Below are 41277 nucleotides of genomic sequence, written 5' to 3' on the forward strand. Positions count from 1 at the left end.
TAATAAAGCCTTGCTGCAAGCCAATAATAATATGTGGATACAGAAAGATGCTCAGGGGAATAAAGGTCATCTGATTGAGAATAAATCTGCGACGATAAAGACGGTAAAGGGGGATTTGGTTGTCAGGACCCAAAAACTTAATAATACACGTGATGTTTTTGTTGTTAAAAACAAGGAGTTAATACCAGATTCAACAGATAAAAACCTGATTATTAATGAAACGAAAACCTGTGATTTTGGAGACCCGGTTATTCATGAAGCTGCATTAATCACTCCACTTCCTGATAAATGGTTTGGGCGTGTTGATTTTGGTAGAGATAATACTACAGATGGGGGAATTCATATAAATCACGCCAGAACTGAAACCATCAATTCTGACAGTAAGCAACCTGGAGTGATAGCATCTGGAAAGAGCATTTATATCAACAGTGATGAGTTATTGAATTTTGTCAGTAAGATGAGTGCCGGAAAAGATATTTTCTTAACAGGAATTAATTTTATTAATGAAAGCAAAATAACCGGCGTGCTAAATAATTATATTGTATATACTGAGAAGGAAACCGAAGGTAGTGTGTCTTCCCGTGGCGACGTATATATCAGGACAGACTTTGACAGATCAGGAAACGTTAAAACATGGGAGGATGAAAGCAATATTATTGAACCCGCCAGTGTTGTTGCTGCCGGTAATCTTGTCGCTGATTTTAAAGATAATATTAATATTCGCACACCACCCCCTTATGACATCAATGAAATGTCCCAAATCACCGTTGCAGGGGGTTATGATGCGTTATCTGCTAAAAATATTGTCTTAAATTCAGGGAAAATCAACAACAATAATATTATCAAAGCTAATAACAACATCACGATTTTAGCAACTGACGCTGTTACATTAAACACCGGGGAAGTTATTTCGGGTGGTGATGTATCCATGATCGCCGCTAATAATATTGATGTATTGCAGAGTAAAATCAAGGGAAAAAACATTACTGTTATTAGCCGTAATGCTGATTTGAAATTGCAAAGCAATGAGACTGTCGGATATTTCAACCATGATGGTAATAGAATAATCAGCCGCATTGAGGCAACAGGTGATTTATTGCTAAACGCAGGTAAGAATATTATTTTTCGGGACATATTTTTAACTAAAAGTGATAATATTACTTTAACGGCAAATAATGATATCACCATTGATAATAACAATGCGGTGCTATTATCACATAAACGAATTGGCAGTATTATCTCTTTCATTAAAGAACAAGAACTTTTTAATAACATGTTATCTAAAGTGGGTAAGCTGGATGCAAAAAGTTCTATTGTGATTAATGCCGGTGGAAATTTATCGGCTAAGAGTATTCGTTTCTCCGCAGAAAAAGACATCAATTTAACTTCTGCAAAAAGTATTGATCTGGCTCCCCGTGAATTATCTCCTTCACTGAGTAAATTATTCCCTTCATCACGTTCAGGAGAATTAAGCAGCCAATTAACCGCAGGGAATAATATCAGTGTCATCAGCGGTACAGATATTAACGGAAAGGCGGTTCAGATACAGGCAAACGGTAACGTATTATTGTCCTCTGGAAGGAATATCACACTCCTGCCCCTGCTTTACTCTGCTATTGCTTACAATGACGATGACAGACCTGAGCATTATGATGAACATAAAGATGACAGAAATTATGGCACACAAATCCGTGGTACTAAAAAGCTGACAATGGCTGCCAATGGAGCCATTACCACTGTGGGTTCAAAGTTACTTTCTGATGGTGATATAACGATTACCTCTGGTGGTGATATACGTTTCGAATCGGCTCGGAATCACTTCTACAAAGATCGCGCTGATTATTTCAAAGATAACAGCATCACAGAAACCTATACTCAACAAAGTACTGAATTAACCAGTGGTGGTGTGCTAACCGTGCTTTCAAACGGCAGTATTCTTTTTCAGGCCACTAAACTGGCGGCCAAAGGGGCAATGGATATCGCGGCGAAAGGTGGCTATCTGTACGCTCAGGCGATGGAAGAATCTAACCATTATGAGAACACAGAGACAAGTCGTAATTGGTATGGCAGGAAGAAAACCGCTAAACGTACCCGTCATGATGTCACTAATAAAGTCACTGAATTTACCGCGGGTGGTGATATTAATCTGTTAAGTCGGGATGACAGCACTTACGAAGCCAGTCAAATTGCCACTAATAAAAACGCCAAATTGACCAGCACTCACGGTAAAGTCAATTTTAAAGCGGTAAAAAATACCGCTTTTGAACAGACTATTACCTATTCCAAAGGCTTTTATATTAAGCAAAGGGATAAAGGTTATACCGAAGATAAGTGGGTTCTTCCCTCTATTCATATTGGCGGAAAACTGACCGTAGAAGCGGCTAAAGGTGTCAGCGCGGATATCAAAGCGAAAAATGGTCAGTCATTACAAAATGTCCTGACTGTATTGGGGAATACACCGGAGACCGCCTGGCTGAAAGGACTCAACGAAAATAAAGATACCCAGTGGAATGTGGTGAAGGATGCTTATGACAGTTGGGATCACAAAAGCCAGCATTTAAACCCGGTGGTTTCTGCGGTGATTGCGATTGCGGCAGCGGCAGCAACCGCAGGCAGTTCTCTGGCGGCATCTGTCGCATCTTATGCGGGTAATAGCGTTGCGGGTGGGGCATTAACCGCAGGAATGTCATCACTGACGGCACAGGCGGCGGTTGCTATTGTGGATAATCAGGGTGATCTATCCAAAGCACTAAAAGTGTTGGGTAGCAGCGATACCGTTAAATCAACCATTACCTCAATGGCGCTTGGTGGCGCACTGGCGGGTTTTGATAACGTCATGGGATGGGATAAAGCCGCCAATGGCGCTCAAATTGACCCGGCAAAAGCGACATTACCTAAACTGAGCAATGGCGACTGGAGCAAAGTGGCTCAACGGATCGCCGGTCAATCCATTATCAGTTCCAGCCTTGGTACAACCATCAATGGCGGTAGTTTTAAGGACAATTTTACCACCGCATTACTTGCCAATATTGGCAGCCAGATTAACGCCGAAGGTGCCGGGTTGATTGGGGCTAACGGTCAGGTGTTAGATTTACCCGGAAAAGCCATTAGCCATGCGGCGGTTTCTGCCCTTGCTGCGGAAATTGGCGGCGGTGATGCCAAAGGGGCGGCGGCTGGAGCATTAGCCGCAGAACTGGCCGCGATAACATTGGATAAAACATTCAATGATCCAATGAAAATTCAGGCGGGTGGCAAAATCATTGGCAGCGTCGCAGGTGCCATTGCGACCAACAGCGCCAAAGGGGCTAACAGTGGGGCTAATGCCGGGGAAATTGTTATTCTCTTTAACCACCTGAACTCCATGAATGCCTACAATCTGGTCAGAGAACTCCAGGAAGCCAATAAGCAAGGAACGCCTACCGAAGCAATCTGGAACAAATACAACAAACTGAGCGCTACACAACGGGCAGAAATGTTGTCTCACTGTGCCGGGAACGGTGGGTTATGCACACTGACCTATCAGGCTGAAATGGAAGGTGGGATAAAAACAGCGGATGCCATCAGTGGTCTGAGATGGATGTTTGGCTTATCGGCTGAAGATACTCATCGTCTCAGCCAGTTTGTGACGACAGAAAACCAAAACGATTTAGGGCTGTTATATAACTCGTTGCCCGCTTGGGAAAAAGGTGCACTAATAGCCAAAGAGGCAGTAGAATCTGCCGGTATTGGTGGTGCTATCGGCGGTAAAGCTTCGGTTGCCTCGATTGTTGGGAAGAATAAACAGCCTTATCAGGGCACAGCTGGAAAGGGAACGACTACTTACCCAGAAGGAATTCATTTTAATATTAACCAGAAAAATCACTTAGCCACATTTGATGGAATATCTAAAAAAGGGATAAGTGGTACACATAATGCTAATGCTTTCAATCAAGCGGCATCTGAAAATGGAATTAAAATTGTTAACCAGACACCAACTAGTGTTAAAGGCATTACGCAAATTGAGTATCAAATACCAGCAAAAGATAGAACCGGAAATGTTATTGGCTACAAAAACCAAATATTCAAGAAAACAGTATATGATCCAAACATTTTTTCCGACCAAAAAATGTTAGATCTTGGACAGCAGGCTGTTTCTAATGGTTATAAAAATGCAGTTTCTCAAAGTCTACGAGAATATGAATCAACCGCAGGTGGTGTGAAGTTTCAAGTTTATTTAGATCAAAAAACAGGTGCAGTTACTAACTTTTTCCCGGTGACACAATGAGTAATAAACGTCTTTTCGAAAAAATAGATTATGATAATGATTCTAAGTGGGTTATGAAGGAGTTTTTTAATTCTATATACTCCCAAGGTGAATTTTTATGGGCTTTACCGCTTGTTCTAAAAAAGGACGGGTGTGGAGTTAATGAAACCTATTGTACTTTCCCAAACTTAGATGATCCTGATCCTGAATATCATTTCGAAGGAGTAATGTTCGGAGTATGGGAAGGTGAAATCATAGTTCCCGAATCTACTTGCTTTGAGTATGTAAAACTAGCCTGTGAGAAATATCTTCAATTACATCCAGAAGATACAGAGCAAGTAAAATCCTTACTTGCTCAACTCCCTTAAACCAGAAAGATCCTAGCATTGAATGCTAGGATCTTTTTTAACGTTTGAACAATCATATGGCCCGCTTGGGAAAAAGGTGCACTGATAGCCAAAGAGGCGGTAGAATCTGCCGGTATTGGTGGTGCCATCGGCGGTAAAGCTTCGGTTGCTTCGATTGTTGGGAAGAATAAAGAGCACAATTATTGTAATATTTTTCAGGCTAATTACCATCATATTATCTAAAAAGATTATTTATTCTGTTATTTTAATATTCTTTCCTTATTCTCATAAAGTTACTGATTTAAATTAACATTAACCATCTCCCTATCGTTAAAATAGGGAGATTATGCCTTAGATAGAGATAATTAAGTAAAGAGAAAAACTAATATTGGGGAGCCAAAACTAATTTTTCTTTCCGCCAGAAACGGAAAAGCGATATTTTCCTACGCTGTAGAGTAAATCGGCGAACAAGATAGTTTGCTGTCAATTCCAATGCCAAACACATCACGAAATAAATTAACGCGACAAATAAAAAGACTTCTGTCGGGTAAACCATGCTGCGGTTATTAACCTGAGTTGCCAGAAATGATAATTCCGCCACGCCAACGATATAAGCCAGAGAGGTATCTTTTATCAGCGCAATCCACTGATTAATAAAGGAAGGTACCATCATACGCAACGCTTGTGGCAAAACAATGTACCAAAGTACCTGCCAACGGTTAAAACCTAATGATAGCCCTGCTTGCCACTGACCGGCACTAATCGCAATAATCCCCGCTTTTACCCCATGAGCCAAGTAAGCCGATGTAATCAGCGCCAAAGCACAAACCACCGTGGTAATCTCTGGAATTTCCACACCAAGCATCACAGGCAACAGGAAGTAAGTCCAGAAAATCAGCATAATGACTGGAATTGCACGGAAAAAGCCCAATACCGCGGCTAACAAATTAACCCAGAAGCCTTTCAGCATTGCCAAAGTAATACCGGCAACCGTACCCAATACAATAGAAATCGCCCCGGCTATCAGGCTAATAATCAACGTCAACGCCGCCCCTTCAAGAGGACCATCAGGAAACGTACCTAACAGTAGATAGCGCCAGTTTTCTACAATGACTGAAAAATCCATTTTAATGTCCTCTCGTTATAGCTTGTTGTTGACGCCATTGCCCCCAACCTTCCATAACGGCAATGATGGCGATATATAGCACCGTTGCAACACCGAATGCTTCAAACGTTTTCAATGTTTCGGTTTCTACTTGACGCGAAGCATATGACAACTCAGCCACGCCAATTGCCATTGTCAGTGACGAGTTTTTCACAATATTCATATATTGCCCTAGCAATGGCGGCGTTGCGATCTTCAACGCTTGTGGTAATACCACATAACGCATTGCTTGCCAGCCAGTGAGCCCCAGTGCATGAGCTGCATATTTTTGCCCGCGCCCTATACCCTGAATACCAGCACGTAGCTCTTCTGCCACGAATGGCGCTGAATAGAGAGTCAAACCAATAAATCCAGCCAGGAATTCGAATGAAGGCCAGGCCAATGGTAGACCTAATAGATTGATTTCATGAGGCGTGTTCAGCCAAAGCATCACCTCTTGCGGCAGTATTTGCCCTGAGGCGAAATACCAGAAAAACAGTTGCACCAGCAAAGGCGTATTGCGAAATAGCGTGGTGTAAGCGGTTACCGGCCAACGGAGAATTTTCAATTGGCTATCACGAGCAGCAGCCAATACAAATCCTAGCAAGGTGGAAGCGACAACGGTACAAGCGGATATCCACAGCGTAATCAGGAAACCTTGCCAAAGCCACCCCAAATATTGGGGAGCAAGCAACTGTTCTGTAACAAATAACTCAAACATATCTTACAATTACCCGGTATTACCAATGACAAAGCCCCGCAACAACAGGCGAGGCTAGTTACCAAGGGTTTATCACTTATTAGTATTAGGACTCTGTTTGCTGCTCCAAAGGCGCAAACTTAAAGTCACCTCTCGGTTGAGCCGATTTGGTTTCCGGGCCAAACCAACGGTTATAAATTTCCGCTGCTTCACCCTCTTTTTCCAGTTTCAGCAAAGTTTGGTTCACCGCCTCAACCAAGCGCTCTTGTCCTTTCGCCGCAGCCACTGCCTGATATTCACGGGTGATGCTAAAAGGAGAGATCTCAAATTCAGCTTTTTGGGCTTCCGGCACATTAGCCAATAGACCGACTAACTTAGCATCATCCTGAGTGATGGCTTGTACATTGCCATTACGTAACGCAGCAAATGCCAGAGGTGTGTCATCATAAGAGATCACTTTGGCTGTCGGGTAATGCTCACGCAGTGTAATTTCCTGTACTGTTCCTTTATCAGCACCGATACGTAAGTTTTTGATGTCTTCAGGCGATTTTAAAACCCCTTTACGGGCAATAAATTTCTGCCCAGTGGCAAAGTAAGGGATTGAAAAATCAACCTGCTTAGCACGCTCATTAGTAACGGTAAAGTTGGCGGCAATCAAATCAACTTTCTTTGATGCCAATAGGGGTAAACGGTTTGCCGGGTTAGTTGGACGCAACACCAATTTAACCCCAAGATCATTCGCAATCGCATTTGCGATATCTACATCATAACCCGCCAGTTTTTTGGTTTGCGGGTCAATAAAACCAAACGGCGGGTTACTGTCGAAAACAGCTATCCGCACTGCGCCGGCTTTTTTAATATCATCCAGTTTATCCGCCTTTGCAGCACCAGTAACCAATGTTAACCCAGCCAATAACGCCGTAATAAGAACGCGAGATTTCATTAAACTCTCCTGACAATAATTAATTCTTTATTATTCCAAGCTATCAATTTCACTATAGTGCATGAAATAATATAAATAACTATATTTATAACTATCAGCAATTATAAGGCAAAAAAAATGCCGGTAAAAATACCAGCATTCAGATTATTGACCAAGTGGTTAGCAAGCTATTCGTTATCTTTCGTCAACAGTTTTTCCAATTCATCACCACCTACATGCCGGAAATCCTGCCCTTTAACATAGTAGAAAATGAATTCACAGATGTTTTGACAACGATCACCTATTCGTTCAATAGAGCGTGCACAAAGCAGGACGGTCAGTACACTTGGGATGGTTCGAGGATCTTCCATCATATAAGTCATAAGCTGGCGGACAATACCTTCATACTCTTTATCCACCTTTTTATCTTCGTGATAGATACGAATCGCTTCTTCCAGATCCATGCGGGCAAAGGCATCTAACACATCATGCAGCATCTGGATGGTATGACGGCCAAGGGATTCCAAGCTAACCAACAATGGTTGATGCTGATGTGAGAATTTCTCAAGTGCCGTCTGGCAAATTTTATTTGCCACATCACCAATTCTTTCTAGTTCAGCGATTGTTTTCGAAATTGACATAATCAGCCGCAGATCACTGGCCGTTGGCTGACGCTTAGCTATGATGCGAACACACGCTTCATCAATAGCCACTTCCATCATATTGACCTTATGATCATCCTCAATCACTTCACGCGCCAATGCGGCATCCTGATTATGCATCGCGGTAATGGCTTTGGAGAGTTGCTCCTCCACCAGCCCACCCATTGCCATCAGTTCGGTACGGATATGTGCCAGTTCAGCGTTAAACTGACCAGAAATATGCTTATTGAGATTCAGATTGTCCATGTTATGCCCCGTAATTAACCATAACGACCAGTAATATAATCTTCAGTTTGTTTCATTTTTGGTGTGGTAAACAATGTGTCTGTATCACTGAATTCAATTAATTCACCAAGGTACATAAACGCCGTGTGGTCTGAACAACGCGCGGCCTGTTGCATATTATGCGTCACAATCACCACGGTATATTCAGATTTCAATTCGCTGATCAACTCTTCAATTCGACCGGTAGAAATCGGGTCGAGGGCTGAACAAGGTTCATCCAACAGCAAAACTTCTGGCCGGATCGCAATGCCACGCGCAATACACAAACGTTGCTGTTGCCCGCCAGATAGACTGTATCCGCTCTGATACAACTTATCCCGGGTTTCATTCCATAAAGCGGCTTTTGTCAAAGCCCACTGAACACGTTCATCCATTTCTGCTCTGGAGAGTTTTTCAAACAGACGGACACCAAACGCGATATTGTCGTAAATGGACATCGGAAATGGCGTTGGTTTTTGGAATACCATGCCAACTTTTGCCCGTAGCAGCGCCACATCCTGTTTATCAGTCAGGATATTATTGCCATCCAACAAAATTTTACCTTCTGTCCGCTGCTCACCATACAGTTCATACATTTTGTTGAAAGTTCGTAGTAATGTAGACTTACCGCAACCCGACGGACCGATAAAAGCGGTAACTTTGTTCTTTGCAATATTCAACGTTATGTTTTTCAGCGCATGAAATTTGCCATAGTAAAAGTTCAGATTGTGGACCTGAATTTTGCTGCTAGCGATATCATTAACTATGCTCATTTACTTCTCTCTGTTGAAAATATCAGTTAGTGCTTTTTCTTGACAAATAGCACACGCGCCACAATGTTAATCAGCAATACACACAGGGTTATCAATAATACGCCTGCCCACGCCAGTTGCTGCCATTCGGAGAATGGACTCATGGCAAATTTAAAAATGGTAACCGGTAAGTTAGCAATTGGCTGGCTCAGATCGGTACTCCAGAACTGATTGGAAAGCGAAGTGAACAGTAATGGCGCCGTCTCTCCAGCAATTCGGGCAATGGCCAGCAGCACACCAGTGATAATGCCGGATACGGATGCTTTCAGCGTAATGGCTGAAATCATCTTCCACTTCGGTGTGCCTAAGGCATAGGCGGCTTCGCGCAGGCTATCAGGAACCAGTTTTAACATGTTTTCCGTAGTTCTGATCACAATCGGCACCTGTAGCAACGCCAAAGCAATCACCCCCGCCCAACCGGAAAAGTGCTGCATTTTCGTCACAATGACAGTGTAAACAAATAAACCGACAACAATAGAAGGGGCTGACAGCAAAATATCATTTACAAAGCGGATCACCTCTGCCAGCCATGAACGGCGGCCATATTCCGCCAAATAGATACCTGCCATGATCCCCAGAGGCGTACCGATAACCGTCGCCCACAGAATCAGTAATCCACTGCCAACAATGGCATTTGCCAAACCACCACCTTCCGTATTCGGTGGTGGCGTCATTTCGGTGAACAACGCCAATGACATGCCATCGAAACCTTTGGTGACGGTGGAGAACAGAATCCATACCAGCCAAAACAAACCAAACAGCATGGTCGCCATTGATAACAGCAGAGCGAAGCGATTTTTTTGACGGCGCCATGCCTGTTTACGGCTACGGCTACGTACATTGGCGTCAATAGGCTTTTGTCTGCCTACGGTTGTCATATCAGCGCCCCTCATTCTTCGCCAGACGCATAATCATCAATTTCGATAGCGCCAGCACAATAAAGGTGATCACAAATAGAATCAGACCAAGTTCCATCAATGATGCGGTATGCAAACCAGACTCTGCTTCCGCGAATTCATTCGCCAGCGCGGAAGTGATGCTGTTGCCGGGCATAAACAGTGAAAAACTGTCGAGTTGGTAGGTGTTACCGATAATAAAAGTCACCGCCATCGTTTCTCCCAACGCACGACCAAGCCCCAACATGACACCACCAATCACGCCATTTCGGGTGTAAGGCAACACGATGTGCCAGATAACTTCCCAAGTAGTACAGCCGATACCATAAGCGGATTCTTTCATCATCACCGGCGTCTGTTCAAAGACGTCACGCATAACCGAAGCAATATAAGGGATAATCATGATAGCGAGAATGACACCCGCCGCCAGAATACCAATGCCAAAGGCAGGGCCGGAGAACAATTCGCCCACAATTGGCATGCTGGCGAGGAGATTGCCGACGGGCTGCTGGAAATAGGTGGCAAACAACGGCGCAAAAACAAACAACCCCCACATGCCATACACAATACTTGGGATGGCAGCCAGTAACTCAATGGCAATACCGAGCGAACGTTTCAGCCAGTTAGGCGCCAATTCCGTTAGGAATAGGGCAATCCCAAAACTGACAGGCACTGCGATAATCAACGCAATCAGCGAAGTAACCAATGTACCGTAAATCGGTATCAAGGCGCCAAATCGCTCTGCCGGAACATCCCACGTTTTCTGCCAGAGGAAAGAGATGCCAAACTGTTGAATACTAGGCCAGGAGGCAATAATCAGCGAGATAATGATGCCTCCTAGCAAAAATAAAGTTATCAGCGCAGCTAGCCTAACCAGTGCGCTGAAAATAATATCGCCATTTTTACTGGGTGCTTTCATTGCCGTTTTTTGTTCGGCCATAGAGCTTATTCTCATTTCGGGGTTAACTCCCCCTTAAACGGGGGAGAAATTAAAACGACAAATTTAATCGATATTTAAAGCAATCGATATTTAAAATAATCGATATTTAAAACAATCACTATCAACACGACTTAATACAGGACGTTACCATTGCTATCTTTTATCTGGGTTTTCCAAGCCGCACGAACTTGCTCAATCACCTCTTTGGGCAAGGTTGCATAATCTAGCTCATTTGCCTGTTTACTGCCTTTCTCATAAGCCCAGTCAAAGAATTTCAATATTTCTGCCCCCTTCACTGCATTTTTCTGCTGTTTATGAACCAGAACAAATGTGGTGGAAGTCATCGGCCACGCATTTTCACCTTGCTGGTTTGTCAAATCCTGAGCAAACGTTTTATGCCATTCTGCTTTCTTCGCTGCGGCACTGAAACTTTTTCCTGTCGGGCTAACAATATTGCCGTCAGCAGATACCAATTTGGTATAAGCCAGATGATTCTGTTTAGCGTAAGCATATTCAACATAACCAATGGACCCCGTCAGACGCTGAACAAATGCGGCAACCCCATCATTACCTTTACCGCCTAAACCAATAGGCCAGCTTACGGTGGAACCCATGCCAACTTTTTCTTGCCACGCTTTATTCACTTTAGAGAGGTAGCTAGTAAATACAAAGGAGGTACCGGAACCGTCAGCACGACGTATCACAGCAATATCTTGCTCCGGCAGTTTGACTCCCGGATTTAATTGAGTAATTGCTGGATCATTCCACTTTTTCACTTTACCTAAATAAATATCGCCTAAAGTTTTACCATCTAATGTTAATTCACCGGATTTAATCCCCGGGATATTAATCGCCAGTACCACCCCACCGATGACGGTTGGAAACTGAAACAAGCCATCAGCAACTAACCTTTCATCGGATAAAGGGGCATCGGAAGCCCCGAAATCAACGGTATTTGCCAGAATTTGTTTTACGCCACCGGAAGAACCGATGCCTTGATAATTGACTTTATTACCTGTCTCTTTTTGATAAGAATCCGCCCACTTGGCATACACCGGTGCGGGAAATGTCGCACCTGCCCCGGTTAAGCTAGTGGCAGCAAATACAGACAGGGTTGTCAAAGAAAACGTCGCTGCCATTATGCCGACTATGATGGTACGCATCAGTTTCATAATCCCTCCTAATGGGATATTGAGAATCAACAAGGAAATATATTCGTCAAATCAAAATAAGGTGCAGGAGGAAAAATAGGTCAATTTAATTACAGCAAAATGTCTTAATTATGACATTTTTATGACAGCGTAATGGAAACTTAACCTGAGACTGACATAAAACTGTCATCTCCACACACCATTAAAATCAAATATTAGGAGATGATTATCAAACCGTTAAAAATTATCTTCCACGACAGGAATACAAGCACGGATAGATAATCCCCCTTTAGGGCTGGTACCCATTTCAATTTTCCCGTCATGAGCATCAATAATTCGCTGAACAATCGCCAGACCTAACCCTGTTCCACTACTACTGCGTGCTCTTTCACCGCGAACGAATGGCTGAAATAACCGTGGCAAATCTTCCTGTTTGATGCCAGCGCCATTATCTTCTACCTGAAACCAAGCAAATTTATTTGTCTGACCACTACTCACTTTAATCCAGCCGTTACCATAACGATTGGCATTAACCAACATATTAGCCAATGCCCGTTTAATAGAAATCGGATTGGCGTTAACAGTTATTGGGTTAAGAGACAGATGGTTTTCAATATCCTGCTCATAGCCATTTTCTGCGGAAATCACCTCTTTGAGAATAGAATTCAGCTCGCAGAATTCCATTGGCATTTCCTGCCCAGTACGGAGATAGTCAATGAATTGCTCAATAATGGCGTTACACTCTTCAATATCTTTATTGATAGATTCAGACAGATAAGCATCTTCCTTGCTCATCATTTCTGTTGCTAGTCGGATACGTGTCAGCGGCGTACGCAAATCATGGCTTACTCCGGCAATTAATATCGTGCGGTCACTTTCCAATAACTTTATCCCGGAGGACATTTGGTTAAATGCGCGAATAGCTGCACGAACTTCCAGAGAACCCGCTTCCCGCACCGCTGGCATCATAATACCTTTACCTGTTTGCTTGGCGGCATACTCCATTTCCAGTAAAGGTCGGTTCTGAAAACGGATATAAAGCCAGACACAACCAAATACCAGTAATAGAATTGCCAGTGCATAGCGGAAAATAGGAGAGAATTGATTTTGTTCGATCTCAGTCAAAGGAACCCTGACCCAAATATCGGGGGCCAGATAAGAATTAAGCCAAAGTATAGGGCTATCTGTGTTTATCTCCAGACGAAGATCAGCCTTACCACCAAGGTACTCGCCCATCTTCTCACTCAGGAAATCATAACGTCTGGCCCAACGTAAACCTTGTATCTCCGCGTCAGATTCAGAATAGAGCGTAATACCCAACTCCTGATAAATCTCCCGGCGAACTACTGGCGATATCACCAGAAAAGAGCCATCCTCTAGCTTCAACTTTTCAGCCATTAGGGTACGAACTTCATACGCTAATACCTTATTGAACTGCTGCAAACTTGGCATGATAACGAAATTCACAACAACCAAGTAGCTGGTTACCAAACTGATAAACAGCATAGCCATAATCAAGAATAAAGTATGGGTAAACGTGCTGCGAGGGGAGAATCGCAATAATTTCATACACGAATTCCGTCTGGCACAAAGACATAACCCAGACCCCAGATAGTCTGGATATAACGAGGATGTGTAGGATCTTCTTCAATCACACGACGCAGACGTGAAACCAAGACATCAATCGATCGCTTCATTGTGCTATATTCCCGGCCACGCGCTAAGCTCATCAGTTTATTACGGGACAATGGCACGCCAGGATAAGAAACCAGTACTTTCAATACAGCAAATTCTCCACTGGTTAATTGAATATGTTCATCTCCCTGAAACATTTCCCGCGTACTCAAATTGAGGCTAAACTTACCAAAATTAATAATCGCATCATCCTCAGCCGGTAGGCCCAATAACTTATTCGCCTGACGACGTAATACCGCCCGGATACGCGCTAATAGCTCACGGGGATTAAATGGCTTCGGAATATAATCATCAGCGCCAATTTCTAGCCCAACAATACGATCTACCTCTTCTCCTCTCGCCGTCACCATAATAATCGGTACCGGATTACTTTGGTTTCTCAGCCTTTGGCAGACAGAAAGCCCATCCTCTCCTGGTAACATTAAATCCAATACGATTAAGCTAACAGATTCCCGTGTCAGTAAGCGGTCCATCTGCTCCGCATTAGCAGCACTACGTACCTGAAAACCTTGTTCTGTCAGATAACGCTCTAATAACGTTCGTAAACGCATATCATCATCCACCACAAGGATCTTGTTATCTACTTGCATTATCAAACTCCAAAAAACACTACATGCTTTGATAAATTTATCATTTTGAAAGAGATTAACCCAAAGATAGAAATCAGATATCTGTATTTTGAGACTATTCCTAATAGGACTTATTTCCACAGTTATTAATTCGAATGATTAATTTAGTGGTTTATTACTGACAATGAGAACGCAGTAATTCACTGTCAACTATCGAATTTCTACCGTTATTTTGCCATCCACCAATCCATCAATTAGCACCCTGGTGACCGGCAAATCGATAGAAATCTATTTATTAGCGGGATTAAATTCATCAGGCAGACTAAACGAAAAATGCCCTTTGCTGCATATTATCTGCTTACCCCCGCCACGGTTTTCCCTTACTAACGAGGATCTGGATCGATAATGTTCAGCTCACCAACGTTTGAACAAGAAATCACGCGACGGTCGAATTTTCGTCACCTTTCCTGACTATAGTAAACAATTTCGCTTGTTTTTTCTTCACTTAAACCTTAACAGCCTGTTTCATCACCAGCAAGATTCACAGCATACATACTATTCAGTACACAGAACCATAAATTATATGATGAACGTTATAAATATTAGAGCCAAATATCATAATGAGCAGACAGGTAAAGCAATCTTGTTACCGATAATGCTAACTCGAAACCGTCTGTTAACCCTTTATCTCTCGTTTTAATCCATGTTCACCACAGTGGGAGAGTATCGTATTCTCTTGCCACGCAGCCGATTCAATCCATCAACAGTGATAAAGATAAATTTATTCAACCAACGACGGCCTGAATGTCACTAATACGTTAATCTTGCAAAACAGCCGGGATTTATTGACTAATGACTAAAAACCGAGTCTCAATTTGACATCTACCAAAATGGGCTGTTTTATATACTTATGAGGTTAACTACGGTATCTATATATATCAACGTAAAATGAAAACTAAACTGATAACCCGCGAAGGCTACAACAAATTAAAGGAAGAACTGGATTATCTCTGGCGTGAAGAGCGTCCAGAGGTGACTAAAAAAGTGACTTGGGCAGCAAGCCTCGGTGATCGGAGTGAAAACGCAGATTATCAATATAACAAGAAGAGGCTACGGGAGATTGATCGCAGAGTCCGATATCTAACCAAAAGCTTAGAAGAATTGCGGTGTGTTGATTATTCCCCTCAACAAGATGGACGAGTGTTCTTCGGTGCATGGGTAGAGATCGAAAATGATCAAGGTGAGATTAAACGCTTCCGTATTGTCGGGTACGACGAAATTTTTGGTCGCAAAGACTACATATCCATCGATTCTCCAATGGCCCGGGCTTTATTGAAAAAAGAAGTTGGAGATAGTGCAATCGTTCATACACCAACAGGAAAAGTGTTGTGGTACGTGAATGAAATCGAATATACGAATTAGCCTATTAAAAAATTTAAAATGGGTAGATTCACATAATTAAGTGCAACATTGTTAATCTGGAAGTAAACATGTTCGTATTCCATTAAATAAATTTTTTAAGTAATCCCTCCATTTTTAACGAAAGTCAAAAGTAGATTTGTAATTCATTAGTTACCTGCTTCTGGGACAATACGATGAAACTCAAGTTCTTCCTATTCTAACTGTCCTTTTAATTTAATTCGTATATTCAGAAACAGCTCATAGCAAATCCGATAACACACTTATGGTTCCAGCGACAACTTTTCACATTTGAGTTCAATCGCGGTTGCTATAGCGTAACTCGTCAAAATAAGATTAGACGTAAACTGGAAATTATTGCTCTCAGAACGTATAAAGGGGGTTTTATGAATATTTGAAGCTTATCCACCAGAAGAAAATGCAACATGAATGAATCTCTGAGCCAAATTATTGCAAATGAGCTACAAGCGCGGCCACAACAGGTACTTTCTGCGATTAGCCTGCTTGATGAAGGGAATACTGTCCCTTTTATCGCACGCTATCGGAAAGAAGTTACCGGAGGTCTGGATGACACCCAACTCCGTCAACTTGAAACCCGCCTTAGTTATCTGCGCGAACTGTCGGACCGCCGCCAGACCATTCTTAAATCCATTGATGAGCAAGGCAAACTGACCCCAGAGCTGGCAGAAGCCATTAATGGAACTCTCAGCAAAACAGAGCTGGAAGATCTCTATCTGCCATACAAACCGAAACGCCGTACTCGTGGACAAATCGCTATTGAAGCGGGTCTTGAACCACTAGCGGACGCCTTGTGGCAAGATCCACAGCAAGAACCAGAGCAGGTTGCCGTTACCTTTGTTGATATCGATAAAGGTGTGGCTGATACCAAAGCGGCTCTGGATGGCGCGCGTTATATCCTAATGGAACGTTTTGCCGAAGATGCCGCGTTATTGGCGAAAGTACGTGACTATCTATGGAAGAATGCCCATTTGGTCGCTAAAGTCGTTGCAGGAAAAGAGGAAGAAGGCGCTAAATTCCGCGACTATTTTGATCATCATGAACCTATTGCACAAGTCCCTTCTCACCGTGCATTAGCTATGTTCCGTGGTCGTAATGAAGGAATACTGCAACTTTCGCTAAATGCTGATCCCCAGTTTGATGAACCACCAAAAGAGAGCTATTGCGAACAGATTATTACGCAGCATCTTAATCTGCGCCTGAATAATGCACCGGCAGATAGCTGGCGTAAAGCCGTAGTGAACTGGACCTGGCGCGTTAAGGTATTGCTGCATCTTGAAACTGAATTGATGAGTACCTTGCGAGAGAAAGCGGAAGATGAAGCCATCAAAGTATTCGCCCGCAACCTGCAAGATCTATTGATGGCCGCGCCAGCGGGTATGCGTGCAACAATGGGGCTCGATCCCGGTCTGCGTACCGGTGTCAAAGTAGCTGTTATCGATGCAACCGGCAAACTGATTGCCACAGACACGATCTATCCACACACCGGGCAAGCGGCTAAAGCTGCTGCAAGCGTGGCAGCCTTGTGTCTCAAACATCAAGTGGAACTGGTCGCCATCGGTAACGGAACAGCTTCCCGTGAAACAGAACGTTTCTTCGCGGATGTGCAAAAGCAGTTCTCAGAGATAAAAGCCCAAAAAGTGATTGTCAGTGAGGCAGGGGCATCGGTTTATTCTGCCTCCGAGTTGGCGGCACTGGAATTTCCTGATCTGGACGTTTCACTACGTGGAGCAGTCTCTATCGCCCGTCGCTTGCAAGATCCACTGGCCGAATTGGTGAAAATCGATCCGAAATCCATCGGTGTCGGTCAGTATCAACATGATGTCAGCCAGAGTCAGCTTGCCAAAAAATTGGATGCCGTCGTTGAAGATTGCGTAAACGCCGTCGGCGTGGATCTCAATACCGCTTCTGTTCCACTGCTAACCAGAGTTGCCGGGTTGACCCGCATGATTGCCCAGAATATCATCAACTGGCGTGATGAGAACGGCCGTTTCAATAACCGAACACAATTACTAAAAGTCAATCGTCTTGGGCCAAAGGCTTTTGAGCAATGTGCTGGATTCCTGCGGATTAATCACGGTGATAACCCACTGGATGCATCGACCGTTCATCCAGAAGCTTATCCGGTAGTGGAAAAAATTCTGGCGGCCACTGAGCAGAAACTCCAAGAATTGATGGGTAACCCTGCCTCATTACGTGGATTGCAACCTCAGGATTTCACCACCGAGCGATTTGGTGTTCCAACCGTTACCGATATTTTGAAAGAGCTGGAAAAACCTGGCCGCGATCCACGACCCGAGTTTAAAACCGCGACTTTCACGGAAGGCGTGGAAACCATGAATGATCTGCATCCGGGAATGGTGCTGGAAGGTGCAGTCACTAACGTGACTAACTTTGGCGCATTTGTCGATATCGGCGTTCATCAAGATGGTTTAGTTCATATCTCTTCGCTGTCCAATCGCTTTGTAGAAGATCCTCACACCGTGGTAAAAGCGGGTGATATCGTTAAAGTAAAAGTGCTGGAAGTTGATCTGAACCGCAAGCGCATTGCTCTGACCATGCGTCTTGATGAGCAACCGGGAGAAACTCCCTCACGCCGCAATAACAGTGCACAAGCTGACCGCCGTCCTGAACGTAATGACAGGAACCGTAACACTTCCCGTTCTTCTACCTCAGCCGGAAACAGTGCTATGAGTGATGCGCTAGCTGCCGCATTTGGAAAAAAACGTTAAGATTCCTGTCACTGTAACTTCTATCACTGTAAACAGATGCACTGCTTCGGCAGTGCACGTTTTTTGGTTCCTGCCAGAAAGAATCCAAACTCACAGATTCATATCAACTCTGAGTGACTAAGTGATTAAATTAACACCAAAAATGAAAATAGGATTAACATTGAAATTAATGTTGGTTATTATTCTCATTTACAATTATTATGAATTGGATGCAAATCATACTTCATAATAATGAGTATGACTAATTTTCGATATTATACCCTACGGATTTCAAGATGCATCGCGACGGCAAGGGAGCGAATCCCCGGGAGCATAGCGAACTATGTGACTGGGGTGAGTGAGTGCAGCCAACAAAGAGGCAACTTGAAAGATAACGGGTATATCTTACTTACCACAGATCCCGGAAGGTTATATGCAACTTCTTCCAGACCATAGTTACAAGATCATTGGTTTTTCTCCGAAGATCAGCCCGGCTTACCGACAGAAATTGCTGTCATTAGGTATGTTGCCTGGTTCTTCGTTTCATGTTGTCCGCTTAGCGCCTTTAGGTGATCCGATACAAATTGAGACTCGCAGAGTCAGCCTGATTCTGAGAAAAAAAGACTTGGAATTTCTCACATTAGACAGCGTTCAATGCAACGCATAATCCGTTGCAAGCAACGAAACAGTTACTCTTAATTTAATCTGGCACCAAGAACATGAAAGCACTGACCATTGGCCTAATTGGCAACCCCAATGCCGGCAAAACAACATTATTTAACCAACTTACTGGCGCCCGACAACGTGTAGGCAACTGGGCTGGCGTTACAGTAGAACGAAAAGTTGGTCGTTTTACCACCGCGGAACACAAAATTGAGTTAGTTGACCTGCCGGGAACCTACTCTCTAACCACGATTTCTGAGCAAACATCACTGGATGAGCAGATAGCCTGCCACTATATCCTGAGCGGTGATGCTGACATGCTGATTAACGTCGTAGATGCTTCTAACCTTGAACGAAATCTCTATCTGACGTTACAACTGTTGGAATTAGGCATTCCATGCATCGTTGCGCTTAATATGCTGGATATCGCTGACAGTCAGCATATCCAAATTAATATTGCCGAACTGGAGCAGCGCCTGGGTTGTCCAATCATTCCAATGGTTTCAACCCGAGCAACGGGAGTAAATGAGCTGAAACGGGCAATTGACCGCCATAAGCAGAATTCCGGGCAGTCACTGATTCACTACCCTGATTGCCTGTTGCAAGAAATTGAGACGTTATCTGGTGCGATTTCAGACAATTTTCATGCTCAACAACGCCGTTGGTTAACGCTTCAAATGCTTGAAGGGGATATTTACAGCCTGGAACGTTCCGGTCTTGCTACCTCAATGCTGGCTGAATCCAAGGAACGCTTGCAACAACAGCAATATGACGAACCCGAACTGTTGATTGCCGATGCGCGCTATCAAAGCATCAATACATTGTGCATGGCCGTGATTGATACCCAAAAAGCCATGCCAAATAAGCTCACCCAAGCAATCGATAAAATTATCCTTAATCGTTGGTTAGGCGTACCTATTTTTCTGGCGGTTATGTATTTAATGTTCGTGCTGGCAATTAATATCGGTGGTGCGCTACAACCTATCTTTGACAGTGGTTCTGTCGCTATTTTCATTCATGGGGTTCAATGGCTTGGGCATACCTTAAGCTTTCCAGCATGGCTGACGGTTTTCCTCGCGCAAGGCATCGGTGGTGGTATCAACACAGTTTTGCCGCTGGTACCACAAATCGGCATGATGTATTTATTCCTCTCTTTCCTTGAGGATTCTGGCTACATGGCGCGGGCTGCATTTGTCATGGATCGTCTGATGCAAATTCTTGGGCTACCGGGCAAATCATTTGTCCCGTTGATCGTTGGCTTCGGTTGTAACGTCCCATCCATTATGGGGGCAAGAACGCTGGATGCTCCGCGTGAACGTTTGATCACGATAATGATGGCCCCCTTTATGTCTTGCGGTGCACGATTAGCCATCTTTGCTGTATTTGCCGCCGCATTCTTTGGCAAAAATGGGGCAACTTTTGTTTTTTCCCTTTATATATTGGGTATTGTCGTCGCTATTCTGACTGGCCTGATGTTGAAATACACCATTATGCGCGGCGAAGCCTCACCATTCATTATGGAGCTTCCGGTTTACCACATTCCACATCTAAAAACTCTGCTTCTGCAAACCTGGCAACGCCTGAAAGGTTTTGTCATCCGTGCCGGTAAAGTGATCGTTATCGCCAGTATGTTCATCGGCGCTCTTAACAGTTTCTCATTTTCTGGCAAGGCGGTAGATAGCATCAACCAATCCGCTCTGGCTTCAGTCAGCAAGGCTATTACGCCCGTGTTACAGCCAATTGGCGTTCACTCTGATAACTGGCAAGCAACCGTAGGTCTGATAACTGGTGCAATGGCAAAAGAAGTGGTAGTTGGGACACTCAATACGCTGTATACCGCAGAAAACATTGCTAATGAACCGTTTAATGCAGATGAGTTCAACCTGTTTGCTGAACTGAAAGATGCAGTTGGTGAAACTTGGGATAGTTTGAAAGATACCTTCACTCTGAGCGTGCTTGCCAACCCAATCGAAGCTAATAAAGGTGACGGTGAGATGGATATCGGTTCTATGGGAACCATGAGCGCCAAATTTGGCTCCGCTATTTCAGCTTACAGTTATCTGATCTTTGTTCTGTTATATGTGCCTTGTGTTTCGGTGATGGGCGCGATTGCTCGCGAAACAAGCCGTGGCTGGATGACATTCTCTATTCTGTGGGGACTGAACGTGGCTTATTCAATTTCAGCCCTGTTTTACCAGATGGTGACTTTCTCACAACATCCACAAAGCGGCCTGATTACCATTCTGACCGTCGTCATATTTAACGCACTGGTGTTCTACTTCCTACGGCGGGCACGCAGCCGTGTGACGATGAAGTTAATCAGCAACCCGGGAAATAGCTGCCACTGCTCCAGCGGAAACTGTCACTAGGAATTGAAAATGATTAGCCTATTACAAGTAAGGGATGCCGTTGCTCTGAATGGACGGGCAGATGCCAAACTGTTGAGCCACCAGCTTTGCGCGTCCGTACAGATAATTGCCGCTATGCTTGAACAACTTACAGTGATGGGCAAATTGGAAAAAGTTGATGCAACTGCTTGCCTAAGCGGCAGTTGCAAACAATGCCCTGAAACACAGAAATGTGATACAGCGGTTTATCGGATCGCTGGGGGATGTTAATCATTTAATTGTATTGGTTTTATGCGTTTCGTTTATACCCGTCATCTTTCAAGTTGCCTCTTTGTTGGCTGCACTCACTCACCCCGGTCACATAGTTCTCTATGCTCCCGGGGATTCGCTCCCTTGCCGTCGCGATCCATCTTGAAATCCATAAGGTATAGCTCTTATTGCGGCTTTCTTTTCTTCCATTTCGCAATTTTGCTACTTGGGCGAGATAAGAATTATGATTTGCCCGCCGCTAATTTCTCAAAGGCAGCATCGATTTCTGCCTTTAAATTCTCAGGGATTAAATTTTTCCCGGCCAAGTCCCAGTTAAGATTGCTATCCCATGTTTACTTGGTTTTTCCTTTCAAGTACAAGTCATAGTGTTTTGCATTGATAAAATCAATATTGCTAAGCTTATTTTGGTTGTACATATTTATTTCTTTCCTCAATTAATTTATATTTTTTAAATAAAAAATATAGGAATGTCACCGCAAGCAGGATGCTTGTTAATTTAAAAGTGAATTCGATAGAGATGAGTTTTGCAATATACCCACCAATAATTGGCATCAAAATTGCCACTACAGATGAAATCTTCTGTATATCTCCTGTAGCTTTCCCTACGTGTTCAAAACCAATAACATTTCTTACACCGTATCTAATTGCGAAAAATGTGACACCTGAGGCCGTACCAACAAGGAAAACCAACAAATAGTATGTGACATAATGATGTGTTTTTGCGTCTAAAAAACCAAATCCCCAAAAGGCCACAAAATTAATCATAATGGAAAATAACAAAACATTCTTGGCTGACAATTTTTTAAGTAACCAACCAGAAACTCGTGTTCCTACTATGCCACCGACCCCGAGAAGTGAAATTATGTAACCTATGCTACTTTCATTTTGCCCAATCCTCTCAAAGAAGATACCGAGCATATCGTTACTAAGAAAAAAGGCTAAGTTTGACAAAGTATAAGCCGAAACAAGTAAATATAAATCCGGTTTATTTTTCAATTGCTGTATGAATGAAAAACGTTCTACAGCAGCAGAACTTACGCTTGCATTTACATCAAGCCGAAAAGTATCATCAAAGTATGATGTCAACATACCGACTAGGTTAAATGTCATTGATAATAACAGGACAAACCATAATCCATAATTCGTGTTTAAATATACAACAAACAAGGGAATGACTATTCTGCTAAAATTGATTATATATCCATAAATTTCATAAAATCTTTGAGACTCATTATCATCTACATTCAATTTTGTGTTTGATATTCCAAGTCCACACCGACAGGTTGTCTTGATTAATGTAATGACATAAAGAAATATAATTGGATCAGCTACAGATAGGAAAGGCATGGTAATGCCATTAATAAAGAATAGCAATGTCCTCCAACTTAATATATTTCTGTTGTCAAACAGCTTGCCGAATAATCCACTTGCCACCAAAAACGGAACAGCGAAACAAGCACCCAATATCCCCATTTCGGACGGAGTAGCATGCAAGCTGTATATAGCTATGATGCTTAAGATAGCGTAATCAAGATAAGTATCAAGTTCGTGGACACCTATACTAATGTACTTTTTCATCAGTTATCATCCAAATGATAATAGGTATAAATAAATATTTACACCTATCCTTGGTTTTTAAAGCTTTATATTAGCTGGCCAGAGGTTGATAGTCCATAATGTCTCCTTTTTAAACTTTAGGTTGATATTTACTTATTTACCGTGAGAGAATTTAAATATAAGCAATAATCTTTTTATATGTAAATTAGCTGTTACAGTAAAAATCTTATTATTGTGAGGGAACTTATGTTTTTTAATCGCCGAATATCTTTCATTATTGTCTTTAAAAATCATTTAAATACATATATACCCAATGGATTTCAAGATGGATCGCGACGGCAAGGGAGCGAATCCCCGGGAGCATAGATAACTATGTGACCGGGGTGAGTGAATGCAGCCAACAAAGAGGCAACTTGAAATCCATAGGGTATATACTACATTGATTGTTTTAAAAATAATGTCTAAGACTTTGATAAGCCCATCAGAAAAATTCGAAGTTGAATTTAAAAATCTTATAAATAAATACAGTTATATAAGTATTTTAACTCATTCAATGGGAATACCCGCAGGATGGGACAAGGAAAATATATGGAATTAAAAGGTAGAATTTGCCTTTCTTAGTAACAAATTGAATCCCTATGATTTGTCTAATCGTCAGAAGAACTAACATTGAACCGCCGCATTCACACGGCGGACGATTTACTTTTTCAAACCACGCTAATAAAAATCTGTTATCTCATCGACCTTACAATGCTTCTCTACTAACAAATTCAGTCAACAATCCAACAAACTCATCTGGATGAGAAATAAAAGGCGCATGAGCGGCATGACGCATCATGGCTGAAACTGAACTCGGCCATCTTTCATCCAGAATGTTGAGGATTTTTTTTGGCACCAACCCATCCAGATAACCGTAAATCCGCAGGAACGGTATGGTAAGCTCAGCCAAAGGCTGCCTTAAATCTTCGGTACGCAAAATTTCCAAGCCAACATGCAGCACTTCAACAGAAGGCATCGGCTGCGCCAGCACAACAGATTTCAGCAATCGCGCATCTTGACGGGCGCTGTCAGTGCCTAATGTCTGTAAAGCAAGGGTCCAAAGAGTCATAAGTCATAACTAAACACATACAGTCTATTGATTTACAGGCATTTGGAAAACAAATCTTCCTCCAAGCGCGGCAGCGTAGCGGCTTAAAGTATCCAGATTTGGTACACTCTTACCATTTTCCATACGACTAATGTTTTGCTTCTGAGTGCCAATCTTCTGAGCAACATCTTGTTGAGTAAGATGTAACGCTTTACGTGCATCTTTAAGCTGTTTCATCAACGCCTTACGGATCTGGATATCGTTATATGCTTCCAGAGTCGCGGCGTCTTCCAAAAGAAGCGTTTTAGCTTCAGAAAACGGGATAATATCATAATCATTATCAGACATTTTTAAGACTCCGTTTAACTTCTTGCATTCGTTGGTTTGCTAGATCGAGCGATTTCTTCGGCGTTTTTTGGGTTTTCTTTTGCAGTATATGAACAACATAAAACTGTTGTCCAACTGCAAAAAAGAAAAATCCCCTCGCAATACCCTCAGAAGCACTCACTCTTAACTCTTTAAGCCCGTTTCCAATGTCTCTAACTTTAGGCTCTTTTAAATCTGTTCCAGCAGCTTCTAATTCTTCTATGGCTTCAATCATTGAAACTTTGAGACCAACAGGTAGCTTAGAAAGCTCCTTGAACGCCGCTCTTATAATGTTTGCTGAAAACATAAAATTAATCCATTTAATTTACTATCTTAACATGCACACCAAAAGTAATCAAAATAGATTACTTTTATGAGCAAAGCAAGCCATCTATTTATAGGCAACGAGCACAGATATGTGCTCCCAATAAAATCACTCAAAAAATTATGCGCACCAACAGCACCAACGCCCGCTATAGCATCAATTCACCGACAAGAGCGGCAGCTTTTTACTATGCAACGAAAAAATTAATTGAATCACCGCATCCACGCGGGAGAAGCTTTACTATTTTAAGAACTCATCAAACTCACAGCGCTTCTCTACTAACAAATTCAGTCAGCAATCCAACAAACTCATCTGGATGAGAAATAAAAGGCGCATGAGCGGCATGACGCATCATGGCTGAAACTGAACTCGGCCATTTTTCATCAAGAATGTTGAGGATTTTTTTTGGCACCAACCCATCCAGATAACCGTAAATCCGCAGGAACGGTATGGTAAGCTCAGCCAAAGGCTGCCTTAAATCTTCGGTACGCAAAATTTCCAAGCCAACATGCAGCACTTCAACAGAAGGCATCGGCTGCGCCAGCACAACAGATTTCAGTAATCGCGCATCTTGACGGGCGCTGTCAGTACCTAATGTCTGTAAAGCAAGAAAACGCTCAACTGTGCGCTGGAAATCTTCACTAAGCTGATGTTCGAAAGCGCTCAAGACTTCCGGTTTAATCCCCGGCCAGTCACTTTCTGTGCTGAAATGCGGTGAAGAAGCCACGGTAATTAATCCGACAACCTTATCCTGATGGTCAAGGGCAATCCGGCTGGCAACCAGACCGCCCAACGACCAACCTAGCCATAGCGCATTTTCAGGCGCATATCGCCAAACTTCATCCGCCATGTCAGCAAGATTCATCGGGCCATATTTCTGGCTACGGCCATAACCCGGTAAATCCACCAGATGTAAACGAAAATGCGAAGCGCATCGCATTTCAATGGAACGCCAAACTTCTGCATTCAGCCCCCATCCGTGCAGCAACACAAGATCACGCGAATCTCCCGCAGAAGTCTGCCAAAACAGATCAGCCATTGTTATTCTCAACTTTATTTGCCATCAAGGAAGAAGCCTATGCTAACAATGGTTGGGTACTGTTGGCTATGCCATCAGCCTCTTTGGTTTCCACATCATGGAGTATGCAGCTTTTGCCACAAGCGGCTGAAACGTTTGACAAACATGTGTCCATGTTGCGCTCTGCCCTCAGAACTCCCTTCACTGCCTTGTGGACGCTGCCTCAAAAAACCTCCTCTATGGGAGAATATGATAGCGATTACCGATTATTGCCCACCCTTGAGTGGCCTGATTCGTCGCTATAAATATCACAGCACCCCACAACTTGCGTCAGTTCTGGCACGCCTGTTTCTGCTACATTGGCAACAAGGCTATCGTGATGGACGATGGTATAAACCCAACATTCTGCTCAGTGTGCCACTGCATCGACGCCGGCGCTGGAAAAGGGGATTTGATCAAAGTGTATTAATGGCAAAACAGCTATCAGAATGGCTACAATGCGATTACCAGCAAAGCTTTCTACAGCGGACGCATGCTACACTACCACAAAGAAATTTATCGGCAGCACGGCGTAAAATTAATCTCAGGAAAGCATTTCAGCTTTGTGGCCCCGTTGCGGGACAACATGTCGCCATACTTGATGATGTGATCACCACCGGCGCGACCATGACTGAAATTTCCCGTTTGTTAATTCGTGCTGGCGCCCGTTCAGTACAGGTCTGGGCGATTTGTCGAACCTTGTAGTCAATACGAGAATGGGCGTATTATAACCAACTATAGCAGTCAACTATTGAGCAAATGATATGATTAATATTACTGAAGCAGCACAAGCTCATTTTGCCAAATTACTGGCAAACCAAGAACCGGGTACACAAATTCGTGTATTTGTCATCAATCCAGGCACACCTACCGCTGAGTGCGGCGTATCTTACTGCCCGCCTGATGCTGTTGAAGCAACAGATACTGAATTGAAATTTGATCAACTGTCAGCTTACGTTGACGAACTGAGCGCCCCTTTCCTTGAAGAAGCAGAAATTGATTTTGTCACCGATCAGTTAGGCTCTCAGCTAACATTAAAAGCCCCTAACGCCAAAATGCGTAAAGTTTCTGATGATTCCCCACTTGTCGAACGTGTGGAATACGTTTTGCAGTCACAAATTAATCCACAGTTAGCCGGTCACGGTGGCCGCGTTAGCCTGATGGAAATCACGGATGATGGTTTTGCTATCCTTCAATTCGGCGGCGGCTGCAATGGCTGTTCAATGGTTGATGTCACTTTGAAAGAAGGGATTGAAAAAGAGTTGCTGAACATGTTCCCAGAACTAAAAGGCGTAAAAGATTTGACTGAACATCAACGCGGTGAACACTCTTATTATTGATAACGTATTATTGATAACGTATTACTGATAACAAATTTTCCCGCTCGGATAATCGTCGGGAAAACATGATTACAATAATAACCTAATTGGATAATCTCTATACCCTATGGATTTCAAGATGCATCGCGACGGCAAGGGAGCGAATCCCCAGGAGCATAGATAACTATGTGACTGGGGTAAGTGAGTGCAGCCAACAAAGAGGCAACTTGAAAGATAACGGGTATAAGTTCTAAAGAGCAAGTCAAAATATATATGGAACATTTTCAAACCATCAGCCCTGAACAGGCTTATCAACACTGGCAGGATCAATCCGCCATTATGGTGGATATCCGCGATCCACAGAGTTTCCGGGCGGGTCATGCATGTAACGCTTTTCATTTAACCAACGACACATTGAATGCATTTATGTTACAGGCCAATTTCGAGCAGCCAGTTATGGTCATGTGTTATCACGGTCATAGCAGCCAGAGTGCCGCTCAGTATTTATTGAACATGGGTTTTGAAGCTGTCTACAGCATTAATGGCGGTTTTGAAGCTTGGCGCAGAGACTATCCTCACGCTGTTGACTCCTTACCTAATCCGGCATAACAACACCTCATGATCCGTGTAATTTCTATTTCAAATCCGCGTCTGGCGCAAGCCTTTATCGATTATATGGCAACCCGTCAGGTACACCTGACTATGCGTCCCGGCCACGATGGGCAACACGTCGAGCTGTGGCTGGAAGATGACACTAAGCTCACTATGGTTCAGCAGGAGCTGGAGCAATTTACTCGTGATCCGTTAAATGAACGTTATCAAGCGGCCAGTTGGCAATCCGGCGATGTGAATCACCCATTGAAGTACCACAATAATCTAAATTGGCAATATTTAAGTCGTCAGGCAGGTCCGTTAACCATCACGGTTTTGTTCCTAAATATTGTTGTTTATCTCTGGATGCAATTCGCCGGTGATGATCAGGTGATGTCCTGGCTGGCATGGCCTGACGATAGCCAACATATGGAACTATGGCGTTGGGTCACTCACGGCTTACTGCACTTCTCACTACTGCATATCATCTTTAATCTCATGTGGTGGTGGTATCTTGGCGGACAAACAGAAAAGCACCTCGGTACAGGAAAACTGTTTGTCATTATGATTGTTTCCGCTGTTTTCAGCGGCTGGGGACAATCATTATTCAGTGGTTCTCATTTTGGCGGCCTTTCTGGTGTTGTTTACGCTTTAATTGGTTATGTCTGGCTAACCGGTGAACGTGCGCCCGAACGTGGTATCGGTGTTCCCCGTGGTTTGATGACTTTTTCGCTCTTCTGGCTAATTGTTGGATACTTCGATGCATTTGGGCTATCGATTGCCAACGCCGCCCATTTCTCCGGTTTAATTATCGGTTTACTGATGGCGTTATGGGATAACCGTCATACATTCAAAAATAATAACCGACATTTTTAGAAACTTAGAGGACTATCGTGAAGCAAACTCAACGGCATGATGCAATAGTTGAGCTGGTGCGCCTTCAGGGCTACGTCAGCACTGAAGAGTTGGTTGAACACTTTAATGTCAGCCCCCAGACTATCCGCCGTGATTTGAACGATTTGGCAGATAAAAACAAAATACAGCGGCATCACGGCGGTGCCGCGTTGCCATCAAGTTCAGTTAATACTGCTTATCACGATCGCAAAATCATGTGGTCAGAAGAGAAAGCACGTATTGCACAACGCGTTGCTAGCCATATCCCGGATGGCGCAACGCTGTTTATTGATATTGGCACGACACCAGAAGCTGTTGCTCACGCATTGTTAAATCATAAAGCTCTGCGGATTGTCACTAACAACCTCAACGTCGCTACCCTGTTGATGACAAAAGAAGACTTTCGTTTAATTCTGGCGGGTGGGGAGATTCGTTCCCGTGATGGCGGGATTATCGGTGAAGCCACACTGGATTTTATCTCCCAGTTTCGGCTCGATTACGGCATTCTCGGCATCAGTGGCATTGACATGGATGGCTCATTACTGGAATTTGATTACCATGAAGTACGCATAAAGCGCGCAATTATCGAAAACTCCCGTTGTGTTATGTTAGTCACTGATCATTCTAAATTTGGCCGCAATGCTATGGTTAATCTGGGTAACATGAACCTCATTGATCATCTATTTACTGACCAACTTCCCCCTCCAAGCATCCAGAAAGTGATTGAGCAACATAACGTGCAGCTCGAACTCTGCTAAGAATTTTTTCTATATTCAGGGGATAGCACTATCCCCTATCTCCTTGCCGTTCCACAATTACACCATCTTTTAGCTTCTTCATTAATACCATACAAATCATATGGATAAGGTAATATTTGTTATCTATATCACGTGAACATGTTTTTTCTTAGCAAATAGTTGGCTATTGATCGATTTCTGATTACAATCTTGAGCGAAAACGAGCATTAAAGAACTATTACGAACATTTTAGGGGGATGCATGGAGACTAAAGACTTGATTGTGATCGGCGGCGGAATCAACGGCGCCGGGATTGCAGCCGATGCTGCTGGCCGGGGGCTTTCTGTTCTGTTACTGGAAGCACAAGACTTAGCCAAAGCCACATCATCCGCCAGTTCAAAACTGATCCACGGTGGCTTACGTTATCTGGAACATTATGAATTCCGTTTGGTCGGCGAAGCGCTGGCAGAACGTGAAGTTTTACTGAACCTTGCACCACACATCGCTTTTCCGATGCGTTTCCGCCTGCCGCACCAGCCACATTTGCGTCCAGCATGGATGATCCGTATTGGCCTGTTCCTCTATGACAATTTGGGCAAACGTGTCAGCCTACCTGGCAGTAAAGGGCTAAAATTCGGTGCCAATTCTGTTCTGAAACCAGAATTGGTCCGTGGCTTTGAATATTCTGACTGCTGGGTTGATGATGCTCGTTTAGTTGTCCTTAACGCTCAAGAAGTCAAAAAACGTGGCGGGGAAGTCCGTACCCGAACAAAAGTGACCCGTGCATGGCGCGAACAAGAGGGTTGGATGGTTGAAGCCGAAGATCTGCGTACAGGTAAGACCTATACTTGGCGTGCAAAAGGTCTGGTTAATGCTACCGGCCCCTGGGTTAAAGAATTTTTTGACGATGGCCTGAAATTGAAATCACCTTATGGTATTCGCCTGATCAAAGGCAGCCATATTGTGGTGCCAAGAGTGCATGATGAGCCGCAAGCTTATATTCTGCAAAACGAAGATCACCGTATCGTATTTGTTATTCCTTGGATGGATGAATTTTCCATTATCGGAACCACCGATGTGGAATATCAAGGTGATCCAAAAGAAGCGAAGATTGACGATCAGGAAATTAATTATCTGCTGAGAGTTTACAACGACCACTTCAAGAAACAACTTAGCCGTGACGATATCGTCTGGACCTATTCTGGCGTACGTCCACTGTGCGATGATGAATCCGATTCACCTCAGGCAATTACGCGCGACTATACCCTTGACATTCATGATGAACAGGGCAAAGCACCATTACTGTCTGTGTTTGGCGGTAAATTAACTACTTACCGTAAGCTGGCAGAACACGCAACCGAAAAGCTCATGCAATATTATCCCAATGCCGGAAAAGCCTGGACCAAAAATGGTCAGTTACCGGGTGGTAACTTGGAAGGCTGCGATCGTGATGGTTATGCCCGTTTATTGCGTAAACGTTACAACTGGTTACCGGAAGGTGTTGCTGTACGTTATGCGCGTACTTACGGCAGCAACAGCGAACTGATTCTGCAAGGTGCCAGTAATCTGACCGACCTAGGTGAATCCTTCGGTCACGGTTTGTATGAAGCAGAGCTTCGTTATCTGGTCGATAATGAGTGGGTTGTTGAACTGGATGACGCAATCTGGCGCCGTACCAAACTGGGTATGTGGCTGAAAGAAGAGCAGAAGCAACGCATTGCAGCATGGTTAGCGGAAAATGCTAAACCACATACTGAGATTTGATTTTTCTTCACAGAAAATCATTGATCTTCCAGTTTAGGAAACACGACTACCGCGAGAATATTAAAACTTTTCTCGCGGTTTTTATTGCGTAGAATTTATATCCAATTTCTCCCTCCAACGTTATATCAATCTTTCCAATTCCTGATTGACACATAAATTAGCCAAATATTATATATATTCAGTGTAAAATACTGCCTCATGTTCCCTGTTGGAGCAATTAACCACGAACATTTTAAGATTCTTATATAAACAATACTTTTGATTCTTTTATACCATGAAGAAGTCTATAAAAATATTAATCTATTTTTGAGCTAGACAGTTCGTAAGGAAGAATAACACCAGCATTATCTTTAAAATCTTTAGGGTTTCTAGTAATCAATAACCGCCCATTTCGCTGAGCTGTTGCCCAGATTATTGCATCAGGCAGCTTTATCTTTTTCTCATGTCGGATAACTACTGCACATTCTGCTACGTCACTCGTGACACTGAGAATCTCAAAGCTATCTAAAAAGATTCTTGTTGCGTTTTCTTTATCCTTGTCCAGCTTCTTAGCTCCTACCATAACCTCCATCCATGTTATACAACTAATAGCTGGACTATTTCCATATTTTCTCAATGTCTCCGCGGCTTGTTCATATCCATTTAAATAGTCAATCAATATATTAGTATCAAATAACGACTTCATAGCAATCATTGCCATTCCTTGCGTAAATTATTTTGATATTCCAACCCATCCAATTTTTTATCCCCCCACAAACCAAAAGCACTGTTATTCTGTTCTGAAATATTAGCATCAAGGTAAGCATCTATTGCTTTCCGGATCTGTGCAGCACGTGACTTATCGGGAGAACGCTCCTTTAAAATCTCGAGCTTTCTAATTGTTTCTTCTGGCAGATCTATATTAATTCTTACCATAGCAACCATATTTATTTCCCCTTATCAGATATCAGGTATATGTATCATATACCTCATTAGTTCGATTGTCTATTTTTTGATCCAAAAAATTATTGTGATAACTAATCAACAGATTTTACTCTGAAAATATCTATTGATCATGTAAACAAAACATTTAAAACATGTGACTTTTCCATTTGCAACAATACCTAAAATAACCTATAAATAAAGCTGTTACATACATATCGGTACTGTTTAACCCTATCTTTGATTAGATAAAAATTCAAATAAAAACAAATTGTTAAGTTATTGTTAGGGAATGAACTTAACAAACAATCTGGTAGCAATAGATGCCCCAAAATTATAACTAGCGAGATGTTACATGACTACTGATATAAATATTGATCAACTATTAAAAGCAGAAGCTTCATTTATGCTAGGGACCCTGACATTAGAATCCAACATTATCGGGCTTATGAGATACGAAGATGGCACCCTTTTGATAACCCAAGATAGTCCATTCTACCCGAAGAACTATAAGTGGCCAGACCAACTACATGATAATGGAATAATTTCAATAGGCGATAAAGAACTTGCTGTGACAAAAGTTTACACTGCGGGCCTTATTGATGGTCATTTATATATAGACCAGGAAATAACGAAACAAGCAACGTCACCAGAAAAAATTATGCCAGCACACTACTTACCTGATTTACACGGAATTTCAGAAAGAGACCTCATAGGGAAAACGGTAACTCTATCTGTGAACGATGAAACAAGGTATAAGGTAAGTGCTGCACACTCTATGGCCCACTTTATGTCCCTTGCTTTAAATAAAGCAACACATCATATATGGTCCAAAGTATACGATACCGATGATTTGGGAAACTATAATTTAGATAAAGCCGCCATTTACCAATCTTCTATTACAGAGCTTCGATCCGTTGATATTTATCGATTTGGTAAATCACTCAGAAAGAAAGGATTTGATAAAAATATATTAATTGAAAATCTGGATAAAATTAATAGAGAAGTTAATAACACACTCAATAATTGGTTATCTCAGGGTGCGGAAATAACCATTGAATATAAATCAAAAGAGATTAATGACACTAGATTATGGAAATCGACTATTGACTCTAAGGTAGTCACTATCCCATGCGGAGGCACACATATAAATAATATTAATGAAGTCAAAGACGTAAATGTTGAAATAAAAATCGGTGAATCTGCTGATTTTATTCAAGTAACGACTTATTGCAGAGTATAAAGTCATGAATCTCGACCTACTTTATTTCTATCTTCTGCTGGTTGTTTTATCCTATATACCCAATGGATTTCAAGATGCATCGCGACGGCAAGGGAGCGAATCCCCGGGAGCATAGATAACTATGTAACCGGGGTGAGTAAGTGCAGCCAACAAAGAGGCAACTTGAAAGATAACGGGTATAAATAAATTAAATACTTCTCTATTGTTCTACCATAAGAAATATCAATCCTTCTGTAATACATCTTTGACAGTATATCCTTGATTGGGATGATTCGGTGTCTGTGGAAATGCCATCATTAGATTCTGCTTATTAAGCAGTGGTTTTATATGGCGCTGTCTGAGATTCTTTGCAGAACGATTAAGTAGTATGCCTAACACATCAATACGGATATAGTGAGATTGACAAAGTTTCATAATAATCGATTGCATTTGTTCTAGATCTAATCGACGATTTTCATAAGCTGGTTTAGCAATTTCTCGCAATTTTTCTCTTAAATCGGATGTTATGTACTTTAAGTCATCAATAAATGGCAGGCTAAACGATGAAGGAGCAAGACGCCCTAACTCATCTCGGTGGATTTGAATACCTGAATATGAATGAGGCAAGCTAGATTCCTTATGGGGTAAGTCCAATTTATTATTAATATTATTTATTGTTCCAGCAGAGAAAAGTTCTTCAGGGCTTGGTAACGACATACCCGGCAATGTATAAGACTTATTACGCTTCTCACCTGATGAGACTAAAAATCCTTTATTCTCAAGGCGAGGAAAGGCCAAAGTGACTTCTCGGGAGTGTAGCGTTGTTAACTCACAGGCCCGCTGATGATTAGGCTGTGTCCCGCAATAGGCTGAGATAGAATAATCTATCTGGCTCTGACTTTCGGAAAAAACATGTTATGGCTCATTACGACCTTCCTGATGAAGCATGGGAGTGATTGCTCCCCTTATAACCGGTTAAAAAGTCAGGGAATAAAAGTGATAATTCTCTATAAATCAAATGAAAAAGCGTGGTCAGATGGACGGGTTAAATTCGACCATGAAACGTATCGAAGAAGAAATGTTGTAGAAAGATGTATTGGTCGACTCAAAGAGCATCGTCGCATCGCCACCCGTTATGAAAAGACAGCACGCTATGGTGAAATTAGGTTGTATCTGCTTATTTCTTAAGGCCATAATTTAGTTGAGGGACATAACCTAGAAATCGGATTTATGCCTCAGAAAAATCAACAGAGTGATCCAGCGCAAGCAACAGACCATCTTTCTGAAAAATTGAGGCTGTAATTTAAATAGTTACTTAACGGCGTGTACTATTCCGTTGTTTCTGAACCCTATTATTGCTTAAAATTAGTAAAGAATTTCAAGTTGAATAGGATCACTTATTATTTTAATAATCCCAGTGTCAGATTTTTCAAATTCAATTTGATATTTTTCATTGTCAATGCCTGTGATAATATTATCTAGATAAGAATATGCAAACCTTATTGATTTGTTCTTAGCCCATTCAGGTAATAAGTGTACATAGTAGTTAAAAACTATAAATCCTCTTTTTTTATTTATGTAATTTATATTTAGAATGTCTTTTAACATCATTCTACCGTAACAAAAATCACCATTTTTATTAAATTCTTTTTTCCCTAAATTGGTTAAATTCCATAATTTATTTTTTCCTCTTTTAAAATCCAACCTTACTAATCCAGCATCAACAAGAGATTCCATGTTCGCATTAGCCCATATAGAATCTTCATTAATTGATACTGGCCATTCAATCTCACCTAGGCATAATAATATTTTATCGTCAATTTTTTTTTGTATTTTTTTTCTAAAAGATTCATTTTCTCCTGAATGACAAAAAAAAGATAAAAAAACAAAAAAAAAAAAATAAAAAAAATTTCATAAACTACACTCCATATTATATTCTGTCATGGCATCACTAACATTTTTATATTTTTTCTTTGTAAGATAGGATTTAGTATAATCCCAATAATAATTTGAAATACCAGGCACTTCATTGTTATATTTTATATCATATTTAATAAATTCTACTGGGTATTCTCCAAATATGTCATCATCATTATTTTTTTTGCGAAAAAAAATAATATAATAAACTCCATTTTTTACCCCTAGCTCGTAATCTTGTATTTTTATTTCAGAAGCAGATAATTTAAAATCAAACCAAGTAAAACCAGTATCATTTGGGAGTGGAACTATATTAAATTTCCCATTTTTATTTTTTATAAAAACAGTTAATGTGTTACTTGGATGAGATGTATTGTTTTCAAATTTGGCATAAAAAATTACATCTTTTTTTCCATCACCATTCAAATCTATAAGATTGATTCCATCCTTTAGATTTACCTTATTTCCGCAATGAGAAAATGCCTCAAACGAGAAAAGTAAAATAAAAATAAGGTAAAATTTATTTTTCATTTAAATAGCTCCTAACTAATCTAAATCCAACATCTGGCATAATATATCCTGAACTATGGTTATCACAACTGGATAAGCTGTTTGCATGGGAAAGATAACTTCCACCACAAAAATAGTACAACTTAACTGTACCAAGTTCATAACTATCATAGACCCATTCAGAAACATTTCCACTCATATCGTATAAATCTAAGTCGTTTGGAGATAATTTACCTACAACCTGTGTTCCAAAATTACTTGTATTAAACTCTGGATACCATGCCACCTTCTTAGAATCATTGCTTCCAGAGTGATAGTATCCATATCTTCCTAATCGTAAGGCAGGTTCTCCGCCCCTTGCTGCAACATGCCATTCATTTAAGGTAGGTAAACGATAGCCATTAGCGTTTGTATTTATAAAGATCTCTAAGTTTTTGTCTTTTTTTCTAATAATTTTATTTCCTTTTTGAAAATATACTGGAGTGAGTTTTAATTTCTCACTTAATGCATTTGAAAAAAGAATGGTATCTAACCATTTAATACTAGTCACAGGATGCCTGCCTTCATCCTGCTCAGGAGGAAGACAATCTTCATAATGTGACCCATTACATCCATCATCAAAATCATAACCATTTAATATAGCCCATTCATATACCTCTTTATATTCTGAATAAGTAACTTCATTCTTCATGATATAAAAAGAATTTAATGTAACATTAGAATGAGATTCATAATTTTGAGCGCCAAACACACTACCAACGTAAAAATCACCGCCTTCAACAAAGCTGAGTTTCATGTTATCAAATGAATATGCTTTTGATGACATTATTATAAATAAAAACAAATAAATATATTTCATTTTTTTTCCTATATTTCAATGTTGCTTTTCGGGTATGAGCAGCAAGTCAGTATATATCCAGAAGATATTTTATCTCTAGATATTCCACCAGAATGATCTAAATTAACTTCACCAGAAATAAGCTTTACTTGACATTTGCCACAATATCCAGAAGCGCAATGATATTTTAATTTAACTCCATTCTTATAAGCACATTTCAAAATCGTTTCATTCGATGATATATCAAAAGAATCATTTCCAATTTTTAATTTAAAGACATCCATTTTTATCTCCCGTATTTTTTAATCTTAAAATAATCTCTTTCATTATCTTTCTGTTTTCTGTAACAAAGGTATCTGAAGCCACTGCATTTTCATTTATCCTTCTTAATAAATATGGCAATGATTTATCAATTGGCCCATATGGCAAATATTTACACGTCCTAATACCATTGTAAGCTAATTTTGATGAAATATGATCTCCAATCCCGTACAATTGTCCAATCCAAAATGATTTATTTTTTAATTCATTCTTATTTAATATGATTGATATACTATTTTCATTATGAGTTACAAAAAAAGGATAAAAATACTCAATTCTTTTTGATATGTATTCAACTAAATAATTATAATTTAAATCAGTCTCTTCTTTATTTAAAAAAAATGTTCCAATTGATTTTTCTTTATTTTTAATCTCTTCTTCTAAATAAGCTCCTCTAACAATCTTAATACCAACTTTAATGTTATTATCAATAGCAATTTTATGTAGTAACATCAGAAGATCAATGGATTCTTTTTTGTAGGATTGTATTGTTAATGTTATAATAGGTAATATTTTATTGTGTTTAATAATGCTATCTATGACAATCTTGTCTACTGCTGCCTGAATCCAAGATTGCTCTGCATCAATCATAACTTTAACTGATTTAATTTCTGCATAATGAAATATTTTTTCATAACGTTCTAATATCCTACTCCAAGAATTAATTTTTTCTCCAAAAAAATTCCAACCTCTCATTTTTTCTTCATAAAGATGAATATCTCCTAGTGATGAAGGCTTAATGGCAACATATGGTATATTGGACTCTTTGCTAGCGAGATCAATTAATTTTAATGTTGACTCTAGCGCATTATCAAAGAAAATTTCGTCGTTTTTCCCTTCAATTGCATAATCTAATATGCTATGAATATTATTTTTTGATAGAAAAATCACATTAGCCTTTGCTTCATCTATACTTTCACCACCAAAATAAACCCCATTTAAAAACCTAATAAAAAACTTATTTTTTTTATTTAAAATAAATCTCATCATCCATAAAGAAATTTTTTTTGTGATTTTATTTGTTAACAATAAAGTTACAAAAAACTTAAGAAAAAGGGTTGATATACTATATCTAGAATACAATGATGTTTCGTCTTTAAAAACCTTATTATTGTTTGATTTTTTATTAGCCATTATTTGTAATTTCTATAGTTATAACAACTCATATGTCACTTTATTTTTACCTCCCCTTCTATGAAGGGGGAGGAATTTAAATATCAGCAGTTTGCCCACGGTAAAGACGACGAACGATATTATCGTCATCAAATTCTTCCCTTTCATGAATAACTCTTCTGTTATCCATTATAATTAAATCACCTCTTTCCCAATAATGCTTATAATAATAGCGGGGATTTTTCATAAATTCAGTAAGCTCAGCAAAAAATCTCTTTGTTTCTTCATCTGTGAACCCAATAATTCTTGGCTCCCAGCTGGCTGGTTGTCCCTCATCGAATGGAAAATATATTAGCATTTTTCTCACCCATCCAAGGTCAGTAAATACAGGAACTTGAAACCATCCAGCAGGAGATACATCTACATAGTAGCCATATTCCAGAACCCTTACTTCAAAAATTTCATTTTCTAAAACATGTAATAAATGCTTAGGCATTTCTTTGCATGCAAGAACATGATCACAAACAGTAGTTGCTCCTCGAAACTTCATGTTTTTTATTTCTGCGGCATATAAAAAAACCTGATCTACTTGCGATAACAATAACCCACCATCAGCATGAAATGGGAGTTGTCCACGTCCAGTGACAACTTTTCCTTTTTCGCCCTCAAGTTTTAATGTATCACGATACCCAAAACCAACATCTATTTTTTCATCTGCATATTCAACTATTGTTCCATATTTGCTGTATATATCACGAAATTCATCAGCATTAAGGTTTATTTTATTGACTACAACAAAGCCTTGCCTCATTAGAAGATTTTTAATTTCTTCAGCAGAAACTTTCAAAAAATCATCTGCACTAATGTTAGCACCAAAACCTGACTTCATTATTGGCGACCATTGTAAATTTTTATTCATTTAATTATCCTTATTAATATTTCTCACCAAGTACTTTTTTAAAATGCTTTTGAGAATCTCTAGAGCCAAACGAATTTTTATGAACTAATTTTGATTCTTTTCTGCTATCTTCCAAGATATCAACGAATTTTTTGTTCATAAATTTTTTTGTGTTTAAGTATGCTGTTTTCGGATATGTTGCTAGTAAATTAGCGCGTTCTATTGCTGTTTCTAAAAGAATTTCTTTATCTATTACTTGATTTGCAATATTGTATTCAATACACATTTCTGATGAAATCTCTTCGCATTCAAATACAATTTTTTTCATTATATTATGTCCATGTGTAAAACTAAGTATAGCTGCACCTACAGAACAACCAATACCGTGTTTTAATTCAGGCATTATAAATTTAGCTTCACTTGATACAATTCTTTGGTCAAACATTAAAGAAAATTGAAATCCCATTCCTATAGCATAACCATCTACCGCAGCTACTGTTGGTTTGTTTACGTTTAAAACAGCACAATATAGATCAATCACTCTATCTATCCAACGTTCCACACTTTCTCCTGATAGATTTTTAACTTCACTGAAATCTCCCCCTGAAGAAAAAGAACGATTCTCCCCACCATAAACAACAATGGCTTTAACATTGTCATCTTGATCAGCTTTAATTAAAGATTTTTTAATTGAGTTTTCTAAACTTTCACTAAATGGATTATGCTTATTTTCATGGTTAAGAATAATTACCCTAATTGAGCTAAAATCTCTTTCTATTACCATATCTAATTCCTTCTTATGATTTCACACAACTTGGTTGAATTTGCTTCCTCAATTGACAATCTTCCTGTCAAAAATTCTTTATATATAGAATAACTAAACCTTGTTTTATCTTGATAGTTATTTACTTCAGTTCCTATCATTGTTGCAAAAGATTTATTAACAGATGATCCTTCATGAATACCTATTTTTTTTCTCCACACTATTTCTTTTGGGAGGATATTTATACTATTTGCATACTCTCGTAAAATATTTTTAACTTCGTTATCTCTTATTTTAAAGTATGGATCCAAATTATGACATAAAGATATAAGATTATTAGTCCAAAATGGATGATAAACATTCAACCCATAATTTCCTGCTCCATGAGTTGAAAATTCTCCTGTCCATTTAGTTCTATAAACTTGCTCAGACAATATTTTATTTGGTTCAATATAGGATTTTTCGGGGTCTAATATACCCCCAAATAATAGATCAGAACCATATCCTGTTATCAATGAATTAACTTTTCCTTTTGCTAATTCATAAACATTAAATAATCCTGATTGAATCTCAGAAGATAATCCGTCAAATATTTCATTATAATAAATAGCTTTTACTACACCTGATATAACTTCATCTTCACTAAGAATTTTAACTTCGTGCTCTGTACCAAGATAATCAGAAACAATTTTAGAAAATTCAAATTCATTGCTTAATTCTGTTCCTATAGACCATGTTTTTACTTTATCAAAATACTTTGATGCTAAAGCAGTAACTAAACTCGAATCTAACCCTCCTGATAGTGGAACACCTATAGTTTCATTATTTTTAGATAACCGGGAAATAGAGTTTCTCAAATCAGAATCAATTATTTCAAGAAGAACACTTTCTTTTATATCAAAAGAATTTTCCTCTACAGGAGATATTACATATTCAACTTCCAAATGAAGATATCTCTGTTCATCAAATGTTAATTTATTTATTGTACCAGGCTTTAATCTGGACACATTTCTTATTGGTGAAAAATTATCTGGTTTTAGTGAGTTCTTAATAACTTCGCTTTCAGGTTTGAAATCAAAAGCTTTATCTCCCTCTACCTTACCAACAATCTTCAAACTATTAGTAATCCAAATCAAATCTGTCTGTACTAAATTTACTAAATTTAATCCTCTAGACTCTGTTATTACTTCTATATTTCCCTTTTTATCCTCAATAAAAAGGCAATAATCTCCTTCTGCTATAGAAATAATGGAATTACCAAATTTATCTCTACTTAATAATAAAATTTCCACATCACTAAGCA

At 40.6% G+C, this 41277-nt stretch carries 42 protein-coding genes and 3 pseudogenes; 18 read left to right on the plus strand and 27 right to left on the minus strand.

Features of this window, described 5'->3' with window-relative positions:
* Both LGZ98_RS15575 and cdiI read left to right on the plus strand, forming a co-directional pair.
* On the plus strand, nt 1–4264 hold a 4264-nt coding region (locus LGZ98_RS15575; protein WP_262978263.1), incomplete at its 5' end, for a DUF637 domain-containing protein.
* Complete coding sequence (gene cdiI / locus LGZ98_RS15580; RefSeq protein ID WP_146747585.1) at nt 4261–4611, plus strand: ribonuclease toxin immunity protein CdiI; 351 nt, start codon at nt 4261–4263, stop codon at nt 4609–4611. The genes LGZ98_RS15575 and cdiI, both read left to right, overlap by 4 nt.
* A 361-nt stretch (nt 4612–4972) precedes the next feature.
* Here cdiI and LGZ98_RS15585 read toward each other — a convergent pair whose 3' ends face one another.
* From LGZ98_RS15585 to ompR, 10 genes are all read right to left on the minus strand, one after another.
* Nucleotides 4973–5716, minus strand: a complete 744-nt coding sequence (locus tag LGZ98_RS15585; RefSeq protein WP_262978264.1) for an amino acid ABC transporter permease — start codon at nt 5714–5716, stop codon at nt 4973–4975.
* Between the two features lies 1 nt (nt 5717).
* Nucleotides 5718–6455 (minus strand): amino acid ABC transporter permease, encoded by a 738-nt coding sequence (locus LGZ98_RS15590; RefSeq protein ID WP_112895597.1) that lies wholly within the window; start codon nt 6453–6455, stop codon nt 5718–5720.
* An 85-nt stretch (nt 6456–6540) separates the two neighbouring features.
* Nucleotides 6541–7377 carry an ABC transporter substrate-binding protein gene (locus LGZ98_RS15595; RefSeq protein ID WP_113041209.1) on the minus strand — a complete coding sequence of 279 codons (837 nt, stop codon included), beginning with the start codon at nt 7375–7377 and terminating at the stop codon, nt 6541–6543.
* A gap of 167 nt (nt 7378–7544) precedes the next feature.
* Nucleotides 7545–8264 (minus strand): phosphate signaling complex protein PhoU, encoded by a 720-nt coding sequence (gene phoU / locus LGZ98_RS15600; RefSeq protein WP_113041210.1) that lies wholly within the window; start codon nt 8262–8264, stop codon nt 7545–7547.
* Nucleotides 8265–8278: 14 nt separating this feature from the next.
* Nucleotides 8279–9055 (minus strand): phosphate ABC transporter ATP-binding protein PstB, encoded by a 777-nt coding sequence (pstB, locus tag LGZ98_RS15605; RefSeq protein ID WP_113041211.1) that lies wholly within the window; start codon nt 9053–9055, stop codon nt 8279–8281.
* A gap of 26 nt (nt 9056–9081) precedes the next feature.
* A complete protein-coding gene (pstA, locus tag LGZ98_RS15610) occupies nt 9082–9972 on the minus strand; it encodes a phosphate ABC transporter permease PstA (RefSeq protein ID WP_113041212.1) in 891 nt (296 codons plus the stop codon).
* A gap of 1 nt (nt 9973) precedes the next feature.
* Nucleotides 9974–10930: a phosphate ABC transporter permease PstC gene (gene pstC, locus LGZ98_RS15615; RefSeq protein ID WP_262978265.1), complete on the minus strand. Its 957-nt coding sequence runs from the start codon at nt 10928–10930 to the stop codon at nt 9974–9976.
* 131 nt (nt 10931–11061) lie between these two features.
* Nucleotides 11062–12102 (minus strand): phosphate ABC transporter substrate-binding protein PstS, encoded by a 1041-nt coding sequence (gene pstS, locus LGZ98_RS15620; protein ID WP_262978266.1) that lies wholly within the window; start codon nt 12100–12102, stop codon nt 11062–11064.
* Nucleotides 12103–12318: 216 nt separating this feature from the next.
* On the minus strand, nt 12319–13650 hold the full coding sequence (gene envZ / locus LGZ98_RS15625; protein WP_113041214.1) for a two-component system sensor histidine kinase EnvZ: 1332 nt from the start codon (nt 13648–13650) through the stop codon (nt 12319–12321).
* Entirely contained in the window at nt 13647–14366 is a 720-nt protein-coding gene (ompR, locus tag LGZ98_RS15630; RefSeq protein WP_113041215.1) for an osmolarity response regulator transcription factor OmpR, read from the minus strand. The genes envZ and ompR overlap by 4 nt, the downstream gene beginning before the upstream one ends.
* A gap of 927 nt (nt 14367–15293) precedes the next feature.
* Between ompR and greB the strand changes: the two genes are divergently transcribed.
* The 6 genes from greB (at nt 15294) to LGZ98_RS15660 (ending at nt 21774) form a co-directional block, all read left to right on the plus strand.
* Nucleotides 15294–15767, plus strand: a complete 474-nt coding sequence (gene greB, locus LGZ98_RS15635) for a transcription elongation factor GreB (RefSeq protein WP_228901655.1) — start codon at nt 15294–15296, stop codon at nt 15765–15767.
* Between the two features lie 422 nt (nt 15768–16189).
* The gene (locus LGZ98_RS15640; RefSeq protein ID WP_262978267.1) at nt 16190–18514 is read left to right on the plus strand and encodes a Tex family protein; all 2325 of its coding nucleotides are present in this window, start codon (nt 16190–16192) and stop codon (nt 18512–18514) included.
* Between the two features lie 237 nt (nt 18515–18751).
* On the plus strand, nt 18752–18949 hold the full coding sequence (locus LGZ98_RS15645) for a hypothetical protein (RefSeq protein WP_158536492.1): 198 nt from the start codon (nt 18752–18754) through the stop codon (nt 18947–18949).
* Complete coding sequence (gene feoA, locus LGZ98_RS15650; protein WP_112879608.1) at nt 18927–19160, plus strand: ferrous iron transporter A; 234 nt, start codon at nt 18927–18929, stop codon at nt 19158–19160. Before LGZ98_RS15645 ends, feoA begins: the two co-directional genes overlap by 23 nt.
* Nucleotides 19161–19212: 52 nt before the next feature.
* Nucleotides 19213–21525, plus strand: coding sequence for a Fe(2+) transporter permease subunit FeoB (gene feoB, locus LGZ98_RS15655; RefSeq protein ID WP_262978268.1), 2313 nt, complete (start codon nt 19213–19215; stop codon nt 21523–21525).
* Between the two features lie 9 nt (nt 21526–21534).
* Nucleotides 21535–21774, plus strand: a complete 240-nt coding sequence (locus LGZ98_RS15660) for a FeoC-like transcriptional regulator (RefSeq protein WP_113041218.1) — start codon at nt 21535–21537, stop codon at nt 21772–21774.
* Between the two features lie 19 nt (nt 21775–21793).
* On the opposite strand, the gene LGZ98_RS15665 is transcribed toward LGZ98_RS15660, so the two are convergent.
* Complete coding sequence (locus LGZ98_RS15665; RefSeq protein WP_158536493.1) at nt 21794–21970, minus strand: hypothetical protein; 177 nt, start codon at nt 21968–21970, stop codon at nt 21794–21796.
* A gap of 203 nt (nt 21971–22173) precedes the next feature.
* Nucleotides 22174–23352, minus strand: a complete 1179-nt coding sequence (locus LGZ98_RS15670; protein WP_262978269.1) for an MFS transporter — start codon at nt 23350–23352, stop codon at nt 22174–22176.
* 370 nt (nt 23353–23722) lie between these two features.
* On the opposite strand from LGZ98_RS15670, the gene LGZ98_RS15675 reads away from it, so the two are divergent.
* The gene (locus tag LGZ98_RS15675; protein ID WP_113041221.1) at nt 23723–23929 is read left to right on the plus strand and encodes a hypothetical protein; all 207 of its coding nucleotides are present in this window, start codon (nt 23723–23725) and stop codon (nt 23927–23929) included.
* A gap of 147 nt (nt 23930–24076) precedes the next feature.
* Here the strand turns inward: LGZ98_RS15675 and LGZ98_RS15680 are convergent.
* From LGZ98_RS15680 to bioH, 4 genes and pseudogenes are all read right to left on the minus strand, one after another.
* Nucleotides 24077–24424 (minus strand): annotated as a pseudogene (locus LGZ98_RS15680) (pimeloyl-ACP methyl ester esterase BioH); the annotation flags it as partial.
* Between the two features lie 39 nt (nt 24425–24463).
* A complete protein-coding gene (locus LGZ98_RS15685) occupies nt 24464–24766 on the minus strand; it encodes a helix-turn-helix domain-containing protein (protein WP_112895584.1) in 303 nt (100 codons plus the stop codon).
* Nucleotides 24759–25091, minus strand: a complete 333-nt coding sequence (locus LGZ98_RS15690; protein ID WP_112895583.1) for a type II toxin-antitoxin system RelE/ParE family toxin — start codon at nt 25089–25091, stop codon at nt 24759–24761. The genes LGZ98_RS15685 and LGZ98_RS15690 overlap by 8 nt, the downstream gene beginning before the upstream one ends.
* A gap of 280 nt (nt 25092–25371) precedes the next feature.
* Nucleotides 25372–26148, minus strand: a complete 777-nt coding sequence (gene bioH / locus LGZ98_RS15695; RefSeq protein WP_113041222.1) for a pimeloyl-ACP methyl ester esterase BioH — start codon at nt 26146–26148, stop codon at nt 25372–25374.
* A gap of 39 nt (nt 26149–26187) precedes the next feature.
* Here bioH and gntX point away from each other — a divergent pair, with 39 nt between their 5' ends.
* From gntX to glpD, 7 genes are all read left to right on the plus strand, one after another.
* A complete protein-coding gene (gntX, locus tag LGZ98_RS15700) occupies nt 26188–26871 on the plus strand; it encodes a DNA utilization protein GntX (RefSeq protein ID WP_113041223.1) in 684 nt (227 codons plus the stop codon).
* 59 nt (nt 26872–26930) lie between these two features.
* Nucleotides 26931–27506: a Fe-S biogenesis protein NfuA gene (nfuA, locus tag LGZ98_RS15705; protein ID WP_112878442.1), complete on the plus strand. Its 576-nt coding sequence runs from the start codon at nt 26931–26933 to the stop codon at nt 27504–27506.
* An 86-nt stretch (nt 27507–27592) separates the two neighbouring features.
* On the plus strand, nt 27593–27739 hold the full coding sequence (locus LGZ98_RS15710; RefSeq protein ID WP_158536494.1) for a hypothetical protein: 147 nt from the start codon (nt 27593–27595) through the stop codon (nt 27737–27739).
* 19 nt (nt 27740–27758) lie between these two features.
* On the plus strand, nt 27759–28094 hold the full coding sequence (gene glpE, locus LGZ98_RS15715) for a thiosulfate sulfurtransferase GlpE (RefSeq protein WP_113041224.1): 336 nt from the start codon (nt 27759–27761) through the stop codon (nt 28092–28094).
* A gap of 9 nt (nt 28095–28103) precedes the next feature.
* Entirely contained in the window at nt 28104–28952 is an 849-nt protein-coding gene (gene glpG / locus LGZ98_RS15720; RefSeq protein WP_113041225.1) for a rhomboid family intramembrane serine protease GlpG, read from the plus strand.
* Nucleotides 28953–28969: 17 nt separating this feature from the next.
* On the plus strand, nt 28970–29728 hold the full coding sequence (locus tag LGZ98_RS15725; RefSeq protein WP_112895580.1) for a DeoR/GlpR family transcriptional regulator: 759 nt from the start codon (nt 28970–28972) through the stop codon (nt 29726–29728).
* Between the two features lie 240 nt (nt 29729–29968).
* The gene (glpD, locus tag LGZ98_RS15730) at nt 29969–31471 is read left to right on the plus strand and encodes a glycerol-3-phosphate dehydrogenase (protein WP_113041226.1); all 1503 of its coding nucleotides are present in this window, start codon (nt 29969–29971) and stop codon (nt 31469–31471) included.
* Nucleotides 31472–31766: 295 nt separating this feature from the next.
* Here the strand turns inward: glpD and LGZ98_RS15735 are convergent, their stop codons facing one another.
* Both LGZ98_RS15735 and LGZ98_RS15740 read right to left on the minus strand, forming a co-directional pair.
* The gene (locus LGZ98_RS15735; protein ID WP_113025947.1) at nt 31767–32165 is read right to left on the minus strand and encodes a type II toxin-antitoxin system VapC family toxin; all 399 of its coding nucleotides are present in this window, start codon (nt 32163–32165) and stop codon (nt 31767–31769) included.
* Nucleotides 32162–32395, minus strand: coding sequence for a ribbon-helix-helix protein, CopG family (locus LGZ98_RS15740; protein WP_229000188.1), 234 nt, complete (start codon nt 32393–32395; stop codon nt 32162–32164). The genes LGZ98_RS15735 and LGZ98_RS15740 overlap by 4 nt, the downstream gene beginning before the upstream one ends.
* A gap of 352 nt (nt 32396–32747) precedes the next feature.
* Here LGZ98_RS15740 and LGZ98_RS15745 point away from each other — a divergent pair, with 352 nt between their 5' ends.
* Complete coding sequence (locus LGZ98_RS15745) at nt 32748–33635, plus strand: alanyl-tRNA editing protein (protein ID WP_113041227.1); 888 nt, start codon at nt 32748–32750, stop codon at nt 33633–33635.
* A 222-nt stretch (nt 33636–33857) separates the two neighbouring features.
* Here LGZ98_RS15745 and LGZ98_RS15750 read toward each other — a convergent pair whose 3' ends face one another.
* Nucleotides 33858–34412: a hypothetical protein gene (locus LGZ98_RS15750; protein WP_011144592.1), complete on the minus strand. Its 555-nt coding sequence runs from the start codon at nt 34410–34412 to the stop codon at nt 33858–33860.
* Between the two features lie 261 nt (nt 34413–34673).
* Here LGZ98_RS15750 and LGZ98_RS24305 point away from each other — a divergent pair.
* Nucleotides 34674–34815 (plus strand): annotated as a pseudogene (locus tag LGZ98_RS24305) (IS5 family transposase); the annotation flags it as partial.
* Nucleotides 34816–34979: 164 nt separating this feature from the next.
* Here the strand turns inward: LGZ98_RS24305 and cpmH are convergent.
* The 8 genes and pseudogenes from cpmH to cpmA form a co-directional block, all read right to left on the minus strand.
* Nucleotides 34980–35519 (minus strand): annotated as a pseudogene (gene cpmH / locus LGZ98_RS15760) (carbapenem biosynthesis protein CpmH); the annotation flags it as partial.
* A gap of 6 nt (nt 35520–35525) precedes the next feature.
* Nucleotides 35526–36062, minus strand: a complete 537-nt coding sequence (gene cpmG, locus LGZ98_RS15765; protein ID WP_011144590.1) for a carbapenem biosynthesis protein CpmG — start codon at nt 36060–36062, stop codon at nt 35526–35528.
* Nucleotides 36052–36900 (minus strand): carbapenem biosynthesis protein CpmF, encoded by an 849-nt coding sequence (cpmF, locus tag LGZ98_RS15770; RefSeq protein ID WP_113041229.1) that lies wholly within the window; start codon nt 36898–36900, stop codon nt 36052–36054. Before cpmF ends, cpmG begins: the two co-directional genes overlap by 11 nt.
* An 8-nt stretch (nt 36901–36908) precedes the next feature.
* Nucleotides 36909–37163 (minus strand): carbapenem biosynthesis protein CpmE, encoded by a 255-nt coding sequence (gene cpmE, locus LGZ98_RS15775; RefSeq protein ID WP_011144588.1) that lies wholly within the window; start codon nt 37161–37163, stop codon nt 36909–36911.
* Nucleotides 37150–38334, minus strand: a complete 1185-nt coding sequence (gene cpmD / locus LGZ98_RS15780) for a carbapenem biosynthesis protein CpmD (RefSeq protein WP_262978271.1) — start codon at nt 38332–38334, stop codon at nt 37150–37152. Before cpmD ends, cpmE begins: the two co-directional genes overlap by 14 nt.
* A gap of 76 nt (nt 38335–38410) precedes the next feature.
* Nucleotides 38411–39232: a (5R)-carbapenem-3-carboxylate synthase gene (gene cpmC, locus LGZ98_RS15785; protein ID WP_011144586.1), complete on the minus strand. Its 822-nt coding sequence runs from the start codon at nt 39230–39232 to the stop codon at nt 38411–38413.
* Nucleotides 39233–39245: 13 nt separating this feature from the next.
* Nucleotides 39246–39995, minus strand: coding sequence for a carboxymethylproline synthase (cpmB, locus tag LGZ98_RS15790; protein WP_011144585.1), 750 nt, complete (start codon nt 39993–39995; stop codon nt 39246–39248).
* A 2-nt stretch (nt 39996–39997) separates the two neighbouring features.
* On the minus strand, nt 39998–41277 hold a 1280-nt coding region (gene cpmA, locus LGZ98_RS15795), incomplete at its 5' end, for a carbapenam-3-carboxylate synthase (protein ID WP_262978272.1).

The organism is Photorhabdus kayaii, from assembly GCF_025384895.1.
In the GTDB taxonomy this organism is placed as follows: domain Bacteria; phylum Pseudomonadota; class Gammaproteobacteria; order Enterobacterales; family Enterobacteriaceae; genus Photorhabdus; species Photorhabdus kayaii.

What these genes read in the sequence shown, in the direction of transcription:
- cdiI (WP_146747585.1), top strand. Translation starts at nt 4,261, where the DNA reads ATGAGTAATAAACGTCTTTTCGAAAAAATAGATTATGATAATGATTCT.
- LGZ98_RS15585 (WP_262978264.1), bottom strand. Translation starts at nt 5,716, where the DNA reads ATGGATTTTTCAGTCATTGTAGAAAACTGGCGCTATCTACTGTTAGGT.
- LGZ98_RS15590 (WP_112895597.1), bottom strand. Translation starts at nt 6,455, where the DNA reads ATGTTTGAGTTATTTGTTACAGAACAGTTGCTTGCTCCCCAATATTTG.
- LGZ98_RS15595 (WP_113041209.1), bottom strand. Translation starts at nt 7,377, where the DNA reads ATGAAATCTCGCGTTCTTATTACGGCGTTATTGGCTGGGTTAACATTG.
- phoU (WP_113041210.1), bottom strand. Translation starts at nt 8,264, where the DNA reads ATGGACAATCTGAATCTCAATAAGCATATTTCTGGTCAGTTTAACGCT.
- pstB (WP_113041211.1), bottom strand. Translation starts at nt 9,055, where the DNA reads ATGAGCATAGTTAATGATATCGCTAGCAGCAAAATTCAGGTCCACAAT.
- pstA (WP_113041212.1), bottom strand. Translation starts at nt 9,972, where the DNA reads ATGACAACCGTAGGCAGACAAAAGCCTATTGACGCCAATGTACGTAGC.
- pstC (WP_262978265.1), bottom strand. Translation starts at nt 10,930, where the DNA reads ATGGCCGAACAAAAAACGGCAATGAAAGCACCCAGTAAAAATGGCGAT.
- pstS (WP_262978266.1), bottom strand. Translation starts at nt 12,102, where the DNA reads ATGAAACTGATGCGTACCATCATAGTCGGCATAATGGCAGCGACGTTT.
- envZ (WP_113041214.1), bottom strand. Translation starts at nt 13,650, where the DNA reads ATGAAATTATTGCGATTCTCCCCTCGCAGCACGTTTACCCATACTTTA.
- ompR (WP_113041215.1), bottom strand. Translation starts at nt 14,366, where the DNA reads ATGCAAGTAGATAACAAGATCCTTGTGGTGGATGATGATATGCGTTTA.
- greB (WP_228901655.1), top strand. Translation starts at nt 15,294, where the DNA reads ATGAAAACTAAACTGATAACCCGCGAAGGCTACAACAAATTAAAGGAA.
- LGZ98_RS15640 (WP_262978267.1), top strand. Translation starts at nt 16,190, where the DNA reads ATGAATGAATCTCTGAGCCAAATTATTGCAAATGAGCTACAAGCGCGG.
- LGZ98_RS15645 (WP_158536492.1), top strand. Translation starts at nt 18,752, where the DNA reads ATGACTAATTTTCGATATTATACCCTACGGATTTCAAGATGCATCGCG.
- feoA (WP_112879608.1), top strand. Translation starts at nt 18,927, where the DNA reads ATGCAACTTCTTCCAGACCATAGTTACAAGATCATTGGTTTTTCTCCG.
- feoB (WP_262978268.1), top strand. Translation starts at nt 19,213, where the DNA reads ATGAAAGCACTGACCATTGGCCTAATTGGCAACCCCAATGCCGGCAAA.
- LGZ98_RS15660 (WP_113041218.1), top strand. Translation starts at nt 21,535, where the DNA reads ATGATTAGCCTATTACAAGTAAGGGATGCCGTTGCTCTGAATGGACGG.
- LGZ98_RS15670 (WP_262978269.1), bottom strand. Translation starts at nt 23,352, where the DNA reads ATGAAAAAGTACATTAGTATAGGTGTCCACGAACTTGATACTTATCTT.
- LGZ98_RS15675 (WP_113041221.1), top strand. Translation starts at nt 23,723, where the DNA reads ATGCAGCCAACAAAGAGGCAACTTGAAATCCATAGGGTATATACTACA.
- LGZ98_RS15685 (WP_112895584.1), bottom strand. Translation starts at nt 24,766, where the DNA reads ATGTCTGATAATGATTATGATATTATCCCGTTTTCTGAAGCTAAAACG.
- LGZ98_RS15690 (WP_112895583.1), bottom strand. Translation starts at nt 25,091, where the DNA reads ATGTTTTCAGCAAACATTATAAGAGCGGCGTTCAAGGAGCTTTCTAAG.
- bioH (WP_113041222.1), bottom strand. Translation starts at nt 26,148, where the DNA reads ATGGCTGATCTGTTTTGGCAGACTTCTGCGGGAGATTCGCGTGATCTT.
- gntX (WP_113041223.1), top strand. Translation starts at nt 26,188, where the DNA reads ATGCTAACAATGGTTGGGTACTGTTGGCTATGCCATCAGCCTCTTTGG.
- nfuA (WP_112878442.1), top strand. Translation starts at nt 26,931, where the DNA reads ATGATTAATATTACTGAAGCAGCACAAGCTCATTTTGCCAAATTACTG.
- glpE (WP_113041224.1), top strand. Translation starts at nt 27,759, where the DNA reads ATGGAACATTTTCAAACCATCAGCCCTGAACAGGCTTATCAACACTGG.
- glpG (WP_113041225.1), top strand. Translation starts at nt 28,104, where the DNA reads ATGATCCGTGTAATTTCTATTTCAAATCCGCGTCTGGCGCAAGCCTTT.
- glpD (WP_113041226.1), top strand. Translation starts at nt 29,969, where the DNA reads ATGGAGACTAAAGACTTGATTGTGATCGGCGGCGGAATCAACGGCGCC.
- LGZ98_RS15735 (WP_113025947.1), bottom strand. Translation starts at nt 32,165, where the DNA reads ATGATTGCTATGAAGTCGTTATTTGATACTAATATATTGATTGACTAT.
- LGZ98_RS15740 (WP_229000188.1), bottom strand. Translation starts at nt 32,395, where the DNA reads ATGGTTGCTATGGTAAGAATTAATATAGATCTGCCAGAAGAAACAATT.
- LGZ98_RS15745 (WP_113041227.1), top strand. Translation starts at nt 32,748, where the DNA reads ATGACTACTGATATAAATATTGATCAACTATTAAAAGCAGAAGCTTCA.
- cpmG (WP_011144590.1), bottom strand. Translation starts at nt 36,062, where the DNA reads ATGAAAAATAAATTTTACCTTATTTTTATTTTACTTTTCTCGTTTGAG.
- cpmF (WP_113041229.1), bottom strand. Translation starts at nt 36,900, where the DNA reads ATGAAATATATTTATTTGTTTTTATTTATAATAATGTCATCAAAAGCA.
- cpmE (WP_011144588.1), bottom strand. Translation starts at nt 37,163, where the DNA reads ATGGATGTCTTTAAATTAAAAATTGGAAATGATTCTTTTGATATATCA.
- cpmD (WP_262978271.1), bottom strand. Translation starts at nt 38,334, where the DNA reads ATGGCTAATAAAAAATCAAACAATAATAAGGTTTTTAAAGACGAAACA.
- cpmC (WP_011144586.1), bottom strand. Translation starts at nt 39,232, where the DNA reads ATGAATAAAAATTTACAATGGTCGCCAATAATGAAGTCAGGTTTTGGT.
- cpmB (WP_011144585.1), bottom strand. Translation starts at nt 39,995, where the DNA reads ATGGTAATAGAAAGAGATTTTAGCTCAATTAGGGTAATTATTCTTAAC.